The sequence below is a fragment of the Ignavigranum ruoffiae genome (assembly GCF_023195815.2).
In the GTDB taxonomy this organism is placed as follows: Bacteria; Bacillota; Bacilli; order Lactobacillales; family Aerococcaceae; genus Ignavigranum; species Ignavigranum ruoffiae.
Map to the genome: position 1 here is coordinate 1,557,132 of NZ_CP096206.2, position 57,671 is coordinate 1,614,802.

Genomic DNA, 57,671 nt, shown 5'->3' on the forward strand with positions numbered 1-57,671 from the left:
TTTTTACTGATGTAGTCGGCTTAAGTCTTGCCATCTCTGGGAATTCCTGCTTAATTATCTCAATCTCGTCTGAGCTTAAAGCCAGGGAATCATCAGACCAAAAATTATAGATTCTTATTCAATCGAAGCTAAAAGCAAGAGGCCAATAACCCCTTGCTCATCATCGATCTCGATTCATGCGCGATTAATCTTTTTTGATGTCATCACTAAACAATTCTTTCAAAAACCAACGTCGCTTGAATGCGGTCGCCACCCACGAATCCTTTACTTCCTCCATTACTCGTCGTAATTGTGTGAAGACGATAGCCTTTCTTGACTTGTTTATTGATCACATTTTCCAGTTCAGTAAGATTCCCTGACCCTGTACCGAAAAGTTTTTCCTTCAAAGTGACTTGTAATACAACATAATCCAAATTCTCAATGCCTGATGCCTTTGAATAGGTACTTTCTTCTTTATAGTTATCGAATATTCCCATGATAAGACTCCCTTTCAGTTAATCAACTTTCACCTACAAATGATTATTCCATAATACAACAAGCGTGAAAATTGCAGCATAATATATATTTAAAAATAAATATAAGCAATAATACAAAAAAATCAAGTAAGATAAAATCGATTGAACTTTTACTACGGCTTGTCAATCACAGTTATTTAATATTTGAGCGTAGCGTGCTTCGATACTGATCCAAAGCCAATGACCAGTCGGTTTGAATAATATCTGCACCGAGGGAATAAAGAGTTCCCCAACCTTTGTCTGCGCCCTCAAGTAAAGATACATCGTCATCATGACCAGCATAAAGATCGTATTTGTCGCTTAATTTTAAAGCGTTTAATTGTACTAATAAATTCAATTTCTGGTGGATATAATCAATTACTTCTTTCCCATAAGTATTATTAGTACTATTTTTCGCTATAATTTCAATACCAATAAAATTAATTTCAGTATATTTTTCTAATACCTCTAGTTGCTCTTTATCATCAATAATTACCATCGTCATGAAATCATAAGGGGAAGAATCCAGTATTTCCATTGCCTGAATATTAAAAGGAATTTTAATAATAAGTCTCTCCCTAATAGATTTAGGAAATTGGTCGAGAAACGGTAATAAATCTGTCAAGTAAGAATAGCAGCGATCTAATTGAAAAAATAAAGATTCGGGTGATTTGTCTAATAACGTTTTTAAGGATTCGATTTTTTGATTTGTTTCAGTAAGAAGACGGTTTACTGGATTTAACCCTTGGATCTCTGCAAAAGTTAAACTTTCCAAATCAAAATCTTGACCAAATACTTCTTTTTCTGCCTTCGTATGAAAACAGAAAAATATATCATCAGAAGATTTAGCAACATCTAATTCGAAGATATCACTACCAAATCGACAGGCTAAAATTCCTGAATTTACAGTATTTTGAATAATATTTCCTCCCCATTGACCTCGATGGCCACATATTAAGAAGGGAACTTTCTCTCTTTTCAATTTTAATATATTATTTTCTTTATTAGTCATCTAATCCTTCTTTCAACCCAAGCTTTCAGTTGTCATTGCAACTGCACTATCTTGACCAGATCTTTTCATAAATTTCCCTAGTCTGCCAAATCCATCAAAATATACCAACCAAATAACAATGGAATTGATTACTATTAATATTACCGAGTAAACCAGGTTCAAGGCTGCCGCATCAACTGCAGCAGTTGGATCTGCATTACTTCTAATAATTATCCCTAGAGTTGGACTTAAAGGGTGATATAAGAACGCTGTTAAATCATAATCTGCCAATTTTCCATTAAAATTCAGAGCAAATAAAGCTAATGCAGTAGGAACAATCGTAGGTAATACAACTTTAAAGAAAGTATATAGTTTTCCGGCACCCAAATTTGCAGCTGCTTCTTCCAGACTATTGTCAACCCCAAAAAAAGCTGCCTTAGTAAACCTCAAAGTATTTGGTAGCATTACAACAATATACGCAATTAACATGATTATCCATGATCCAGTCAGAATTTTATTGAACATCCAAAAATTTGGAACACTATAAGTAACTACCAAGCCTAACGCAAACAAAATACCAGGTAATAACCAAGGAATATGCATCAAATATTCAATCAGTGAAGTAAACCAATTATTCCATTGATGTATTAGACGCGCTACAAAAATAGTAATCACTGCAACAATTAAAGCAGCCAACCCAGCATAAATAATAGAATTTAAGAATGGTCCATAAGCATCTTTATCCGTCAAAATTCTGAAATAGTTAGCGAAGGTAAATGATTCCCATTTAATATTTCCCGAAGCAATCGTTTTATAATCTGTAAACGAAAAAATAATGACTGCAAGAAATGGAATTAAATGTATCAATGCAAAAAGATAAGCTAATAGATGAAATATAATGTTTACAACTTTGTTTTTTATTTTTTGTTTACTTAAACTAACCTTAGTTTTAGACAACGATAAATACTGACCATTTTTCTCGTTTCTTTGAATGACATACAATAAAATGATCTGGAAGAATCCTAGAATCAATGAAAGAATAGCAGCTAAATCTCTTGATGTAGGACGATTAGCTAACGTTAAAATTAATGGTGAAATAGATTGAAAATTTTTACCTCCAACTATCAAAGGAGCAGACATAGCTCCAAGTCCCTGTTGAAAGAGTAAAATTACGCATGTACTAATAATCGGTCTCAATTGAGGAAATACTACTTTACTAAGAACTTCCCATTGAGATGCGCCTAAATTTTTTGCAGCTTCAATGGTATAGTAATCGATTTGCTTAATTGTATTCCTGAAAAATATTATATAGTTCGTAGTACAGCCAAAAGTCAATACTAACATCACTGCAAAATATCCTTGAAACCAATACCGATTAATATCCGGAAAATAATTTGAAACAAAATTCGTAATTAATCCGGACGGACCATAAGCAAAAAGATAACCATTATTAATCAATAAGCCCCCAAATACTAAGGGAATTAAATAAATAACTGACAAAATTTTAGAACCTTTTATTTCAAAATATTCAATAAACAAAACTTGTAATATCCCTACAATAGAAGTCGTTATTGGCAAAGTAAAAGCAAGTAAAAAACTATTTCTTAGTGAATCTACAGCCCGTTTCGATTTATAAATCTTCTCTATAGCTCCAAAAGAAAATTCACCATCTCGATAAAAAGTTGTAATAATCACCATTGCATTAGGGATAACTATAAATACAATAATCGACCATAAAAGCATAAGAATGGTTAAATAAATAAAAAGTTTGAGTGGTGTCTGTTTGTTTTTAAACATTGGACCCTCCTTAAAAGATTTTAACTTCATCAATATTTACAGTAGCTAAAACTTGATCTCCGTGAACAAAATCTCCACCAATATGTGAGTCCTCGAAAGTAATTATGTTAGTTCCGCTATTTACTTCTTTCAAAGTAAAGTTTATATATGTTCCATAAAAATCTTCCGAAACAAACTCACATATGAATTGATTTTCTTTTAATTCCTGACCAGCATATCGTTCTGTCTTAATATCCTCAGGACGAACATAGTAAACTGAAGAGTCACCTTTATAAATTTTTGGTAAATACCTCTGAACAATCTCTGCTGGTATTTTATTAGAGTCACCAATAAAGGTGCACACAAACTCTGTCTTTGGATTACTATAAATTTCTTTAGGAGTCCCCACTTGTTCAAGCTTTCCATTGCTAAATACAGCAATACGATCAGAAAGAGTCAGTGCTTCTTCTTGGTCATGGGTGACATACAAACTTGTTACTTTGAGGTTATGTTGAATATTCTTTAATTCTCGCCTTAATTGTTTTCGAAGTTTTGCATCTAAATTTGAAAGAGGCTCATCCATTGCTAATATTTCAGGTTGTTTGGCTAAAGCACGAGCTATTGCTACTCTTTGTTGTTGCCCACCAGATAGGGCTGCCACATTCTTTTGCAACTGTTCCTCTGTTAAATCAACCATCTTTCCCATCTGATGAACTCTTTTATCGATAAAAGCCTTATCCTTCTTATCAATTTTTAAACCAAATGCTATATTGTCATAAACTGTCATCGTTGGAAATAATGCATAAGATTGAAATACCATTCCAATCCCACGATCTTCGACTGGAATATGATTAATAACTTTACCATTTATTTCAATAGTCCCTTTTGAAGGATTTAGAAATCCCACAATAGCTCGTAACATCGTCGTTTTTCCTGAACCAGAGGGACCTAATAATGTAAAAAATTCACCTTCTTTTACTTCAAAATTTATATTATCTAATGCTATAAAATCTCCATATCTAATCTGTACATCATTTACTTTTATCATAGCCATCCCCTCTTATATTGAAAAAGCCCCACCAAATAACAAGTGTGGGACTTTATAATTTACATTCTCAATAAACTATTAAAGAATATTTAATTCAACATATTCAATCCATTCATTAACATGTTGATTTACCCATTGAAAATCAATTTCTGCTGGTGTTGTTGATTCCATAATTTCAAGTAATGATTCTGAAGCAGATTTAGAGTGACCCCAAATAGTTGGACCAGAGAGATGAACACTATTTTGTGTTTGTCTCTCTTTTGGTTTAATGATAAATTGTTAAGCCGCTTGCGCTTTTCTATATGCCACAGGACTTAGCCAATTCAATTTTTCTTTAATTCGTTCTTCGTTATAATACTGAATGTAATCTGTGATTGCAGTTTCTAATTCCTTGTAACTTCGATATATTTTCCCATAATACATCTCCTGTTTCATCACACTAAAGAAATTTTCGATCGGGGCATTATCATAACAATTCCCTTTACGCGACATACTTTGGAATACTTGATGTTCTACTAGTAACGCCTGATATTCCTTCATTTGATAAGCCCAGCCACGATCTGAGTGGAAGGTTCGTCGATAGGCGCATTCTTTCGATGCTTCTAAAGCTTCTTTCAACGCCTCAATCATCGTGATCCGATTCGGTTGAGAAGATACTTTAAAACTAATGATTTCTAGATTATACAGATCCATAAAAGGATCTAAATACATTTTCTTAACTTGAAGTTTACCAGAATGATCTTCTTCATAATATTTGAATTCGGTCGTATCCGTAGTAATCTTTTGTCTAGGGATGGACGTCTCAAATCTTCGATTCATCCGGTTAGGAGCAATCCGTCCTAGGACTCCCTTGTAACTATTGTATTTTCGATATTTACGTCCGAAGTTTTTAACCTGAATCTTTAATACTTGACAGAGACGTTGGACTTTCTTTTTATTAATGTGCCACCCTTGGTTAACAAGGGTCGCATGAATCCGACGATAGCCGTAATTCGGATGTTTCTTACGAATCAACAAGATGGCATCTTTGACTTTTTGGTCTGGATCTGATTTTTTCCAATGAGCTTGCCAATACATATAAGTGGATTTAGGAAAATCAATCGCCGCAAGAATCTCAGCTAAAGTAAATCTTTCTTGTTGTCGGAGCTTGTGGATGATTCTTGCTTTGTCTTCATTGCTTTCTGTTGCCGCAAGCTCCTTAGCATTTCCAAGTATTCATTTTTTATCGTTTGCATCTTTAATTCATACTCAAGTTCTTCAATTCGTTTATTTGCCCACTCTAGATCCGTTATCTTCAATGGAATAGAAGAAGTTCGTTTTTCTCTGCTCGTTCGTTCTTGCTTAGACATTGGTGGCCTCCCTGGTTTGCGAGAAAGACCTTCAATCCCGTGGTTATGATACTCTTGACGCCATCTAGGAATCAGTGAAGGATTATTCAATCCCAATTCATTCGCCACATCTTGATAGGATTTCTCACTGGCTTCATACAAAGTGATTGCTTTTAACTTAAAGTTTACACTGTATGTCTTATTTTTTCGAGAGCGCATTAACCCTTTTATTCCTAAAGTTTTATAAGCGTTCACCCAGGTTCTTAATTCTTGGGAGGATTTAATCTTATATTTCTTCGTCAACGTCTTCATCCCGATGGTTCCAGAAAGATATTCGGATACAATTTTCATTTTAAATTCTAAACTATATTTAGCCATACAAATACCCCCTAAAGTTGGATCATTCGGTCCAACTTTAGGGGGTCAGTACAGATTCTTGGGCTTTTTTATTTACTGGCATTTGATTGTAACCTTCAGCAAAACCTGCCATAACTTCTTCGCTACCAAACCAATCCACAAATTCTTGTTCTACCGTATTCTCTTCCCCATCTTTAACAATACCAATTTGTTCAACGGTCTGAATAACTCCTGATTCGGGATTAATCACGCCAACATCAATACCATGTTCTTTTTCAATATTTCCAACATTTGCCATAAAAGTATATGCATAAGGAACCTTGCCGTCGACAAAATTTTGTACCCAATCTTCACCTTCTGGAGTTTGATAGCCATTAGCGAACCATTCTTCTAGATTTGCTAAGCCCTCTTCAGAAACACCCATATCTGCATTATCATCTTGATAGTTATTGAAATGAATATACATGGCTGCTGTGTCAGTAGCTCCACCTAGTTTATTTTGAACCTTATATTTTCCATGGAATTTCTCTTCTTTATAGAATGAAGACCAATCTTTTGGAATATCTGCTTCATCTTTTATTAAATCAGCATTATAAATCGGAAACACACGAGCAATATCAACTGGAGAATGTAAGTGATCTTCCGCAACTTTAATTTCTGGGTCAATTTCCCCTAACCAGACAGGTTCATAAGGTTCAAGTAAATCTTCTTGGCGAAGAGTATCAAAATTCATTTCATTTAGTCCAAATACAATATCAGCTACTGGTTTGTTTTTTTCGGCAACCAAACGGTTGATTAAATCTGTTCCACCTAAATCCACAAATTCAATTGTAAATCCTGCTTCTTTTGCTTTTTCCTTAAAATAGTCTCCTCGCCCATCGCTTACGGCATTGGAATAAATAACAATTGTTTCAGATTTATCAGAAGTTGCTTCAACATTTTGTAAAGATAATATATTTGAAATTGCACCTAACGTTACTAATGAACTAAGAATAACTTTTTTAAACATCCTTTTCTCCCTCTCCATTTTTTCTGTTTATATTTTCATTATATAAAACGTTGTCAGATAGTCTGTAAATTTCTTGTAAATTTTATGTAAAGGTCATCCTTTCAAATGATTAATAAACCTATCTAATGCATTTTTTCCCTCATTATCTTGTTTAAATACACCTCCATCTTCAAGAACCCGAATAAATTTTTTAGAAATTGCAGAACGAATTAACTGATCAATATTTATAGATGGTTGTTTTTTATAAATCTTTTCTAAATCCATCGTCCATTTTTGATGCTTTTCCGGAACCATATCCAAACAAATCTCATTACGTAAATACTTTTTTATAATTTCTATTTCTTTGATTAAACGTCCTGGAAGTATTGCTAAACCCATCACTTCGATAAGTCCTATATTTTCTTGTTTTATATGATGAACATCCCTGTGAGGATGAAAAATTCCTTCTGGAAAAGTTTTACTACAGCGATTATTACGAAGAACTAGATCAAACTCAAATGCATCTCCGATTTTTCGTAAAATAGGTGTGACTGTATTATGTGGAGTAATTCCACTATGAGAGATAATATTCGCCTTCAGATCAGAATAATTCTGCCATTTTTTTAAAATATACTCGGAACAATCGACTATCTGATTCGCGTCTTTACCTTTTAATCTAAATACTGTTAAAGGCCAAAACAATACATTAATTGAAACATCAGAAAAATCTTGAAGTTGAAATGTTTCACTAATCTTAGCATCTTCAATAGGGAATTTATAAAAGCCTCCTTGATAATGATCATGTGACAATATAGAACCCCCGACGATGGGTAAATCAGCATTTGATCCAACAAAATAATGCGGAAATAATTTAATAATACTAAATAAATTCTCAAAAGTATTTCGATTAATTGACATCGGAGTATGAATATGATTTAAAAATATGGAATGTTCGTTATAATAAACATAAGGAGAGAATTGAAAGGCAAAAGGCTTACCATTCAAATTAAAGTTGATCAGACGGTGATTCATTCGAGCCGGTCTTTTATTACTCCCCATGTACCCTTCATTTTCGATACAAAGCACACACTTTGGATATCTTGATTCTTTATTATTTACTTGCTGTTGGATTTCTTGAACCGTCTTTTCAGGTTTTGATAAGTTGATTGTTATCTCAACATTTCCGTATTTGGTTGTTTCAACAAAGTGAATATTTTTCGCTATTTCTCGTGTCCTAATATAATTATTCTCTTTTGATAAATTGTAAAAATAATCAGTAGCTTCTTGGGGAGATTTCTCGTAACACTGCCAAAATATTTCATTTACTCGTGAAGGTACCGGAGTAATCAAATCCATTATCTCTGATTCAAGTTGTTCAACCCTTTGGGAAATATTTATAACATTTTCTTTCTTTATACAATATTTAATAATCTGATCCATTAAGTTGAGAAGAGATTGATCTTCAATATTTGAATTTGACTTGGTATTTCTAAGCTCTTCTAAATGACAAATTTTTAATAATTGATTCGTTGTATAAATCCTATCTTCTAGTTTTAAATAATTCTTTTCTATTGCTACATTTACAAATTCAGTAATTACTTTATCTATTTCCAAATCAACCACACCCTTTCTCTCCCATAAAATTCACCCATTTCTTTGTCATTTTATGGGAGTAGGTAATCCCCATTCATGTACAATATTCTCACAAATATTTTGCCCACCTAAATAGTACTTTTTCCTTATACATATATTTTACTTTATATTCATAGACATATAAAGGCAAACATATAAAAATTTATAATTTAAAGCTAGGAGAAAATATTTTGAAATTAAAAGAAATTAGAACTCCTTTAAAAGCAAAAAATTTGAATCGTCTAAGTGATGCTAAGTTTATTGAATTATATGTTGGACAGGATTATTTGAACCAACCAGCTTTTGAAAATATTTATAAAGAATTAAAAGCTCGTAATTATCGAGACGTAATGAGTTTATTGAATAATTTATCAGCACATGCTGATTACTTTGAAAGTGCCATTCGATTTAAAGCAGAAATTCTTTTTTTCATTCAAGAGTATGAAGCTTCTTGGGAACATTTTGATCAGATATTAAAGATAATTCCCCATGATAAACAAGCTTTATTTCTTACTTTAACACTTGCAGAAATGTTAGAAGGGCTTGAATCAGTTGAAGATCGATTAGTTACCCTTAGAGCATATGACCCAATTTTGTTCAATTATTTTTTCAATATTATTGACTTCATTGAAACACATAATAAGTTAGCTAATTTTGAGATGCATCACAAAAATAGTACTGAATTTGATGTATTTATTGTCTTTGGACAACAATTAAATGACGATGGAAGCCTCTCTGAAAAATTGAAGAAAGTATTGAAAAAGTGCTTAAAATTATATTTACGCAATCCTGAAGCCAAGTTTATCCTTTGTGGTGGTGCGGTTCATAATAAATATTTTGAGTCTATACATATGTTTAATTATTTAGTTAGCAAAGGAGTCCCTTCATCAAATCTCATTATCAATGCAACATCGACTCATACTATCGGAAATGTAATCGAATCCATACAAATTATTTGCAACCTTCAAGCTCAAAATATAGGGATTATTTCTTCACAAGATCATTTACCTAGAGCCTATCTAAGTATCATGGCTCGTTCTCGCCATCTAGGACATCATTTTACAATTGATTGCTTTTGTTTTGAAAAACCATATTCAATTCATATACCTAAAGAAGAGCAATATCTTTCCTATTATACAACTTTAAGGATGTTAGATTTAACAAGTAAAAGTAATTTCGAAACCCTTTCAAGTAATTATGCAATAATAACTGATACAACCTTTTTGTACTAAAATAATATAAATAGGCTCTCATTTTCTTGATTGTGATAGAAAATGAGAGCCTTTAATTTATAATTTGCCTAATAATTATCCTGATTTACACCGAATTCTTCAGGGGGTACATCAGGTTCTTGGTCGCGTAAATCTTGTTCAAAACTTTCTAATTCATGACCTTCATCAAGGTCTGAAGAAGAACCCGGCTGATTCAATGCTTGTTCCATGGCGAATTTCAGATTGGGGAACTTATCTTGGTGACATTCATCAATACCAACGATAATATTCTTTGCTTGGTCAGCTAATTTGTAACCAATAAGATTCGATGCTTCACTAATCCCAGCGAGACGGGTAGTCCATTCTTTGTCCTTGATAAATTCATCATCAGCGTATAAATGAAGCGCATTGACAGGGAGACCATTTTGTCTCATCACGTCTTCAAGCACTTTCACTTCTGCTAAAGAATCATAGGCATCGAAATAGACTTGATTTTCAACGGTCATGGTTCTTCCTCCTCATCATGATTAATTATGAGTTTATTTTAGCGGGGAAAGCACCATTTTTCAAAGAATTTGCACAGACACACAGTTAGAAGGAGGTTTTGCTAGTTTCAAATTCATTAATAAATTTAAAGGTTTAATAATTGCAAAGGAGCTCTGGGTACAGATAGGATATCTTATCAACTTCAACATCATGATCCGGTCGAATGCTGTGGATAAATTGTACTCAGAATGTTTATGCATTGATTCCCTCCTATTTTGTTTAGGCATCAGATCTCAAATAAAAAATGGACCTAACAGCAGGAGATTTCCTATCACTGCTAGGTCCTCTCAATTTTTATAATTTCTCTAGGTTACGGCCTAGTCACGAGATACTGCACAAGGCATATGGATCACCTTAACCTTTCTTTTTAATAGAATAATTGGTCAAAATCAATCCACTTCAACTCCTTTCGTACCGCTTCCGTCTAAGAGATTAGAACCACAAAAAAACACCACATTCTCAAGGAATGGGTGCTAATTTTGTCGATAGCAATGTAGGACCACCTAATTTCACAGGTAGCCAAGTTGCAGATAATAACGATAGAGATACTGATGAGGTTTCGAAGATAGACGAAAGCATTCGAATCACTCGCATAAAGCTCACTCCCTAGACATTCATTATTATCTATCTTCATTATAAGCCATTGACTAGATTTATGATAGCCATTCGCCTTGAAAAATTGGATTATTTTCCATTTTTTCTACAAGTTTTACTTAGAGATATTTAGCAATAATATTATTTTCTATAATTTTTACTAATAGATAAATTTATCGCTTGCTATTTAGTTCGAATTCGATATAATTATCATCGTAATATAAATTAACACCTAGGAGGATGTATCAATGTCTAAAATTGCTATTGTAACCGGGTCTACTCGTGATACCCGGGTAAACTTACAAGTTGCTGAATATTTATTAAAATTCGCTCAAGAAAATTTTGCTGATCATACTTTTGAATTAGTAGATATCAAAGAATATGACCTACCGATTCTAAATGAAGCTTTACCACCGGCATTTACTACTGAACGTAACCACCCTAATGTGAAACGCTTCTCTGAAAAAATTCAAGAATTCGATGGGTATATCTTTGTAACGCCTGAATATAACCGTGCTACCAGCCCAAGTTTAAAAAATGCTTTGGATAGCTTATATCATGAATGGAACAATAAAGCCGCAGGTATTGCTTCTTATGGAGGACAATTGGGCGCTTCTGCCGCCTTTGGCTTACGTCCAGTCTTGGCGAATTTGAAATTAGCTACTGTTGCCTCTCAAGCAACCTTCTCATTGATGACAGACTTTAAGAACATGTCTGACTTCCAACCAGCAGATTATCACGCTAACTCAATTAAAGCCCTTTTTGAAGATGTTCTACTTTGGGCTCAAGCTTTCGCATCTATTCGCTAGGCTATCTCATTACCCCTAGCTCTAAAATCATTTAAACTACGATACTAAAGGGGAGGCCCTTCATCCGACTCCCCTGATAAATACAACAATTATTCGCAAAAAACGACTAGGTTAGTGATGTTCCCTAGTCGTTTTTATATGTTATTCTTCAAAAAACATGCTGAGTCTTTTAGACCCAGCATGTTTCTATTTAGTAAATAAATTTATTGTTATTTCTTGCTAAAGACAGTATTAAAGTAAGTATCGATACCGCGAGCCACCGCATGCATGATTTGATTTTGATAATTTTTATCAACTAACTTATTAAAGTCATTCCAAGTATCTACGAAACCAAATTCAAGTAAGGCAGCCGGAACCTTAGTTTCACGTAACACAGCATAAGATGCTGACTGTACCCCATGATTACGTGCTGGATTATTCGGGAAGAAGCGGTGATCCGTACTAATCAAATTATTGTGGATCAAATTCGTTAAATGGGCACTATTGGCAATCCGCATACCATCATTATGAAGAGAACCATTTATGACAGGTTTATAACCGTCTTCATATTCATAATAGAAAGATACAATTCCGGTAGTTGAAGGCGTTGGCATCGCATTATGGTGAAGGGAAATAAAGATATCCGCATCAGATCCATTAACCATACGAGACCGTTCTGTTCTAAAATCATAAGAAGAATCATCTGTACGTGTTCGACGCACAATATAACCCATATCTTCGAGAATACGTGTTAATTGATTGTCCAAATTCAAGTTCATATCTTTCTCATAGATTTGTCCGGAAACAGTATGTGTACCGGAATCATTGCCTCCGTGTCCGGCATCTAGCCAAACCACTCGCTTACCATCGAAACTCCGAGAATGACTCATCGGTACTACTTGCACATTTGGGATGATAATGGTTTGTCCTACATACAAACGACTCAGTCCACCATTCGCTTGACGAATTGCTTCAGGGGTTACACCAAAATTCTTTGCAATCGTATAAAGGGTATCCCCAGCTTGAACCCCATAATTTACTCGTGACAAGTTCGTTCCCACATAGGATCCTGAAGGTTGGCTTGGGCTTGGTTGAGCTGGTTTGGGTTGGCTTGGTGTATTACTTGTACCCGGACTGACGATTAAGACTTGACCTGGATGGATTAAGTCTGATTTTAGATTATTCCATTGGCGTAGTTGGTCCGCAGTGATGCCATGTTGTTGAGCAATCTTATTAACCCATTCCCCTGCCTTAACAGTATAAGTTTTAGACGGCTGAGTGCTTGTACCAGGCTGGCTTGGCTTAGGTTGAGCTGGTTTGGGTTGGCTTGGTGTATTGTTGGTGCCAGGACTGACAATTAAGACTTGGCCTGGATGGATTAAGTCTGATTTCAGATTATTCCATTGGCGCAACTGGTCTGCCGTAATACCATGTTGTTGAGCAATCTTATTAACCCATTCCCCTGCTTTTACGGTATAAGTTTTAGACGGTTGAGTGCTTGTACCAGGCTGGCTTGGTTTGGGTTGAGCTGGTTTGGGTTGGGTCGGAGTAGTGCTTCCTTGACTTACCACTAGGACTTGACCTGGGTGGATCAAATCTGATTTCAGATTGTTCCATTGACGTAGTTGGTCTGCCGTAATACCATGGTCTTGAGCTATCTTATTAACCCATTCGCCTGCTTTGACAGTATAAGTTTTAGACGGTTGAGTGTTGCTACCTGGTTGACTTGCTTTAGGTTGTGCTGGTTTGGGTTGGGTCGGAGTAGTAGTTCCTTGACTTACAACTAGGACTTGACCTGGGTGGATCAAATCTGATTTTAGATTATTCCATTGGCGCAACTGGTCTGCCGTAATACCATGGTCTTGAGCTATCTTATTAACCCATTCACCCGCTTTAACCGTATAAGTTCCATTATTTTGTCTCTGAGTTAAGGGTTGCAGTGTTTGAGCTTCACTAAGTTGAGCCGATTCACTTTGTTCGAATGAATTATTGGTCGTTTCTTCTGTCACATTTGTTTCTTCCTGATCCGTCGTTTCTACCGGTGCATTTCCCGTAGATACGCGTAGAACTTGACCTGGATAAATAAAATTAGATGATAAACCATTTAAAGCTTTTAATTCTTCCAGACTCATGCCATGATTTATAGCAATACGATATAAGCCGTCTCCAGCTTGCACGGTATAATTAGAATCTGTTACCGCATAGGTGTCTGTTGCTAATTCTTCAGCTGCTACTTGAGACAGGGCTCCCGCAGAAAGTGAGGCTAACAAAGCCATCGACATCGTGACCCAGCTAGCACTTCCTAATTTCTTACCATTCTTAACCATGATTCTTCCCCTTTATATGTCATAATCAAACCTAAGTAATAAAGCCTTTGCATGCTTATCTTATCATGAATTCGAAGAAAATAGCTCAAAATATTATTACATTATTGTCACAAACATTACAAATCTATATCAATACATTTTTGAGCAAAGAAAAACTGATGTCCCCTATAAGGACACCAGTTCAAGCTAATATTTATATTTTATCCACGCTCAACAGCGACATAATATTCAGAACTCCGAACCACTTTTGCTCCGAATGGCATTAAGGCCAGGACGGATAATTTAAATTGTTGGATACCAAAGGGAATGCCAATAATCGTAAGACACAGAATAACTCCGCTCGCTAATTCAGCCAGTGCCATTGGAATTCCGCCGAAACAAAGCCAAAGAATATTTAAGATCAGTGAAGAAACTTGAGGACTATAGATTACTCGTTTGCCAAAGGGCCAGCAATGTAGACGGGCTAACTTAAAACATTGGATACCGATGGGCAAACCAATAATCGTTAACGACCAAAGTAAGCCAATAATAAACCAAGCCAGCGCATCAAACAATCCGCCAAAAATTAACCAAATGAGATTAGCAAGTAAATTCATCCTGTCTCCCCCTTTCTCTTAAAATAATTATAAGAAAGGAGAGAATCTTGGACATCCTACCCTAGGCTGATATTAAGCTGAGAGTTTAGCTTTTTGGTTTCGTTTATAGTCTTGAATGATTTTCTTTGCTCGTTTACGTGTTTTGATATTAGGACTATGTAATTGACGATAGGCTGCTCCTAAACTTTCTTTCATCAAACTCTTCCTTTCTATTTCTACCAAGATGCTTTCTTAACTCCAGGAATCAGACCCTTAGCCGCCAGTTGACGGAAATTAACCCGAGACATATCAAATTTGCGCATATAACCTCGAGGTCGGCCATCAATCCCGTCACGACGATGAAGACGAACTGGACTAGAATCTCGTGGTAATTTTGCTAAAGCGGCGTAGTCTCCTGCTTCTTTTAGAGCCTGACGACGTTCACGATAGCGATCGACCATAGCGACTTGTTTTTTATATTTTTCTATTTTTGCTTTTTTAGCCATATTAAACTCCTTTTTTAAAAGTAATTATTACTATTTAAAGAGTTTAACATAATTTTATGAAAGGTCAAGTTATTTTTTATTTGTAATGAGTATTTGTTGGTCCCCATAAATCAGACCTTGCTTGATATCGAATAGTTGATGAACTTCATCTCGTGGAATTTTCTTTAGCCAAAGGAGTAAGTGATCTAATAAAATCTGACTGAGGTAGGCTAGATGGATAAAAGAATGCTCCTGATGGTCTAGTAAGGCCTTAAAAATTACTGGCTGCTTCCTTAAACTGATAATCGGCAAGTTATCTTCCGCGTTAAAAGGATGACCTTGCAGCATATGATTTCTTATCTTCAAAATACTCGTCGTCAGATTATTATAAGATTGCTGGCCAAACTGATCCTCAAGCCATTGCAAATAGGTCGCTTCTGATAGTTGATGATAATCATAACGCACCGCCAAGTCCATTAATAGACATAATTTAACTATGGCTAAAACATATTTATCCTCTTTAACATTTCTTTCAGCTTGTCGATATAAATCCTCGAAAATTTCAAACATCTTCATCGCCTCTTAAATAAATTCTATACATCGAATACTTTCTCGTGCAATCCACCGTTGTCCCAAACAAATAGCCTGATGACTTAACTTAGTAATATAGCCCTCATAATCGATACACGTTGGATTTAACGTTAAACAAACACGATATTGATCTTTGTATGCCCGTAATATTACCGCGGCCATCTCGTCACCATCTTGTTGAATGGGCTGAACCGATTGATTTAATAGCTTAGTTTCCATGAAATCCCCCCCTCGCCTCTTAATTATACGAACAAACGTTCTTGTTTTCAAGACCCATTCACATAAAAAAAGACGCCCTAAGGGCGTCAAGGTTTCTCGTTATTTTTCAAGACTTAAATGATCTCTTCTTCTTGGAGCTTCTTGGCTTGAATAATTTCTTTCAAACCACCCCACTCTTCCTTGAAGATATCCGGATTCATTTCTTTAAGATCTTCGGCGATAAGAGGTTCAAATTCCATCAAATCGAGAATATCTTTCTGTAAATCAACACCAGGCGCTAATTCAATCAAACGAATTTGTCCTTGATATAAGTCAAAGACAGCCCGTTCGGTTACATAGAGAACTCTTTGTTCATTCTCTGCCGCATATTTACCGGAGAAAGAAACTTGTTCTACTTGTTTAACAAATTTTGGCCCCTTACCTTGATCTGTGATGACTAACTTACCGTCTTCAACATGGGCTTTAGAGCCAATAGTGAAAGTACCCACAAAAACAATATCCTTAGTATTTTGCGAGATATTAATGAAGCCACCCGGTCCCGGAACTTTAGGTCCAAATTTGGTCACATTATTATTTCCGTATTGATCAATTTCACCAATCCCTAATACTGCGAGGTCTAGACCCCCACCATCATAGAAATCAAATTGGTTGGCCATCGGAATTTGCGCATCTGAATTGTATGAGCCGCCAAAGTCTAATCCACCAGTAGGCGTTCCTCCCCAAATACCCATTTCTAGAGTTACTTGATACTCGTCATTGACCCCTTCTTCCTGCGCGACATGGGCCACCATATCTGGAGTACCAATCCCTAGGTTGACAATCGATTGAGGTTTCAGTTCCATGGCTGCCCGACGGGCAATAATCTTACGAGTGCTGAACTTCACTGGTTTAGCATCTTTCACTGACTTACGCACTTGGTTGGAAATTTCTGGACTATAGAAGGTTCCCATGGTCTGATAATGATATTCCGGATCCGCTACTACGATATAATCGACTAAACCACCTGGAACGAGAATCGACTTCGGATCGATCGACTTACCTTCAGCAAGGTATTTGACCTGAGCAACGACGACTCCACCAGAGTTATGGGTTGCCATCGCTAATTCAAGTTGTTCCAACTTACAAGTTTCATGTTCGACGGAGATATTTCCATTCACATCGGCTGTGGTGCCGCGAATGAAAGCTACATCGATATCCATCTGTGGAAACTGTAGCCAATCTCGGTCATCAATATTAACCACCTTAATTAATTCTTCAGTCGTTTTGGGTGTCGATTTGGCTCCATCTAATCGAGGATCGACAAAGGTCTGTAAACCAACTTGTGTGAGATAAGGTTTTTTACCGGCAATGGCTCGATACCATTGGGTAAATACACCTTGTGGAAACAGATAGGTTTCATATTTATTATCCACAATTGCCTCAACCATACCTGGCGAAGAACCCACGTGTCCAGCAATAATTCGCTTAACTAAGCCATCCGCTAATAAATGGTCTGCTCCACGGCCTGGTTGATTATTACCGATTCCACAAGACCACATAATTGAGATATCTTTAGGATGTTGTTCTTCTTCATAACGTTCTTTTAAGCCGACTAATAAATCTTCTGGCAAGCCCCCTAAACCAAAAGTAGCCGTTGCTAATGTATCTCCATCTTTGAGCAGTTTGGCTGCTTCAATTCTAGAAATAACTGGTTTTTCAGCCATCTCATTTTCCCCCTTAAATTTCATTTAATAGAATAAAGACGATACTAACAATAAAACAATTAACGTCACAATATGGCCCCCATTGACCACAAAAAATTGATGCCAAAAGGTCTCTTTGAAACGGGTACCCGATAAACTTTCAAAAGTAATCGTCACCCCAGAATGGGGCACGACCGTAATAATGGCTGAAGCAACGGTCGCAATACGATGAAGCAATTCAGGATGAATGCCCATCTCAATGTATTGCTGACCAAAGCTCCCCATTACAATCCCAATCGCTCCAGAAGCTGATCCGGTTATTCCCCCGAGTAAACCGGTTGCCAATGAAAGACCAATTAGTGGATTATTCGACAGCGACATTAAGGCCGATTGAATCAGACTAAAGCCGGCCGCTGAAGTCAGTACAGTGCCAAAAGCTACCGAAGATGAGGTGGCGAAAGCCGAGCTTACCGCACCGACGGATCCATTATTTAATAATTCTTGATTGCTAGGAATATAATCGCGATATAAGATAGCCGCTAAAAGGATGGCCGTTGATAAAGCTAAGAGAATGATGTTAGCCACCTGACTAAATATTAAATTAATGGCGATGAGCACAATAATGGGAATAATAGCAATCCCAATCGACGGTAAATCGGCTGGATCAATATCATAATCTTCTTCAATCGGTCTTGTCGGATCCTTGCGCTTTTCTAAATAAGTATAGAATGTTTCCCCTTTGGACAAACTCCGTCTTAACATGATATACATATAAGCTAAACCATAGCTCATAATCACTAAGGTCCCGACCAAACTTAAGCCTGGAGCAGCGGTTAAAGACGTTCCTAAATAGGTCGTCGGAACCGCATTCTGAACCGAAGGTGCTCCCGGCAACGTCGACATGGTAAAGGTCGCCATCCCCATAAATAAGGGAATAGGTAGTAGCGCCCAATTTAAATCCATCCGTTTGAAAATTGGTCGTGCCAAGGGAACGAGGGCAAACATGACCACAAATAAACTGATGCCTCCGTAAGTCAAGACAGCAGCAATGGCCATAAAAGCGACCATCACTCTAAATTTATGCTCAGTACCTACCCGTTCTAAGACATAATTGGCAATCGCTATCGTTGCTCGCGATTTCTCCATATATTGGGCTAGAATGGCTCCCAGCAGAAATATAGCGAAATTCTTTATCAAGAAGCCAGCTAATCCAGTCATATAAGAGGGATATTCTCCTAAATAAGCCTCAAAGACATTCATCTGATTGGCTAATACAACAATCAATGTTGCTAAGGGTGCCGCAATAACAATATTTAAGCGTTTCACCGTTAGAAAAATAATGGTCGCAATCGCAATAAATATGCCAATAACCCCTATATATTCCATATACATCTTCCTTTACTTCTTCTTTGTTGTCAGAATTCAAAGGAAGTCTTCCCGTGGCCACAAAGGAACCCTTCAACTTGAAATCGTCCGTCTAGGCTCCTTGGTAGAACCCATTCTCAAACAATACAGCAATTCCCATACCGCCACCGATACAAGCTGATCCAATCACATATTTGTATTCAGGATGACGTTTCATTTGATAAAGCAGTGATACGGTAATACGGGCACCAGACATACCAAGTGGGTGACCTAATGAAACTCCGCCTCCTTGCGGGTTAAATTGGTTCTTATACCAGTCTGAATTCATATCAATACCTAATTCTACTAAGCAACCGACTTGTTGAGCAGCAAAGGCTTCATTAATTTCCAGAATACCAATATCTTTTTGCAGATCGAGATGATTGCGTTCAAGCAATTTCTTAATCGCTGGCACGGGGCCTAAGCCCATAATTTTTGGATCCACACCAGAAATATTATAGTCAAGCACCTTAGCCCAAACGGTTAGGTTATTCTTTTCCGCATACGAAGCGGTCGTAACAATTGAGAATGCTCCCCCATCATTTAAGCCTGAGGCATTTCCGGCAGTAACGGTCCCATCTTTCTCAAAAACTGGTTTAAGTTTAGCTAAACTTTCCAAGGTTGTATTAGGCTTAGGGAATTCATCCTGATCAACGACAGTGACTTGTCCTTTACGACCAGGGACTTCAACAGGGACGATTTCTTCAGCAAAATAACCCTTTTCAATCGCATTCTTAGCCTTCATTTGTGAATCATAAGCAAATTGGTCTTGGCTTTCGCGACTTAAGTTCAAGTGACGGACCACATTTTCTGCCGTATTTCCCATGTGGTTGACTCCGGAATCTGTACCACTGGCTGATGCATGTCCTGCTAAGTTGGCATCAATCAATTTGAAATTACCCATTTTCAATCCTTGGTAACGTGATTCAATCGGTAAATAGAATGGTGCACGTGATAAGGATTCGACACCGCCCGCCGCCACGACTTCATTGTCGCCTAACTTAATTTGTTGAACGGCAGATACTAAAGATTGGAAACCTGAACCACAGATACGGTTGATGGTCATTCCAGTAGAAGTGTGAGGGAGTCCGGCGTCGATCCCAATGATATTTCCCAAGTTGTTAGACGTTTGACTACCTGTTACATGTCCGACGATGACTTCTTCTACTTCTTCTTTAGCGACACCGGATCGTTTTAACGCTTCTTCTAAGGCAATCACACCAAGTTCTGCTTCGGTCACTGTCTTCAAACCACCTAAGAAACTTCCGACTGGGGTTCGAGCGCCACCAACGATGACGACATCTTCATCTCTATATTGCATATTTATTTCCTTCTCTCTTTATATTTGCGCTTCTAACATGGTTACGAATAAATGAACTCTTAAACAAAGGCACCTAAACCGGTATAGTAACGACCAATGATTAGGGAATTGACTTCATGCGTTCCTTCATAAGTATACATACCCTCAATATCTGCCATAAATCTTGGTACATCATGCATTAATAAGATACCATTACCGCCACATACTTCACGAGCTAAGGCCGCATTCTCACGGGCTCTTAAGCCATTGTGCATTTTGGCCATTGAAGAAGCTTCTTCAGAATAGATGCCGGCTTCTTGAGCCTTGGCCAATTTCACTGATAGGGCTAGGGTCGCTTGAGCATTCATCGCCATCCGGGCTAATTTCTCTTGAATTAATTGGAAACTTGCGACAGGTTTATCAAAAGCTAAACGTTCACGCGTGTATTTCAAGGCAGCTTCAAAAGCTCCAGCAGTTGCCCCTGCTAATAACCAAGCCACATCTGAACGTGTGTTTCTTAAGATCTTGGCGCAATCTTTCCAAGAATTAACATTTTGCGCCCGATATTTTTCGGAAACGCGTACATTTTCATAGATAATTTCGGCATTTGGCATATGACGGAAGAAAGCTTTTTGTGGCGTTACAAAGGTGGTTACCCCTTCACTTTCACGTTCAACAAAGAACATCTTCACTTGTTGGTCATCGACATCACGGGCGAAGAAAGCATGCCAATGAGCTAATGTTCCGCCACCAATCCATTTCTTATGACCATTAAGAATCCAAGTATCACCTTCACGGCGGGCTGTTGAAGCTAAACCACCTGCGATATCAGATCCGTGATCTGGTTCAGTCATTGCCAGTACCCCTGGTCGTTCATAGGACAAGACACCAGGCATAATTTCGTCGATTTGTTCTTGGCTACCCCCTAAACGTACACACTCATGGAACAGTCCAGCATTTGCCGTCACGAATGTTCCAGCTACTGGATCTGTTTTGGCACAGGTATAAGCACGGAAACCACGGAATAATTCGGAGATGCGTCCATTTTCCCGGCCTTCTAATAATTTAGGATTATCCATTAAGCCAACGTCCATAATCTTCAAGAACGCTTCTAACGGTACTTCAGCCTTGTCCCAAGCATCATCCAGAGTTGGATAGACATCTTCTTTCAATACACGTTCAAGTTCGCTTAGGACCTCTTTCTCCCCTTCAGTCAGGTCGGCTGCGAAATTGTATAAGTCAGAATAGAAGAATTTCTCACCACTCTGAAATTGTTTATCTGCATAAGATTCTTTGACCATTTTGTTTGTCCCCCTTATTTAATTCTTTCCTTATTTCTTATCGTAGTCGTAGTAACCCTTCCCAACCTTGCGACCAATGCGGCCAGCACGAACTAAATTCTTCAAGGTGGTTGGTGGTGTCCAACGAGATTCGCCAAATTCTTTCGCGAAGTATTCCATCACATAGTAACCGATATCCACACCCGCATAGTCTTGCAGTTCAAAAGCACCCATTGGGTGATTCAAGCCATATTTCATCGCCTTATCAATATCTTCGACCGAAGCAATCCCTTCTTCTAAAACTTTGATCGCTTCAATAAATTGTGGAATCATAATCCGGTTGACGATAAAGCCGGGTGAATCTTTCTTCACGGTCACGACTTCTTTACCAATCGATTCGGCTAATTCACGAACCGTTTGAGCGGTCTCTTCACTGGTTTCATAGCCATGAATCACTTCCACCAATTTCATCACTTGCGCCGGGTTAAAGAAGTGCATCCCAGCGAAACGACTTGGATTGTCTAAGACACTGGCAATTTCCGTAATCGATAGCGAAGAAGTATTGGTGGCTAAGACAACCTCTGGCCGAACAATTCCTTCTAATTCTTTGAAGACGGATTGCTTTAAGTCCATCTTTTCAAGGACAGCTTCGACCACGAAATCAACCTCTTTAAAATCGGCTAATTCGGTGGTCGTTTGGATACGACCTAAGGTTGCTTCTTTATCCTCTTGAGAAAGTTTCCCACGTTGCACGGATTTCTCCATAAATTTCTCAATCCGTTGCAGTCCCCCTTGTAGGAATTCCTCTTTAATATCGCGCAAGATGACTTGGTATCCATTCATTGCGAACGCGTTCGCAATGCCAGATCCCATAGATCCTGCTCCAACGACTCCGACTGTTTTTATTTGTGACATCTTGTCTCCCCCTTTGTTTTACTATCTATAGTGTACCCAATATGGAAACGTATTCATCAGTAGCTTTGAGGAAGTCGCCACTTTTTTTCAGCGGAAATAACTAAAAAATTTCGAAGCCAATTTTCTATCACTATAAATGCGGAAAATATTCTATACCCTTCGAAAATAGCCAACGATCTTTAACTCATCCTTTTATTATCCTAAGAAACTTCCATGAACGAGCCCTGATTAATTGATTATTGGCTGTCCTTCTGCCTCACTCAAAAAAGTTGACAAAAAAATGAACCATGATGGTTGGCATGTCACTCATCATGGTTCACTCAATTTAACTGATTGCTATTAATTTTGTTCAAATACTTCATAGCCCATTAAATCGACTAATTTATAGGCCAAAATATAATTAAAGCGTTCCTTACTATTATCAATATCTGTATGGACGAGTTCTCGTACCTTATCTAAGCGGTAAGTCAAGGTCGACCGATGAAGAAAAAGTTCGTTAGCTGTTTCTTGAATCTGCCCCCCGTTAAAGACATAAGATTTCAAAGTTTCGTAATAATTGATCGTCTGATTTTGAGATTGTAGATAGATGTTCCGCAAATAAGTATTGACAAACATCCGGGCAATCGGTAAGTTCTCTAATTCTTTTAATAAAGTATAGGAACCCAGATCGTCAAAGTGCGCCATATTCTTCTGTTCAAAATCACTCGACTGATCTAAGACCATAATCGTCTGTAAGGCTCGTTGATAATGTCGATAATAAGAATCACTCTGATCAGTCAAACCACCAATGCCGATATACACCGCTTGGTCCATATGCTGATTAATATAGTCTTGGAAATCTGACCAAAAATCACCCTTGACTAGGTTCTGTGGAACAAAACAAACGAGTTTGTTATCGATTCGGCTAGATACAATTGAACGATAATGATTGGCTAAGGCTTTTTGTAGGGTAATATATTGGCTGCGCAATGTCATTAAATTCTCAAAGTCATTGACCGCTGAACTGGTCGCAATCACTACCACATAATACGGTTTCGAAATATCCCATTGATGCATGGCCGCAAATTCAAGGATTGGCGTCATCGATTCAATATTGGTCGAGAGTAATTTCTGGATAAAAGACTCTTTAACCTCTTCCTTGGACGACCATTCAATCTGTTTCTTGATAAACTGAACCGAATAAATATTATTCAACATATTCCAGGCTACTTTATCCAGATCATTCTGATAAAATACAGCTTTTTCAATGGCTAAAAAGCCATAATGATCGATACCATCATCAATCGCATTGACTTGGAAAACATGACGATCATTGACTGTCATGGTAAAGGCCTTACGATTAAGATTAACCTGATCACGAATTTCCTGACTAGCCTGACGGATTTTGTCCTTACTAAGATGTCGCCCTTTGGGAATATAATCGTCGACCAAATTCATATACTGATCGAACAACAAGACCATCCCATTAATCAAGCGACCAACCATTTGATTGGTAGAACGTATATCATTCGTGTCTACTGTCCCTTTAATCAGTTTTTGTTGAATCCGTAACAGCATCTCTAAATCCATTTGCCGTTGTTGCTCATTATGAATCAACTGATGGTTCTCATAAATCGTGGCAAAATAATTACTATACATGGTCAGCAAGTCATAATCATCATGATTGAAGAAATCATCATAATCTTTCTGAGCAAAAATGACGCCAATCATTTCCATATCTAAATGGATGGGAATGGTAATCCGGAAATAGCCAACTTCTTCTACCCGCGGCAGAACGTCCTTAATAAAATTCGAGGCAGTGGTGACAATTTTTGCTTTGAGACTGACCCCCTGATAGGTTGGCCGCTGGAGCACCAGATTACTTTTATCCTGATTAAATAAGTAGATCCCCACTTTCTTACAATGGGTTTCTTTACCAATATGATAGACGACTTCTTCAACTAACCGATCTAGATCGGTACCTTGTAAATTATCGGCTTGGAAAGTCAACAATCGCTCAGCTCGTTGCTCGCCCTTACGAATCAGGTTAATCGACATGGCCACATAATTTCCTAACTCATCAAAAGCCTCTTTCAATTGGCCATAGAGTTTGGTTGGCTCATAATAACCAACAAAACAGAGCCCATAAAGCGAATCCTCGTCACGAATCGGAATCGAGAACCAATCTTGAATGCCGAATTTTTCGATATATAATTCGAACAAAGTATCTTGATAAACTTCATTGTCGCCTCGCGTACTATGATTAAGAATCTGCGGACTGATTGTCGTCAAATTAATCGGCACAATCTTTAACGGGGGATTCTTCATCCCAATACTTGAATGCAGTTCTAACCGGTTCTCATTTTTATTCATTATAAACACAACATCTGCATTCATGGTGTCCATAATTAATTTGGACAGGTGTTTTAAGATAGCATCGGTTGTATCTAAGCGCATTAATTGCCGAGATAGGCCTCGCAAATGCTCTTCCATTTCATGAATAAAGACATTCTCTTCCAAGGCATCACCTCCACTCATAATAATCTCATTATTATTATCTCACTCTAACTGATTATATCAAGATATATGATATGAAGAATCTCTAAAAAAGATTACCCAAACGTCTAAGCAAACGTTTGAGTAATCTTGAGGAAGGATACTCTATAGAATAGTACATTTATTTAAAAGCTGAAAAGTCTGGACGACGGCCTTCAATTACCGCATTTAAGCCTTCTTCAGCTTCTGGATTACCGAACATGGATGAAAGTTGACCGAGTTCAATCTGAATCCCTTCATCGATTGACGCAGGTGTTTGAGCATCCACTAATTCTTGAATGACCTTGACTGAATTCGGACTCTTATAGCCAACTTTCTTTGCCACTTTAGCTGCAAATTCCGGACTCACGCCTTCAACCGCTTGGCCAGCGAGTGTTTGCTCGATATTCTCAGCTTTAAAGGCTGTAACCATTTCTTGATATTTATCAGCAAGTGGATGAGCTTGGTATTTGTCAGCTGGAACGCCTTGAGCGACTAATTTTTCAATCGTCTTTTCTACTTCATCGGCTGGAACCAGTGCATCGACGATACCCATTTCAGAAGCATCCGCTGCGGATATATTCTCACCAGTTAAGCCATAATATTTAGTAAGCTCAGGTCCGACAAATTTATTCGTTCTAAGTAAACCACCATATCCAGGATAGATTCCTAGACCACTTTCTGGGAAACCAAAAGATCCCTTATCGGTAGCAATAATATATTGGCAAGCTAAAGCTAATTCAGAACCCCCACCTAGTGATAAACCATCCACGATCGCAATCGTTGGTTTTTTCGATGTTTCTAAAGCTCTTAGTAACTCATGACCTTGACGGGTAAAATCAACAATTTTATCAACGGTCTTAGCCTTTACATTCTCAACAAAGAATTTCAAATCTGCTCCGGCAACAAAGGCTTTCTCACCAGATCCTTGGATGACAATCCCTTTTACCGAATCGTCATCGCTGGCTTGTTTAAAGGCTTGCTCAAGTCCAGCAATTACATCGTGGTTAATGGCATTCAAGGCCTTTGGTCGGTTAATCGTAATATAGGCAATCTGATTTTTCTCTTCATATAATACTACTGAATCTGTCATCGATGATGTCCCCCTTATTTGATTCTTTCCTTATTTCTTATCGTAATCGTAGTAACCTTTCCCAACCTTGCGACCAATGCGGCCAGCACGAACTAAGTTCTTCAAGGTGGTTGGTGGCGTCCAACGAGATTCGCCAAATTCTTTCGCGAAGTATTCCATCACATAGTAACCGATATCCACACCCGCATAGTCTTGCAGTTCAAAAGCACCCATTGGGTGATTCAAGCCATATTTCATCGCCTTATCAATATCTTCGACCGAAGCAATCCCTTCTTCTAAAACTTTGATCGCTTCAATAAATTGTGGAATCATAATCCGGTTGACGATAAAGCCGGGTGAATCTTTCTTCACGGTCACGACTTCTTTACCAATCGATTCAGCTAATTCACGAACCGTTTGAGCGGTCTCTTCACTGGTTTCATAGCCATGAATCACTTCCACCAATTTCATCACTTGGGCCGGGTTAAAGAAGTGCATCCCAGCGAAACGACTCGGATTGTCTAAGACACTAGCAATTTCCGTAATCGATAGCGAAGAAGTATTGGTGGCCAAGACAACCTCTGGCCGAACAATTCCTTCTAATTCTTTGAAGACGGATTGCTTTAAGTCCATCTTTTCAAGGACAGCTTCGACCACGAAATCAACCGCTTTAAAATCGGCTAATTCGGTGGTCGTTTGGATACGACCTAAGGTTGCTTCTTTATCCTCTTGAGAAAGTTTCCCACGTTGCACGGATTTCTCCATAAATTTCTCAATCCGTTGCAGTCCCCCTTGTAGGAATTCCTCTTTAATATCGCGCAAGATGACTTGGTATCCATTCATTGCGAATGCGTTCGCAATGCCAGATCCCATAGATCCTGCTCCAACGACTCCGACTGTTTTAATTTGTGACATCTTGTCTCCCCCTTTGTTTTACTATCTATAGTGTACCGAATATGGAAACGTATTCATCAGTAGCTTTGAGGAAGTCGCCACATTTTTTCAGCGGAAATAACTAAAATCCAGCGAACACAAGGAACGCTGGATTTAGAATCGTTATGTAAATTACTGAGAAGAAGTCTTCTCATGAGCTAAGCATTCTTGACAAGCGGTCAACATATCTTCAAAATCAACGATAGCCGCCCGATCTTGATCAAAAATTTCTTCTTTGCCTTCATAATAAATATCGTAGAGAAGCACATTCATCAAATAATGATGGACTAAATGGTATTTAACAAATTTTCCATCTTTTTGTGGTTTAACCAATTGGGCTTCCCGCAACTTTGCTAGGTGCTTGGATAGGGTGGATTGAGGAAGATCCAATATCTTTTGAATTTGGCTCACACACAAAGGCTGGTCACGTAGCAACATTAAAACACGTAAACGGGTATCATCGGCTAAGACTTTTAGTAAATCAACAACTTGCATGGATAACTCCTTATTCTCTTCCATATAACTTGGCCTGAAATTGTCCAAATCTTCTAGGCCAAGTTCAGTATTTCAATCAATTGACCGGCATAATCAGTACCCAAATCTTGCAAGAACTTAGCATTCTCCTTGAAATAATCCTCATCATAAAAAATAACTTGTTTACGGGTAAATTTAACCTTGCCTTCCTTGGTTAACTTACGAACGACACGGCCGGCTGTTTCCCGCGTCGTTCCTGCCACTAAACCTAATTCATAGATTGTCAGCGGATAGGGAATAGTCATGTGCCCCCTAATCATCCGCCCCATATCAAACATCCATAAGGAGAGAGATTGGATTACCCGATCCACAGCAGAAGATATAGCAGTTTGTTGAATTCGTGCTTCTTGAAAAACTTGGATTTCTGATAGCTTACAATACATATACAATAATTGATTATGGTTCTGACGAATAATCTCAATAATCAAATCCATGGGAATTAATAATAAATCCACATCGGTAACCGAATAGGCTGAATGGGTGTAGCGCTCAAAATTTAAAACGGAGGAATACGAGAAGAAATTCTTCTCCTTAATATAATCAATATAAATATAAGTATCCTCGGTATCTGTCCGCTCCAACCGAATAAAACCTTTTAATAAAAAATAACAATAGCGTTTGGGATCATCCTGAAAATAAATAATTTGTCCCTTGCGGTATTGGTGGATGACCGACAACTGTTTGACTTTTAATAGTTCCTCGGGCGTAAATCCTAAGAAAAACTCCTCACTCTCTAAATACTCAAAATAAGCTTCAAAATCGCGGTTAACCAATCGACCACCCCTTTAATCGTCTTCCTCTTCATTATCTATCTTAATCTTAAGATTTTCAAGACTAAATGTGATAAATTCGATATTTACAAAGAGAAATCGATTTTTATTAGACGATTTTTTGACAGACGCAGGGAAAATCTTTAAATTTTTCATCAGCCAAGAATTTTTGCTTAGCTTCAATTAGAAAATCTGTACGAAACCCCAAAATTAATCTGTCAACGATGGCGGATAATGTTTCACATGCTCTGCAATATATTGACACGCATAAAAAAAGACCCAAGTAGCTAATCAAGTACTTGGGTCTGGGTATGAGATGGATTGAATTCTGCTGTGACAAAGCAATTACATATTTTCAGGAGCTTTAATACCAAGTAGAGATAGCGCATCTTTTAAGACAATAACGATCGCTTGGACTAAAGCAATCCGTGCTTCTAATTGATCATCTTCAGAAAGGATGCGGGTATTACCATAGTAACGGTTGAAAAGTTGGGCTAACTGAATGGCATATTTAGCAATCACAGAAGGCTCATAACGTTCAGCCGCTTGAATCACTGTTGCTTGATATTGAGAAAGTTTCTTAATAATTTCCCAGCTGTATGCATCGGTCAATTCCCAAACATGGTCTGAATTTACTTCTTTACCATATTTTTCTAAGATGGTATTCGCCCGGGCACAAGCATATTGAATATAAGGACCGGTTTCTCCTTCGAACTGGACGATTTCATCAAGTTTAAAGTCAAAAGAATTTAGACGGTCAGATTTCAAATCATGGAAGATTACCGCACCAACACCTACTTGACGTGCTACTTCCTCTTTATTCTCTAAATCTGGATTCTTTTGTTTAATTTGTTCAAGCGCTAATTCAATGGCTTCTTTCAAGACTTCTTCTAGAAGAACAATCTTTCCTTTACGGGTTGATAGTTTCTTACCTTCTAAGGTAATCAAGCCGAATGGGATATGATGCATATCATCCGACCAATCATTACCCAATCGTTTCAAGACAGCTTTTAATTGTTTGAAGTGGTTAGCTTGTTCGTTCCCCACCACATAAATATTTTGATCAAAATCATAAGTTTGATGACGATAATAGGCGGTGGCCAAGTCACGAGTTAAGTATAAGGTAGCACCGTCAGATTTTTTGATTAAAGCAGGTGGAAGATTTTCTTCTTCTAAGAGAACAATTGTTGCCCCATTTTCGATCGTTGAGATGCCCTTGTCCTCAAGTTCTTGGATGACTGGATCCATCTTGTCATTATAGAAAGCTTCCCCGTTATAAGAATCGAAATCTATGTCAAGCATTTCATAGACCTTGTTAAATTCTTTCAAAGATTCTTCCTTGAACCATTGCCATAGTTCAGTCATCTCAGGATCGTGTTCTTCTAATTTCTTAAAGGCCGCCCGAGCTTGATCATCCAATTCTGGATCGGTTTCAGCTTCTTCATGGAATTGAACATATAATTTAACCAATTCATTGACCGGATCTTGTTTAACGACGTTCTCATCGCCCCATTTTTTGTAGGCTACGATTAATTTACCAAATTGAGTTCCCCAGTCGCCCAAGTGGTTAATTTTGATCGTATTATAATTCACTTTATCCAAAATATTGGCAATCGAATTGCCAATAACGGTTGAACGCAAGTGTCCCATAGACATTGGTTTAGCGATATTTGGTGAGGACATGTCGATACATGCATTCCCACCGTGACCTAAGTCAACGTCTCCATAGTTGGCGCCGGCTGCTAGAACATCATGTAGCACTTGGTTCGATACAACAGACCGTTTAACCAAGAAATTAATATAAGGCCCTACAGCCACCACTTTGTCAAAGTTGGAATCATCGATTTTTTCAACTAATTCACTGGCAATCATTTGGGGTGCTTTACGAAATACCTTTGCAAGTTGAAAGACCGGAAAGGCAAAGTCCCCATGTTCAGGGTTACTTGGTATTTCAATTAAACTTTCAATTTGTTCAGGCTCCATCTGTCCTTCCAGCACTGGCGTCAAAGCTTCAACAATTAACTTTTTGTTCTCCATTCTATATTCCTCCAATAATCTTATTAATATAAAAATATACGCCCCTAGCTAAGCTAGAGGCGTATTTTACATACACGGTACCACTCTAATTGACTCCCAAAAAAATCCAGGAATCATCTTTTCCTTGTTAACGAAGAGGTCTCCGAACAAAGCTACTTTGAGTTCACCTTGTTAATATCAGAAAGTGCGGTTCGAATAAACGTCAAGGTTGGTTCTCAGCAATCCAACTTTCTGTACAGGCTGAATTTATCCTACTCTCTTTCCTCATCATTCTTTAATAATGATTATTGGTATTCTATCACAGTTCCGGCTCCACTTTCAATCAAAGATTGCAAGTTTTCTAAAGATGTTACCACAGCTTGGCTTTCTGGTTTGTTTTTAACAAATTTCATAGTAGCTTCAATCTTTGGTAACATGCTTCCTGGAGCAAATTGTTCTTCAGAAATATATTGTTCTAATTCAGCATAAGTTACTTTTTCTAATTTAGCTTGGTTTGGTTTATTGAAGTTAACAAAAACATAATCTACACCCGTTAGAACAACGAATAAATCGGCGTCCACCATTTCTGCTAATACTTGAGAAGCAAAGTCTTTATCAATAACAGCTTCTACACCTTGTAATTTTCCATCAGCTTCTTCGATAACTGGAACGCCACCACCACCAGCAGCAATAACCACGTGGCCAGCATCGATTAGATTTTGGATAGATTTAGCTTCTTTAATGCTGATTGGTTTTGGTGAAGGAACAACTTTACGCCAACCACGGCCAGCATCTTCTTTAAATGAAGCATTAGATTTTTCCATTTCTGCTTTTGCTTCTTCTTCGGTATAGAATGGGCCAATTGGTTTTGTAGGATTTTCAAAAGCTGGATCAGCTTTATCAACAACCACTTGGGTCACAATCGAAGCAACTTCTTTTTCAATGCCACGTTCTTTCAAAGCATTTTGCATGGCATTTTGTAACCAGAAGCCAATGGATCCCTCAGTCATTGCTACCAAAGTATCCAATGGGAAGGCTGGGTTCTTTTCAGAGTCTGCAGCAATGTTTTGTAATAATAAGTTACCTACTTGTGGTCCGTTACCATGAGTAATGACTAGGTCATCTCCATTTTCGATAAATTTAACCAAATGTTCTGCAGTTTGTTTTAACGCTTCTTGTTGAGCTTGAGCAGATGGATCGCTAGAAAGAATAGCATTTCCTCCAAGTGCGACTACAATTTTACGATTTGCCATATTCTATCTCCTTTTTTATGATTTTATTCTTCAGTGGCTAAACGACGAACAGCTTCTGCATAGATTTCCATACATTCAAAAATATTCGTTAAAGGCATGTTTTCATTGGCTTCATGATAGGTTACAGGTACGTCCGGACGACGCGCGCCAAAAGCAACACAGTTATCCATTGTTCTAGCGAAAGTAGCTCCACCAGATGAGATTGGTTCAGACATATCCCCAGTCATATCACGGTAAACACTTAACAAGGTTTGGATGAGTTCACTTTCTACTGGAACATATAGAGAAGCGAGATAGTCATGTTCCTTATATTCTAAACCATATTCAGCCATTGCATTCTTCAATGTATCAACTAATTTGTCTTTATCGGCAGTGACTGGGATACGGAAGTCCACGCCAATCCGAGACTCTTCAGAGTTTATTATAAGTTTAGCAATATTCATGGTAAGATTTCCACTCATATCATCGCCAATCTTACCAAATAAATTATTAGCATTTGCATCTTGACCTACGTACTTATTGATAAAGTCTAAAGCCACATGATCTTCTACTCCATTTAGACCTGCAACTAAACGTGTAATTGCATTTGTTCCTTGATCTGCATCTTTGGAGTGAATTGATTTACCAATCGTTTTGATTTTATGATCATCTTTTTGATATTCAAAACCAAGTTCCTCAAGATTTTTTGCTACTTGGTCGGCTTTATCACCTTCGTAAGTTGCTTCTTCAGGAACGATATTAAAGGCGCCATCCATCTTCAAATTAAGTTCTTGACTACCTGGCCCAACTAAATAACATTGTAATAAACCTTTTTCAGCATAGGTTAATGGGAAATCAGCATCTGGAACGAATCCAAAGTTCGCTTTCTCTTCATTCTCATTATAAACATTCATTTCGCGCCATAAGGTTTCTTCATCTGTACCAAAAATAAAACGAACACGTTTATTAAATTTATAGCCAGATTCTTTCAATGCGTACACCGCATATAAAGCAGCTACCGATGGTCCCTTATCGTCTTGAGTTCCGCGACCATAAATTTTGCCATCCCGAACTTCTGCCACAAACGGATCTGAATCCCATTTAGCTTTATCACCTGCTGGAACCACATCCAAGTGACATAGAATGGCCATCAACTCTTCACCTTCACCAATTTCGGCATAGCCATAATATCCTTCAGGATCCATAAAGGTCTTAAAGCCAAGGTTTTCGCAAGTTTCTAAGGCCAGTTCAAGAGCACGGACAATATCATCACCAAAAGGTGTTGAAACAGCTTCTTCATCTAAAATAGAAGGAACACTTACCCAGCGTTTGATTGTTTCAATACATTGGTCTTGGTAGCTTTCTGTTAATTTATATTCCATTAACGCCACCTCCTCTAAAATATGAAAATCTGACGATTTAAATGGATATGCTCACTCTGAATTATCATAGTGAGCATATCAATCTAGTTATTATAAATTAAATTCCAAGATAAGTACTTGCAAGTAGAAGTACAAGTGAAACTACAACAATCATAATACCAATCTTCTTCATGAATTTCCACCAAGTGGTCAATTCAATACCAGCAATAGCTAGGGCACCCATTACTACCCCTGAAGTTGGAGTAATAATATTAACAATACCACAGGCAGTTTGGTAAGCTGTTACAACAACATCTTTACCTACATTAGCAAAGTCTCCTAGAGGAGCCATAATACCCATGGTCGCCGCAGCTAAACCTGACGTTGAAGGAATCAAGAATGACATTGGGATATAGAATAGATAAGTTAAGATGGTGAATAGACCTTCGTTTAAGCCTTTAAGACCAGCTTCACCCCAAGAAAGTACAGTTGCAGTAATTTGTCCATCGTTCATAACAACTTGGATACCACGAGCTACCGCACAAATCATGGCAACAGAAAGCAAGTCTTTAACCCCATCAAGGAAGACTTCAACGAAACGACTTTCATCAATACCATAGAAGAAACCAATGATTACTGAAGACATGAAGAATAACATTGTAATTTCAACTAAGTACCACATACCGAAGAACAAACCACGTTGAGATTGTCCTAATAAGTTACCAATAAATGGCATATCTAAGAAGGTATTTTGAATGCTTTCGAATAAAGTGAATCCAGGGAATAAATCAGACCATGGAATTAAAGAAAGGATCATAATTAAGAAAGTCAGTCCGAAAATCCAAAGTACACCTTTTTGTTTACCAGTAATTGTGTCCATTTCTTTAACTTTGAAACGTTCTTTATGTTCTGGCATCATATCATAAATCAATGAATTCTTAGGATCTTCTTGAACTTTCTTCGCGTAGCTTGATACATACCAAGCAGATAAAGCCCAAAGTACGATGGCCATGATTGTACGAATAACGATACCATCTGCAATCGAAATATTAGCCATATCTGAAGCAATAACTGTTGCAAATGGGTTAACCGTTGAAGCCAAGCAACCAATACCTGAACCTAGCAGGATTACTGCAATCGCTACCAAAGCGTCCATGCCAACAGCAACCATTAAAGGAATCAATAGAGGATAGAATGCCATGGTTTCTTCGTTCATACCATAAGTTGAACCACCAAGGACAAAGATAAACATTAAGCCCCAAATAAGGGTTGTCATATTATCTTTATTGTTCTTCATCATAGCTGAGATACCGGCGTCAATGGCACCAGTTTCAGTTACAACGCCAAGGAAACCACCAATAACCATAATAAATAGTGCAACTTCAACGGCACCTGGTGTAGTTTCGGTTCCTAGGAAACCACGGATTGGAGCCATGAATAAGTCCCAAAGACCTTGAGGAGATTGAGCAACACGTTCATAAGTACCAGCGATATAGTTACCAGCATCATCTAATTGGTATTGACCTGCAGGAATAATCCACGTAAGGACAGCAATAATTGCAGTAATTAAGAACAACATGGTAAATGAATTTAGCATTTTACGTTTCTTTTTCTCAGGTTGAGCCACTGCGACTGGTGTTTCATTTGTTTCTGCCATAATATACACTCCTTTTCTTTTATTTTTTTATTATGACCTAAATGAAAAAGATCCGAATTGTCATTACAAAATCACAATTCGGATCTCTGTGACCACGTAATCACTAAGTGAAAGTTATCATAGTAATGAATTAAACACGTGGGATGAATAAGTTACCGTTTGTAACTGCCATAATCGCTTTGATTGAGTGCATACGGTTTTCAGCTTGTTGGAATTGACGTCCATGTTCGCTACGGAATACTTCGTCAGTAACTTCCATTTCTTCAACACCGAATTTTTCAGCAACATCTTTACCATAAACTGTTTCAGTATCATGGAAAGCTGGTAGACAGTGAAGGAAGATGTAATCTCCATCGATTTCTTCAGTTAATTCTTTATTGATTTGGTATGGTTTTAATAAGTTAACGCGTTCTTCGAACTTATCTTCTTCACCCATAGATACCCAAACGTCAGTGTAAAGTACGTCAGCATCTTTAACAGCTGATTTGATATCTGAAGTAACTTCGATCTTAGCTCCTGATTCAGCAGCATATTTCTTAGCGAAGTCAATGATTTCTTTTTCTGGGAATAATTCTTCTGGAGAAGCAATGGTTACATGAACTCCTAGAATTGCACCAGTTACTACTAAAGAGTTAGCAACGTTGTTACGTCCGTCACCACAGTAAACTAGTTTACGTCCAGCTAATTCACCGAATTCTTCTTTGATAGTCATGTAGTCAGCAATCATTTGAGTTGGATGCCATTCGTCAGTAAGACCATTCCATACTGGAACGCCAGCATATTTACCTAGGTCTTCAGCAACTTGTTGGCTGAAACCACGGAATTCGATTCCGTCAAACATGCTTCCTAGTACGATAGCAGTATCTTCAACAGATTCTTTCTTACCTAATTGAATATCATTCGCTCCTAAGAATTCTGGAGCAGCTCCTAGGTCGTTAGCAGCAACAGTAAAGGCTGAACGAGTACGAGTAGAAGTTTTTTCAAATAGTAAGCAGATGTTTTGACCTTTTAAGTATTCATGTGGAATTCCACGTTTTTTAAGGTCTTTTAAGTGAATACTGAAGTCAATTAAGTATTCTAACTCTTCACGAGTGAAATCAATTTCTTTTAAGAAGTTTCTTCCTTGGAACATAGATCCATCCCCTTTATATTAAAATGATTATGAGTCGTTAATTAGATGTCTTCACGTACAAGTGGCATTGACATACAACGAGGGCCACCACGACCGCGAACTAATTCCGAACCTTTAACTTTAATCAATTGTAATCCATGATCTTCTAACAATTTGTTAGTTGTAACGTTACGGTCATAAACAACTACCACACCTGGTGCAATTGTTAAGGTGTTTGAACCGTCATTCCATTGTTCGCGAGCAGCTGCAACAATTTCGCCACCAGCACATGGGATTAAAGTAACAGAATCTAAGCCTAAAGCTTCTGCTAAAACTTCATCAAGACGATTTGAGTCTTTTTCTTCGATAACTACTTCGCCGTTTTCACCTGGTTTTAATGATAATACACGTAATCCAGCTTCGATTTCTGGGTGGATTGTGAATTTATCGTAGTCAACCATTGTGAATACAGTATCCAAGTGCATGAATTTACGGTTTTCACCGATTAAGAAAGCTAATACTTCTTTGAAAGCTCCAGCTTCAAATAAACGTTTAGCAACTTTTTCGATTGAACGAGAGTCAGTACGTTGTGAAATACCAACAGCTAGAACGTCTTTAGATAATACTAATTCGTCCCCACCTTCGATACGAGTATCTTCGTCACGGCTATAGTATTTTTCTACATTATCGCCACCGAATTCTGGGTGATAAGTGAAGATATAGTGACCATATAGAGTTTCACGGTTACGAGTATCAGCAAACATGTGGTTAACTGTTACACCGTTAGCCATTGTAGCAAATGGGTCACGAGTGAAGTATAGGTTTGGCATTGGATCTACCAAGAATGGGTAGTCAGTTTCAATTAAGTCAGCTAATGAATTAAGGTCTTTAGTATCGATTTCAGATTTTTTGAAACCTTCCATAGTCTTAAGAACCATGTCGAAAGTATCCATAGCTAATAATTTTTCTTTAACGATAGCTTTTACGTTTTCTGAAACAATTCCAGATTCTGAAATCCATTCATCAACGAATTGTTCTTTAACATTACCAGCATCAATAGCTTCAGCAGCTAATTTTTCTAGATAAACAACTTCTACGCCGTTATCTTCCAATGCTTTTGCGAATGCATCATGTTCTTTTTGAGCTTCTTCTAAATATGGGATATCATCAAACAAAAGTCTTTCTAAGTAGTCAGGCATTAAGTTTTCTAACTCTTTACCAGGACGGTGTAAACAAACTTTTTTTAACTTACCAATTTCCGAAAAAACGTGAACAGGTTTAGTCATTCTAACACTCCTTGCTTTCTTTTTAATACTATAAGCGCTTACTACACCTGTAGTATAACATGCACTGCAAACGGTTGCTATATATCTGTAACACTGAGAATGTGATATCCATCACATCTCATAATGAAAACGGATGAGGTCAAGCTTATCAAGCAAGTGCTGAGAATAAATCTTTGCAAAGTATTATTAAATTCTAATTGTTCTCATTCGCAAATTGCACCGTTTAGCTACTTTATAAGTTTTTTTGCGATTAAATCAACCGTTATTTTCATTTAAAAAGTTTTTATACAGCAACTTTGTTAGGAAAAAAATTATACCCCTACAAAAATTCCCTCCCATTATTAAAATGGAAGGGAATGAGGTAACGAAGTTTATCTAATAAAAATTACGCTGGTTTTTACAAGTTAGCGATAATTCAACCTTAAGGCAGCGGCAATACTTTCTTTGGGTAAATCATTTAACAAGCCACTAAGAATGAGCCGCAGATTCTTAACTTCAGTTTCTTTCGCATAGAGATAGGCAATCACCGGTAATGGTCCAAAGGATTCAAATTTAGCTGATTTAAGCTTCTGCATCCGATGATCATCTAGAACTTTCTCTAATTGGATAGGGTCAACATGATTTTCCTTATCTAATAATGAAGCAACAAGTTCCTGATAGGGACTGGCTAACAACATATTCGTCAAACCAGTGAGACCATCTTTACTCGCTTTAACATATTGCTCGGTCGGAATTCGTCCCAAATCAGGAACCATCCCGGCCAAACTCGACACCGGTTTATTCAAATTACTCAAGCGAATCGCGATAATCATATTATTAAGGTCAATGTATTCCTGAATCATATCTATAATCAGTGGATGACCAATTTTTTGGGCTAAATCGTACAGATGATCTAAATAATAGTAATCCAAAATAACATCTAAATGGTTCAAATTATAATAAGTTTCAAAGTAATCCCGAACTTCTTGAATGACATACAAATATTCTTCAGGCAATTCAGTACTTTGGCCTGTTCTAACCGCCTTATTCAGCTCATCATGAGCATAGCGACCCACATTCAATAATAGGTTTTCGAGTTGTCGATCAGAATAATAGTTTTTGAATAAGACTTTTAAAATATGATAAGTATAATCTAACGAGGCAAATTCAATCACTGTTTTATCTGGAGCCATCTCAAAAGCTTCTCGAAAAATCTGAGCAACATAGTCTCTTAACTCTTGATCGATATTGCTAGCATCTTGGATAAAGCCATAGGGCGTTCCCTGAAGTAATTTTAACGCTTGGTCAATCGATTCAGCAGTCAATAATTGCCGATAAAAATTATCATCTAAGAGTTCAGTTTCATGGACCCGTAAGGCCACATTCAAAGGGCCATAATCTACATTGGACATATTTAATTACCCTCCTTAGCCAGACAAGTCAAAACATTCTTAGAATGTTTTTAGAACTAACATTAGAATAGAAACTACCAGACCTAAGATCGCGTAAGTTTCAACCATGGCAGCAAAAGTCATGGCTTGAGATAAATTCTCTGGCCGTTGAGCCAAAATTTGCATCCCAGAAGCAGAAACACGTCCTTGATATGGACCGGAGAAATAACCACCAAAAGCTACGGGTAGTCCGGCCATGAAGAAGTACCATCCTTGACCTGCAGACATATCGACGCTAGAGAAGATAATAATCATAACAGCAACTACGAAACCATATAAACCTTGAGTTGCTGGCAACAACTGCATAACTAAGGCTTGACCATAAAGTTCTGGTTTCTCTTTACAGAGGGCTGCAGCTGATTCCCCTGCGATGCCCACACCTTTAGAAGAACCATAACCTGAAAGAAAGACAGCAAGGGCCGCTCCCAAACCAGCTAGGATAATTCCAGTATATTCACCAAAAATATTTACAATTGAAAATTCCATCTTATCGTTTCTCCTTTTTTATATTTATATTATCATTGAGAGTTCCCAGAGGCGTAAAAGCCTTGCCCCCACCTTCATAAAACTTGCCAAAAAATTCAACATATTCCAAACGCATGTCGTGGACATAGGCACCTAAAAACGTTAAAAAGATATTTAAGGCGTGTAGGACAACAAATAAAATAATCCCCACAGAAAACCGAGCGATTGGTGGCAAAATACCAATAATCATATTGAAAGCCATCCCAATATTAGCTCCTGATATGGCTAAGGCTGCTAACCGGGTATAGGAAATCAGATCCCCCATAAACCCTGCTACGCCAATGACGCCTAAAGCACCTTGACCTAAACCAACTAACTTGTTGTGACTGGCTACAATATTGACCACAATCATTCCAATGACATTACCAATAATCAGCCAAGTTCCAATCTTTTGAAGTAAAGCTTGATTGTTCAGAAATGCCATGTTAATCCCTAGAATTACAATACCAATGAGCATCAATAACCACTGAACTGCGTCTAGATAGAAACTCTTCCAATCCTTTTGTTTAAAGGCTTCGACACTCTTCAAAGTGTATCCTACAAAAAGATGAATAATCCCGAAGACGACTGATAAAATTAAAACTTCAATAACATTTCCGGTGATATCCCACACTTTAAAAGGTAAATTGAAACCAAAAAACGAACCAAAGAATAAACCGACAGCCATCGTACCATATGATAATTGATGGAAGAATCTCAATGTCTGTCGCGTACCCGCTTTAAGATCAAAGCGTTTCAAAGGGATAAAGGTTAACAACCAAAGTATCATTCCATAGCCTAAATCTGCACTCATCATGCCGAAAAATAATATATGAAAAGGATACAAAAATGGCGTCGGATCCTTGGCGTTATATTTAGGCAGACTGTATTGTTTGGTCAGCGATTCAAAAGGACCAATAATATGAGCATTATCCAACTTGATAGGCACTTCATCTATTTCTTCGAGTTGAACATCCTCAGTTAAGATAGCTAAAGGTTGACCCACTAGCTCTGCCCGAATCGAAGCGATTTCTTCCATTACATCTTCTTCAGGCGTCCAGCCCGAAACCATAAATAAGGAAGAACTATTCAGAATCAATTCTCTGGCCTTTTCTCTTTCTCGTACATTATAAATGTATTCTTTAACTAACTTTAAATTCCAGAGAGTCTGGTCATTATAGCGCAACCGTTGACGGGCATCCCGATGAACGCGAATTAATTGTTCTCGATAAGCCAAGGTATTCTTCAAAGCTTCTTGAGGCGGTCGCACGAATGGGTAATCAAAATGTTTGAAAGCAAAACGATTTAATAAGTCTTCTAATTGAGTTTCTTTCATTTTGTCTACCACGACTAAATAATTCATATATTCATCTGTATAATAAATTTCTTCAGCCACTCCATCCATAGCTTGGATTGCCTGAACAAATTCTTCAGAATTTTTAGTTTCAATTGAACCGATCTCAGCTTTAAGGAATTTTAAATCCTTTAATTGCTTAGGATCCATTTCTAACTTTTGCCATTGTCGTAATAAAGCCTCATCTTGTTCTATCTTATCAATATCTTTTTCTAGGGCTAGAATATGATCGCGTTGTTCTTGAACTGTATCTAAAAGTAGATCGACATCTAGTTGGTGGACTTGCTGATACAATTCATCCAAGGTGTAGTTCTCACGACCCTGCCCTAATTTTTCCCACAGGCTCTTAGGTTTCACATAGGAAACAAGGTAGGCTATATTCTCATCTAACCGATCAATTTGCCGACTCAATTTACGCACCGTCGATTCAACTTGGGGACGTTCAAAGTGAGACAAAAGTTCAGAAGAGACCTTATCTTTTAGATCAATGATTTCAACGTTTTGGAATGACTGGATGGTTTGCAACACTTTATCTTGATCTTCTTTGCGCGCCAAGATACTAATTTTCTTCATGCTTGCAATCCCCAAAGCGTCACCTCCTATATTTTCTTAAACTTTTAACACTACTAACTTTACTAAAATTATCTTACGCTGTAAAGCACTGAACCTTGATTAAACAAAGACTTCTATCGTATCAACCAGCCGCCATCCAGTGGGATAACAGCTCCTTGGATATAGTCGGCTTGTTCACTAGCTAGAAACAAGGTTAAATCAGCGACTTCCTTGACTTGGGCCCAACGTTGCAAGGGGATTTGTTGGCGAACTTGTTCAGCCATCTGTCCATCTCCAGCAAAGTCAGCCTGATTCATTGGTGTCTGGATGGCCCCAGGAGCAATTGCATTGACTCTTAGACCTGATCGACTGTATTCATATGCTAATTGCTTAGTGAAACCAATAATCGCATGTTTAGCTGAGGTATAGGCAATACCACCACCCGCTGTGGTCATCCCCGCTATCGACGCCATATTAATCACATGACTTTTTGAGTTGCTTAATAATAAGGGAAGGGCTTGCTGGGTAACTAGAAATAGACTATCTAAGTTATTGGCCATAATTTGCCGCCAGAAAGCATAATCAATTTCTGCTAGTGGCCGATAATCATCTAATTGTCCTGCCGTATTGCAAAGCACATCTAATCGTGGATATGATGCTTGAATGGTCACAAATAGGTCCTTAACCTCTGCTTCTTGGCTCAAATCCACTTGAAAACATTCAAGTTGATCGTCATTATTCTCATTCTTTAATCGAGCAAACCCAGCCTGACGGTCCACAGCAATCACCTGAGCCCCTTGTCTTAAAAAAGCTAGGGCTTGGGCTTGACCGATGCCTGATCCTGCTCCAGTCACTAATACAATATCTTGGTCAGCTGACTGATTCTGTTTGTTTATTAACATGATTACTTATCTTCGACGACAAACCAATCATGGGCTAGAATGTCGCAGACTGTAGGTTGAAACATTGAGTAACCTTCGCCTTCTACCATAATCAAGAAATAGGGAGTCAGTGGTTGGCCTTCAAATTCTTTGGGGTCGGCTAATTTAATATACAATTCGCCACCCTTCCAGATCCGACGCAAGGCCTTGTGGCCTTGTTTGATTTTTGGTAAGATTTCTTCAAATGTCATGGCTATCTTCCTTTCTTTATCTTAATTATTATAACAAAGAGAGGAAAAGCTTGCCTAAGAAATCCATTAATATTTTAGAAAGGAGAAGCTAATGGCAAACTATATTATTCTCTCACCGAGCAAAGAAATGGATGCTAGTCTTGGCCAACAAACCGCAAAAAAACATGACCTGACCCAGGCTATTCAAGCAAAACTTAAAGGTCTCAATCGTTTAGAAATTGCTCAACTTTTCCAGATTCAAGGAGATTTATTAAATCAAGTTGAGACCTACTTTACGAAATTAGATACCGACCAGGCCAAATCCGCTTACCTGACCTATCAAGGGCTAGCTTTCCGCCAAATTGACTGGAGTAATCTTGACCTGACTTATTGCGATCAGCATTTACGGATCCTCTCAGCTTTATACGGCCCCCTTAAGCCCAGTGACCCTATTCATCCCTACCGCTTGGACTTACAAGTTGCCTTAACAATTCAAGGAAAAAGTCTTAAGGCTCTATGGCGACCCATCATCAACAATTACTTCAAGGGAGCCACCATATATAATCTGGCTTCAAAAGAATTCTCTCAATTGATTTCATCCTCAGACTGTGAAATGATTGATATTCAATTTATTAAGCGAACGGGCAAAAATTTACCTTCATCTACAACAAAAAAACTCCGGGGTCAATTAGCCCAACATCTACTATTGGCACAAAATTTTGACCCAGAAACTTTCAATGACTTTGCCTCCAAAGTTAAAGCCGATCAGTTTATCATAGACTCAAGCCTACAAACGATGACTTATGTTTTTGACGCTTAATATATCAGCTAAAATAGACACTAAAAAAGCCAGCGAAATCGCTGGCTTATTGCTTTCTCAAGCAGAAATTAACTATTAATGTTCGTTTGGATCATTTTCAGCATCTTCGTGGGTTGGATGAACAGTTCCTGGAAGATGGTCAGGACTAGCATAAATAGTGTAAAGTTTAAGAGGCTTATCACCTTTATTGGTTACATTATGCCACATATCAGCTGGCACGAAGATTCCTGAATCGTCACCCACTTCAACTTCGACATCAAGGTTATCTTCACTAGGTCCCATTTGGCATAGGCCTTTACCTTCTTCAATTCGTAAGAATTGGTCAATTCCATGGTGGACTTCTAAACCAATGTCATCGCCTGGTTGGATTGTCATCACTGTTAATTGAAGTTTCTCACCGGTCCATAAAGTAGTACGGTAATTATCATTATCTAGGGTTGCTTTCTCGATATCAATCACATAAGGTTGTTTACCATGATCTTTCCAGTCGATTTCCATCATTATAATGACCTCCATATAATATTATTAGATTTCTCAATCTAGAATCATTATAATATAATTAACCTAGCCTTTCAAGCAAAAGGCTTTCTTAGAAATATCCTAAAGCTTTTAACCAGTTTTGGGCAATTACTCCGTGACCTAAAGGGGTTGGGTGAACACCATCACTGCCAGTATATAAGGCAAAACCATACTCTCGTCCCAAGCTTAGTAAAGGACCTTGAAGTTCAACTGTCGGACATTGATGTTGTTTAGCTAACTGGTCAATTAACTGATTCATAATAAAGACATCTGCTTGCCAATTTAGGCGCTCTTGGGGATAAGGTAAGACAAAAACTTTCATTAAAACTACTTGAGCACCTTGATTTTTTGTCTGAGCAATGAGAGAATCGTAATCATTATAGAAATTATGCCAGTAGGCCATGCCAATATTCTTATACTGATGGTGATGGGTCCAAATATCATTGATACCAATCAGAATACTTACCCAATCCGGCTGAAAGTCAAGACAATTTTCTTGCCAACGACGCTTCATATCAATTAAACGATGACCATTAATCCCGCGGTTAAATACTTGCAGCCTAAGCTGAGGAAACTTGAGTTGCAAGAAATAGTTCAACATATTCACATAACCTAGACCAAGGTTGTTTGGGTTGCCATAGTCACGGTAGGCATCTGTGATACTATCCCCGGCAAATACCAGTTTTTGATTGGGCTGTAACATCGGCTTCTCTCCTTTATGGAACCCCTTACAAACATGATTTATTGGGCTTCCTAACATTATTATGAATCCTCAAAGAAATCTAGAAAATTATAAGACATTTATCTGTGAATCTAGTACAATGGAATTAGATTATAGCAAAGGAATGATTGAATGGTACTCACCACAGAAAGTTATAAAATGATGGGAACTCATGTAACTTTACAAATCACTCATCCTAATGCCAAATCATTATTAAAACACGCTCATAACATATTAATCGATCTAGAAAAAAGGTTTAATGCCAACGATAATGCTTCAAATTTGATGAAGATCAACCAGAATGCCGGTAAAAAAGCGGTCCGAGTTGATGATGATCTCTTCTATCTGATTAAGATTGGAAAAATGTACAGTATCGCGAGCCTCTTAAATTTAAATATCGCCATAGGTCCCTTAGTCAAGTTATGGCGGATTGGCTTTAAGGATGCACGTCGACCTAGTGACCAAGAAATTAATGCTGTCTTAGAACTGATTGACCCGCAAAAAATTCACCTTAATGAAGAAAAACAGACCGTCTATCTAAGTCGCGTCGGTATGGAAATAGATTTAGGTGCCTTAGCTAAAGGCTACTTTGCCGATATCCTTAAAGATTTTTTTATTTCTAAGGGAGTGAAACATGGAATTATCAATCTCGGTGGCAATGTCTTAACCATTGGCGATTCCAATACCCAACCTGATCATCAATGGCGGGTGGGCATTCAGCGATTAAATCGCAATCGAGGCGATATTCTCGGTGCAGTTAAAGTTGTTGATGAATCGGTCGTGACCTCTGGGATCTATGAACGCTGTCTCAATGTTGACGGCAAGACCTACCACCATATCTTGGATTCACGGACAGGATTTCCAATCTTTACTGAGATTGGTAGCATCTCAATTATTTCTAAAACTTCCCTAGATTGTGAAATTTGGGCTACGATTTTATTTCACAATACCTGCCAAGAAGCTATCGGTCATATTAATAATACACCTGGCATTGAAGGGGTGGTGGTTGACTTAGATGAGAATGTTTATCTAAGTGCCGGCCTTCATCACCGCTTTATTGCCAAAGACTAAGGCAAGTTTTACTTGCCTTTCTTTTGTTTATATTGTAACATATTTTTTGTTATTCGAGCAGATGAATAACCTACGATTCTTCAGTGGATTTAGCCACTCAGTGTCCTTTGGTCGTAGTATGAATAGGTGAAACCTATAAAGGAGAGAATAATATGAATATACATTATGATGAGAGCAAATCTCGGACGATTGCCAATGTCGCCTTGATTGCGGGCGTCTATGTGGTGGTCACATTTTTAACTGCCCCTTTTGCTTATGGTCCCCTTAATTTTCGGATTGCTGAAGGGCTGAATTTTCTAGCCCTTTATAAGAAACGTCATATTTGGGCCGTTACCTTAGGTGTCTTTATTGCGAATTACTTTGCTTTTGGTCCCTTAGATATGGTTGTGGGCAGTCTATCAACTTTAGTCTTTCTCTATCTTGGAAGATGGCTGGCGGATCGAATGGTTCAATGGCTTCAAAGTCATTATCAATTATCGATCGATCCCATGCTGATAAAATACGGGATTCTGGCGATAATCTTTTCTTTATCGATGATTACCATCGCCCTGATGATTCAATTCCTCGGCTATGATGGACCGTTCCTTCCCTTATATGGTGGTTTAGTCTTATCAGAACTAATTGCCATGGTGTTAGGTGGGATGATCATCTATCCCTTAAGCCAACGAATAAATTTTAAACAATAAATTAAACCTCGAAGAAATATGGGACACATTTCTTCGAGGCTTTTTTTTGCCAATACCGCTGTAATTATGCTTCTTACTTTGCAAGAGTAAGTACTCCTAAATTATAAACTCCATTTTACTTATACTAAGAATTTTGTAAGCGTTGATAGTCATTCATAACGCTTTTAGCTAATTCTACCTGGTTGGTGATGATTCCTTGCACACCCCATTCAATTAGCCGTCGTAAATCTTCAGGATAATCTACCGTCCAGACATTTAAAGCTACCTGGTTGTCTTGGCAATCCTTTAGATCTTGTTCATTAATCGAATGATAATAAGGATGATAATAATCCACCTTATATTGGCGACAATACTTTCCTGGCTCTAAGAGCGAACAACCGGTTAAGAAACCACAAGATAAGGTCGAATCTTGACTTTGAACTTCCCTAATAGTGTGGTGGTTGAAAGAAGAGAGTATTACCCGATGACTTACGTCAAAATGTTTGATTAAGTCAATTACTTTTTTAACAATTCCTGGATAGGCAAAAATATTATTTTTAATTTCAATATTGACTAACATTTCAGTCTCAACAAACCAAGTAAAAAATTCTGATAAACTCGGAGCAGTAATATCAGCATGATCACGGTGTTGCCATTGGCCCAAGCCATTTAAGAAAGTAAATTCTTGAATTTCTTTGAGACGGTAATCCTTGAGATAACCCTGTCCATTCGAAGTACGATCGATGCGTTCATCATGGCAAATAATCAATTCATCATCTTTCGTTAAATGGACATCTAATTCAATACCATCAGCTTGGGCTAATTCCGCAGCTTTAAAAGCCAGCATCGTATTCTCTGGATAGCGACCACTGAAACCACGATGGGCAATAATTTGAGTTTCCATTATTCATCTCCTTCAAAATTACGAGGACGTAGAATTGTTTCCCCACTCGCTTTATCAAACAAATGCAGCTTTTGCGGATCCAACTTCACTTTTAAGTTCTGCTGGTGTTTAATCATCCGCGGCGGATTAAACCGTGCGGCTGCCTGCCGACTCGCTGCTGGTAAATCAAAATATAAATAGGTATCTGAACCTAACTGTTCAACGTTGACAGCTTGAACCGGATAAATATAGTCCCCTTCTTGCTCAGTATAGGCAATATTTTCTGGCCGAATTCCCAGCCAAATTGGTTGATCTCTTACGGTTACGGCTAGGCGATCGGCGATCTTCGAATCAAGCACAAAGCTACGATCTAATATCTTAATCGCTGGTTGTTGATCTTTCAAGACTAGTTGGGCTGCGATCATATTCATTTGTGGGGAACCAATAAATTCTGCTACAAATACATTGGCTGGATTATGATAAAGGTTAGCTGGACTATCAAATTGTTCCACATTCCCTACTGACATCACCGCAATCCGATCGCCCATGGTCATCGCTTCCGTCTGATCATGTGTCACATAAATAAAGGTCGTCTTTAATTCACGGTGAAGGGCTACAATTTCTGCTCGCATTGAAACCCTTAGTTTAGCATCTAGGTTGGATAAAGGCTCATCCAGTAAGAATACCTTGGGATTACGAACCATGGCTCGTCCTAGGGCGACCCGTTGACGTTGGCCACCAGAAAGTGCTCCAGGCTTTTTATCCAGGACACTCTGCAATTGCAAGACTTTAGCTACCTCATCAACTTTCCGATAACGTTCAACCTTAGATACGCCAGCTAATTTCAAGGCAAAGGCAATATTATCCCGATTAGTCATATGCGGATAAAGGGCATAAGATTGAAATACCATCGCAATATCACGGTCTTTCGCTAAGACATTATTGACTAATTGATCACCAATATATAATTCACCTTCTGAAATATCCTCTAAACCAGCAATCATTCTCAGCGTGGTTGACTTACCACAGCCTGAAGGGCCGACCAAAACCACAAACTCTTCATCACGGATGCTTAAATCGATATTTTTGACGGCTTTGTAGCCATCTTCATATATTTTGGCAACTTTTTTTAATTCTACATTGGCCATATTACTTCTCCCCTTCTAACCTTTCACTGCGCCAGCAGTTAGACCCTTAACCATATTGCGTGAGCCAATTATAAAGATCAATAAACTAGGAATCATACAAAGCACTACTCCTGCTACCATCAGCACGAGGGACTGCGAATCAACACTATTTAACATTGAAATCCCGATTTGGACGGTTCGATTTTGATCATTATTGGTCACTAATAAGGGCCACATATACATATTCCAACCACTTAAGAAAGATTGCACCGACATAGCCCCCAAGGTAGGTTTAATCAAGGGCATTAAGATGGTAAACACAAAACGAATGTCAGGACAGCCATCCATCTTGGCGGCTTCATAAATTTCATAAGGGAAATTTTGTAAGGCTTGAACACATAAAAATATATTAAAAGCCGATACGATGAAAGGAACGATTAAAACATAGAGCGAATCGGTCCAACCCCAGGCAGAAACCATTAAAAATTGAGAAATAATTACCGCTTCCCCAGGAATCATCATGGTTGACAAGATTAAAGCATACAATAAACCTTTCCCTTTAAAATTTAAAAAGCGAAAAGCAAAAGCAGCTAATAGTGAAGTAATAATTTGACTTAAGGTGATCATCGTCGCCACAATCAAAGAATTTCGAATGTAAGTAGCGATCGGGGCAATCCGAAAGACATCCACAAAATTCGTCAAGGTTGGTTGCTGCGGTAACCAAATCGAATTGGGATCATACAATTCTCCTGAGGGTTTCACTGCCATCGAAAAAGCATATAACATGGGAAACATTACAAACAGCCAGACCAAAAGATTTAGAAGAATTCTTAAGATTGATTCTAGACGTTGTTTTTGCCGGCTACGTCGATTGCCACTGGCGAGGACTTTAGAATTGGTCATCTTAAGACTCCTTTCTACGTAACTTGAACATGATAATCGTCAAAATCATGACGATTAAAAATAAAATTACCGACTCTGCCGAAGCAAAACCATAGCGATAATTCATGAAGGCATTGCGATAGATATCATAAACGATGACATTAGTGGCTTGACCTGGGCCTCCCTTGGTCAAAATATTAATCTGTCCAAAGCCTTGGAAGGCATTAATCACGTTGGTTACAATCACGAAAAACAAGGTTGGCTTCAAAGAGGGCAAAGTAATGTAAAGAAATTGTTGCCAACGATTAGCCCCATCAATTGAGGAAGACTCATATAGACTCTCATCAATACTGGCTAAGCCAGAAGAGAAATATAGAAAGTTCATCCCCGAGTTCAGCCAACCAGTTAATAGACCGATTACTAAGAGAGCAGAATTAGGTTGGGATAAATAATTTATATACGTTCCCATAATTTTATTGATGATTCCCACGGTCGGATTTAACATGACTTGAAAGATCATGGCCATTCCGGCCGAAGCAATCGCCATCGGCATGGCATAACTGGTGGAAAAGAATTTAATGCCAGGAAAGGTTCGTTGGCAGAGTAAAGCGGTTAGAAAACCCAACAAGACCCCAAAAATCACCACAATCACTACAAAATTAAAAGTAACCAGGACACTATTCCAAAAACTAGGACTGGTCAATAGTTCACTATAATTGGCCCAGCCTAAAAATTTAGCATTCTGGCCCAAATTATTGGTTAAAAAAAGACTACGTTCGAGTGTCTTGAAAAAAGGCCAGAACATAAAAATGGTCAGAATACTTATTGGGGCTAATAAATATGCATAGGCTTTATACTTCTCAATCCATGATTTCTCTTCGGCTATTATCACAACTTGCTCTTCCATAACAAACTCCTTTCCTCATAATCAAAAAACGGGATAAAAGACCAGCTTCTATCCCGTAATCTTAAACCTGTCTGGGTTTATTGATTGGCTGCGTTATAATTCTCAATCGCTTTATTGATTTGATCGGCCATATTTTGGGCGGCAGCTGCAGGTTCGATCTCACCATTTAATACTTTCTCAACTTCATTCTCAAAAATTTGGCGGGATTCTTGAGCCACACCCGCCAACGCTCCTTGGTCTTCTGGTTTGGAATCGTGGAGTTGGTCAATCGCTGTTTGGAATTGTGGATATTCAGCTAAATTATCCTTAAATAATTGTTCATCGTGGGCAGCTAAGTTTACTGGGAAATAACCAGTATCAACATTCCATTGTGCTTGCGCTGGAGCAGAAACTAAATATTGAATAAATTTCCAAGTAGCTTCTTTCTTCGCATCATCTCCAGATTCAATCATCCATAGCGAAGCACCACCAATGGATACGCCACCTTTATCTTCTGCATCGATACCTGGATAATAAGCCGTGCCGACTTCAAAGCGCCCATCAACTTCGGTTAAGATTTGACGAAGGCTTGCAGTAGATCCAAAAGTCATAGCAGATTGACCAGCAACAAATTCTGGTTGACCTCCTGTTCGACCCACATTAGGTAGGGCGCCAGCATCTAAACCTTTCTTCCACATACTTAGAATTTTCTCCATGCCACCATTTTCGATAAAGGCAACTGAAGTTGGTCCCCCATCGCGACCATTGCCATTGTCAAATAAATCTTTCTCCATCTTGTTAAACCATTGGTCAATCCACCAACCATAAATTGAAATCGTTGCTCCCATTGCTGCTCCTGCTTCTTGAAGTTTCGGCGTGATTTCAATCATTTCTTCTAAGGTTTTAGGAGGCTCAACGCCGGCTTTCTTAAAGATATCAACATTGTAATACATTAAGGGCGTTGAATTATTAAAAGGCATTGAATGCAATTTACCATCAATAGTGAAATAAGCTAATAAGTTTGGTTCTAATTGATTTAAGTCAAAGTCACTGGCATCGACATAATCTTGGATCGGAACGGTGAGACCAGAATCAATCATAAAGGTCGTCCCAACTTCAAAGACTTGAACCAAATCTGCACCCACTTCTGAACCAGAAGCAGATGACCGTAATTTTGTTAAGGTTTCATCATAAGACCCTTGGTATTGGGCATTGACCACCACTTCATCTTGAGAGGCATTGAAGTCATCGACTAACTTTTGTAAAGCTTCCCCAGTTGATCCACCCATTCCATGCCAGAAGATAATTTCTGTTTTTTCTTGGGCATGAACCAAGTTCATTGCGGGATTTAAACCAGACATCACTAACGCTAAGAGACCAAAACAAAGGAATAATTTCTTAATCATTGTTTGCATGTGTCATCCTCCAAATTCTTTGATTGCTTTAGGTCTAGTTTATAAAAAGAATGTAAATCTAATGTGTTTTTTATGTAAATTAGTCGCTTGTGAATGTAAAGATTGTGTAAAGATTCGAATTAAGATGGTAGTCTATCTTCTATTAGTTGCTGAAATAAAAAAGACGACTGAAGAATTTCAATCGTCGGTAAAATATGTTATTAGACTCATTGACAAGTCTACTCTTTATCAGAAAAAAAGGTTATGGTCGACTCTTGTCAACCATAACCGGTCAGGAAAGGAATATTTAATGAGCTTAAACGAAAGCAGCTAAGTTAGTCAGTTCACGGCCGATAATCAGCGCGTTCACTTCATGGGTACCTTCATATGTATAGATAGCTTCAGCATCAACGAAGAAGCGAGCCACATCCACATCATAGGTAATTCCGTTACCACCACAGATTTCACGACCTAAGGCTACAGTTTCACGCATTCTTAACGCATTGTGCATTTTAGCAAGTGATGAGTTTAACATAACTTCTTTACCAGTTTCTTGAATTTCAGCCACTCGTACAGAATAACCTAAAGCTGCAATAACATTGGCTTGCATCCGGGCTAATTTTTCTTGAACCAGTTGGAAGCTGCCAATTTTACGGCCGAATTGTTCACGGGTTGTGACTAATTTTTGGGCAGCAATAAATGATCCAGCAGCCGTACCTAAAGCGATATGAGCCACATCTAGACGAGTACGAACGAAGATGTTAGCAACGGTCTTCCAACCTTTGATAAATTCTAAACGGTCTTTTTCGTCGACTTGAACATCTTTACAAGTGATATGACCGTTATTAACGATACGTAAAGCAATCTTGTGTTCCACGTTCTCAACTTCAAGACCTGGTGAGTCTTTGCCAATCATGAAGCACATAATTTTACCAGTTTCAACGTCACGGGCGAAGAATGGAATGAAGTCAGCCGTTTTGGCCCCACCAATCCAGCGTTTTTCTCCATTGATAATCCATTTATCCCCTTTACGTTCTGCTGTTGAAGCTAAACCAGAAGCAATATCTGACCCGTGATCAGGTTCAGTTAAACCAAAACAGGTTTGAGCTTCGAAGCGTTGAACTGGGCGACCAAAACGTTCACGTTGTTCATCATTTCCACCCATTAAGATGGTATTGTAACCTAATCCACCATGGACCGTATAGAAAGTCGCCACAGATGGGTCAAAGCGTGCTAAAGTCAAGTAAAGGAATACATTGTAAACTTCACTTGGTTTCCAGTCTTGATCGCGACCTTCGAATAAATCAGGATGGTCCATAATCCGGCAGTCACGGAACACCCCTAAAATTTCTTCCCGTGGTAATTCTGCTTTTTCGGTACAGTCATAGATTAATGGACGTAAACGTTCTTCGAGTTGTTCTTGAAGATTTTTTAAGATAGCCACTTCTTTATCGGTTAATTTCTCAGCATATCCTAGTAAATCTTCTGGCCATAATTCTTTGATTAATTCTTCTTTAGTTTGCATTTATTTGTCCCCCTAATAATAATTTAAGAAATAATTAAATATCCATCACTTTTACGTTATCGCTTACAATAACATCCGCTTCAGTCTTGGCAAGTACGTCTTCGACACTTACACCTGGTGCGGTTTCAACCAATAATAATTTACCTGCTTGGAATTCAAACACTGCTAAATCAGTAATAATCAAATCTAGACAGCTCTTAGCAGATAATGGCAAAGTACATTTCTTCAATACTTTAGAATTACCATGCTTATCACAATGTTGAAGTGAAGCAATCACTCGTTTGGCTCCGACCAATAAGTCCATCGCGCCACCCATACCAGGTGCTAGAACGCCAGGAACCATCCAGTTAGCGATGGATCCCTCTTGGTCAACTTCCAAAGCACCCAGAGCGGTACAGTCCACGTGACCCCCACGGATAATGGCAAAAGAAGTTAACATACTGAAAGTTGAGGCTCCTTTTTGGAAAGTTAAAGGCATTCCGCCAGAGTTAGAATAGTCTGGATTCAGTGTTTCTTCGGTTGGTGGTGGACCAAATTTCAAGGCACCGTTCTCAGCTTGCAAGGTTACTTTGACATCTGCTGGTAAGTATGCAGCAGATAGGTTAGGAATCCCAAAACCTAGGTTAAGGACGTCACCATCTTTAAATTCTTTGGCGATACGTCTAGCGATAATCTCTTTTGGCTTCATACTAGTTTACCCCCTTCGATAATAAATTATGTTTGCCCCATAATTCTTTATAGTAGTCTTGTCGTTCAGCTGGTGTTAAGCCTTGAACGATATAGTCGACTAACATGCCAGGGATATAAACATCTGTTGGTTCGATGTCGCCAACTTCAACAATTTCGTCAGCTTCTACAATCACAGTTTCAGCGGCCAATGCACATTCTAAGGCCAATGATTTGGATGTTCCGAAGCAGTAGCAATTTCCTTCTTTGTCAACTTTGTTAACTTTAATCAAAGCAGCATCGGTTGTGATTGGATCATACCACAAGTATTCTTTACCATTACGGACAATCTTCTCATGGCTTTCTTCTTGAACGGTTCCAACTCCAACTGGAGTAATTACCCCACCCAATCCTGCACCACCAGCGTGAAGACATTCTGCTACGGTTCCCATTGGAACAAAGTCAATATCGATCTCACCTGCAAAATATTGTTTAGAAATTTCTCGTGAAGTACCCACATGGGCTGCGGTAATCTTCTTGATTTGTTTGTTGACAGCCAAGATACTGATATCATGTTCTTCATAAGGGAAGGACATTACGGCAGCTACAATCGATAAGTCTTTGGTGCCGGCTTTGACTAGGCCTTCAAACAATTTAATTGGAGTGGAAACTCCTAAGAAGCCATTGAATGAGAAAGAACTTCCCGGTTTAATTAAAGCAACTGCTTCTTCAATCGGAACAATTTTTGCCATACATGAACCTACTTTCCTAGTATTTTTGCATTTTAAATTTGCATTTAAAACCTTCTTTATTTGCGGTTGAATGTAGCTTTTTCTTTATTTACAAAAGCTGTCATTCCCGCTTTTTGATCTTCTGTTGAGAACAAGAGTCCAAATCCTTGAACCTCAACATCAATACCTGCTGCAAGAGGTAAATCTAATCCTTTATTGATCATTTCTTTAGCTTTTTCCACAGCAAGTGGTGCTTGTTTTGCAATTTTTTCTGCTAATTTCTTGGCTTCTGGAAGTAATTCTTCAAGAGCTACTACCCGGTTTACTAAGCCGATTTCTTTAGCTTCAGCCGCTTTAACGTTACGTGCTGAATAAATTAATTCTTTAGCAATTCCAGGGCCGACTAAACGGGCCAAACGTTGAGTTCCACCAAATCCTGGTGTAATTCCTAGTCCAACCTCAGGTTGACCAAATAGGGCATTCTCTGAAGCTAAACGAATGTCACAAGCCATTGCTAATTCACAACCCCCACCTAGGGCGAAACCATTTACTGCAGCAATGGTTGGTTGTCTTAACGTTGATAATTTATAGAAAACTTCATTCCCTAAGCGACCAAAAATTTCGCCTTCGAGCGCATTTTTATCTTTCATTTCAACAATATTGGCTCCGGCGACGAATGATTTTTCGCCGGCACCGGTAATAATTAAAGCACGAATATCCAGATTGTTCTCTACTTCTTCGATGGCTTGGCCAATTTCAGAAAGAACTTCTGTGGTTAGAGCATTTAAAGATTTTGGTTGGTTAATGGTAAGTGTAGCAATCGCATCTTCAATCACTAATTCGATGGTCTTAAATTCAGTCATTCTATTCCTCCTATAATTCTGCTGTTAATCTTAATAGCTTATTAATATTCAAAGAATCCGCGACCAGATTTGCGACCTAGTTGTCCGGCTTCAACCATCTTCTTCAATAATGGAGCTGGACGGTATTTTTGATCTCCGATTTGGGTATGTAAAACATTCATAATCGCTAAAACAACATCTAAACCAACTAAATCACCTAAGGCCAATGGTCCCATTGGATGGTTTGCCCCTAATTTCATGGCTTCATCAATATCTTCCGCGCTCGCAACCCCTTCGCTATAAACATAGATTGCTTCATTAATCATTGGGATTAAGATACGGTTAACAACGAATCCAGCACTGTCTTTCGCTCTTACGACGGTTTTTTCTAAAGATTCACCGACTTCAGTCATAATTTTGGCGGTTTCTTCAGAAGTTGTTAAGCCAATGTTTAATTCGATTAATTTCATGGCGTGAACTGGGTTAAAGAAGTGAAGACCAATCACTTTGTCTGGACGTTTGGTAGCAGCAGCAATCATGGTAATGGATAATGATGAGGTATTAGATGCTAGGATTGTTTCAGGTTTAGCTAGTTCATCTAATTGGCGGAAGATATCTAATTTGATATTTGGATTTTCAGTTGCAGCTTCAACTACTAAGTCGACTTCTTTAGCTGCTTCATAGTCTGTAGAGGTTGTGAAACGACCAAGAATTTCTTTGACTTCGTCTTCTGTTTTCTTACCTTTAGAGACAGCTTTGTTTAAGCGGCCTTCAATATTAGCTAATCCTTTGTCAACAAATTCTTGTTTAATATCGTTAAGCACAACATCGTAACCATGTTCTGCGAATGATTGAGCGATTCCGCCACCCATTTGACCTGCACCGATAACCAATACTTTTTGAATTGCCATTATTTATTTCCTTCTTTCATTTTATGATTTATAAGTCTGTTAAATGTTTGAGAAAATTAACGTTCAACAATGACAGAAATACCTTGACCGCCACCAATACATAATGTAGCGAGACCTGTCTTAGAATCTCTCTTAAGCATTTCGTGTAATAAGGTAACAAAGACACGGGCTCCTGAAGCTCCGATTGGATGTCCTAGGGCAATAGCTCCACCATTCACATTCACTTTATCCATATCAAAGCCAAGCGTATGCGCTACACTTAGAGCTTGAGCTGCGAAGGCTTCATTGGCTTCAATTAAATCTAAATCTTCTACGGTTAAACCAGCTTTTTTCAATGCTTTTTGTGAAGCAGGAATTGGGCCTGTACCCATGATACGAGGATCTACACCGCCTGAAGCATAAGATTTAATGAAGGCTAATGGTTTCATACCTAATTCATTAGCTTTGTCTTCAGACATTAAGATCAATACTGCTGCACCGTCGTTAATTCCTGAAGCATTTCCAGCAGTAACGGTTCCGTCTTTCTTGAAGGCAGGTCTTAATTTACCTAAAGATTCCATAGTAGATCCAAAACGAGGGAATTCATCTGTATCAAAGATGAGCGGATCACCCTTACGTTGGGGAACTTCAATCGGTACAATCTCTTCCTTGAAGCGACCGGCTTTAATGGCAGCTTCTGCCCGATTTTGACTCATCACTGCAAGTTCATCTTGCATTTCACGGGTAAATCCGTATTTTTCAGCAATATTCTCAGCGGTCATTCCCATGTGAATGCCTTCAAAAGCATCAGATAAACCATCACGAATCATGGTATCGACTAATTTGGTATCGCCCATCCGAGCTCCCCAACGAGCTGCGTCCATTACATAAGGCGCACGGCTCATATTTTCGGTACCACCTGCGACGACAATTTCATTATCACCAGTCATAATAGATTGGGCTGCTAGAACAACAGCTTTTAACCCTGATCCACACACTTTGTTAATGGTTAATGCAGGAACTTCTTTCGGAATCCCAGCATTCATTGAGACTTGACGAGCAACGTTTTGACCTAAACCTGCACTTAAAACATTCCCCATAATGACTTCATTGACCATACTTGGATCTAAATTGATAGATTCAAGCGTTTGTTTGACAACACTGGCACCTAAATCAACCGCAGAGATTCCCTTCAAAGAACCTCCATAACTACCTAAGGCAGAACGTTTAGCGGCTACTACAGCTACTCTATTCAATGACTATCCCTCCTAAAAAACTTTGTCTAGCGCTTCTAAAAGAATTATATGGTAAGGTGGAAACGATTACAAATTACTAATAATAATTTAATCATTAGCAAAACTAATAAGAACCATTAACCGTTTAAAATGAGAAAAATACCGTTAGTAAAGCGTTTTCAATACTCTTTATAGATAAAAACCTGCTAAGACAGCAGGAAAATAAATCAGGCCTCCTTACTATAAATATCAAAGTTACTTATAATATAATCAAAAACATATTGTTCTTCCGGTGAATATTTATCATTTAAAAGGCGGCAGGCATAAATTTTAAATTCTAAAGGATCGACCAATTTCTTTTGTAAAATGACATCTTGACGGGTATAACGATAAATAAGATCGGGAAGAAACGTTACGATATTTGTATCCATCGTCAAATGAATTAAATAATCCCAGGCGGAGGCTGTATAAGCTATTTCTTTATCCGTCGCTAGGTCTTTTAACTTTTGTTGAAGAAGGACATTGGTGGTGTGTTCTTCATTAAAGGTGGCAAATTCATATTGACTGACTTCATCCCACGTCAATTGTTTCTTCTGGGCTAATGGGTGGTTGGAATTGATAAAAGCAGAAATTTCTGAAGAATGGACCAGCTCTTGGTGATAGGTAAATTCACTCAGATCGGTTGGATCAAGCATAATCGCCAAATCAATTTCGTTGGCAATTAATAAATTACGAATTTTACGCGAACCTGCTTCGACCACTTCGATATTGATTGAAGGATGTTTTTGGATAATTTTAGGAAACATAGAGGAGAAATAGACCATTAAAATTAGTGATGGTACCCCA

General features: G+C 38.2%; 55 protein-coding genes and 1 other annotated feature (1 of these 56 only partly in view). Of the genes, 5 read left to right on the top strand and 50 right to left on the bottom strand.

Annotated features, from left to right (window positions below; genetic code table 11):
• Positions 1-206 precede the first annotated feature (206 nt).
• From M0R79_RS07355 to M0R79_RS07385, 8 genes are all read right to left on the bottom strand, one after another.
• Positions 207-476 carry a DUF4177 domain-containing protein gene (locus M0R79_RS07355; protein ID WP_248415804.1) on the bottom strand — a complete coding sequence of 90 codons (270 nt, stop codon included), beginning with the start codon at positions 474-476 and terminating at the stop codon, positions 207-209.
• Between the two features lie 172 nt (positions 477-648).
• Complete coding sequence (locus tag M0R79_RS07360; RefSeq protein ID WP_248415803.1) at positions 649-1,506, bottom strand: glycerophosphodiester phosphodiesterase family protein; 858 nt, start codon at positions 1,504-1,506, stop codon at positions 649-651.
• Between the two features lie 12 nt (positions 1,507-1,518).
• Complete coding sequence (locus tag M0R79_RS07365) at positions 1,519-3,282, bottom strand: ABC transporter permease (RefSeq protein WP_248415802.1); 1,764 nt, start codon at positions 3,280-3,282, stop codon at positions 1,519-1,521.
• A 10-nt stretch (positions 3,283-3,292) separates the two neighbouring features.
• Entirely contained in the window at positions 3,293-4,309 is a 1,017-nt protein-coding gene (locus tag M0R79_RS07370) for an ABC transporter ATP-binding protein (protein ID WP_310795408.1), read from the bottom strand.
• Between the two features lie 279 nt (positions 4,310-4,588).
• On the bottom strand, positions 4,589-5,524 hold the full coding sequence (locus tag M0R79_RS07375; protein ID WP_310795419.1) for an IS3 family transposase: 936 nt from the start codon (positions 5,522-5,524) through the stop codon (positions 4,589-4,591).
• Positions 5,428-6,015, bottom strand: a complete 588-nt coding sequence (locus M0R79_RS09315) for a helix-turn-helix domain-containing protein (protein WP_310795404.1) — start codon at positions 6,013-6,015, stop codon at positions 5,428-5,430. Before M0R79_RS09315 ends, M0R79_RS07375 begins: the two co-directional genes overlap by 97 nt.
• A 37-nt stretch (positions 6,016-6,052) precedes the next feature.
• Positions 6,053-7,003, bottom strand: a complete 951-nt coding sequence (locus tag M0R79_RS07380) for an extracellular solute-binding protein (protein WP_248415801.1) — start codon at positions 7,001-7,003, stop codon at positions 6,053-6,055.
• A 93-nt stretch (positions 7,004-7,096) separates the two neighbouring features.
• A complete protein-coding gene (locus M0R79_RS07385; protein ID WP_248415800.1) occupies positions 7,097-8,605 on the bottom strand; it encodes a UDP-glucose--hexose-1-phosphate uridylyltransferase in 1,509 nt (502 codons plus the stop codon).
• 200 nt (positions 8,606-8,805) lie between these two features.
• Here M0R79_RS07385 and M0R79_RS07390 point away from each other — a divergent pair, with 200 nt between their 5' ends.
• Positions 8,806-9,846 carry a YdcF family protein gene (locus M0R79_RS07390; protein ID WP_248415799.1) on the top strand — a complete coding sequence of 347 codons (1,041 nt, stop codon included), beginning with the start codon at positions 8,806-8,808 and terminating at the stop codon, positions 9,844-9,846.
• 68 nt (positions 9,847-9,914) lie between these two features.
• Here the strand turns inward: M0R79_RS07390 and M0R79_RS07395 are convergent, their stop codons facing one another.
• Positions 9,915-10,331, bottom strand: a complete 417-nt coding sequence (locus M0R79_RS07395) for a hypothetical protein (RefSeq protein ID WP_248415798.1) — start codon at positions 10,329-10,331, stop codon at positions 9,915-9,917.
• A gap of 882 nt (positions 10,332-11,213) precedes the next feature.
• Between M0R79_RS07395 and M0R79_RS07400 the strand changes: the two genes are divergently transcribed.
• Entirely contained in the window at positions 11,214-11,774 is a 561-nt protein-coding gene (locus M0R79_RS07400; protein WP_092571953.1) for an NADPH-dependent FMN reductase, read from the top strand.
• A 209-nt stretch (positions 11,775-11,983) separates the two neighbouring features.
• Here M0R79_RS07400 and M0R79_RS07405 read toward each other — a convergent pair whose 3' ends face one another.
• The 27 genes from M0R79_RS07405 to M0R79_RS07535 form a co-directional block, all read right to left on the bottom strand.
• Positions 11,984-14,080: a LysM peptidoglycan-binding domain-containing protein gene (locus M0R79_RS07405; RefSeq protein WP_248415797.1), complete on the bottom strand. Its 2,097-nt coding sequence runs from the start codon at positions 14,078-14,080 to the stop codon at positions 11,984-11,986.
• A gap of 200 nt (positions 14,081-14,280) precedes the next feature.
• On the bottom strand, positions 14,281-14,676 hold the full coding sequence (locus M0R79_RS07410) for a YccF domain-containing protein (protein ID WP_248415796.1): 396 nt from the start codon (positions 14,674-14,676) through the stop codon (positions 14,281-14,283).
• Between the two features lie 72 nt (positions 14,677-14,748).
• On the bottom strand, positions 14,749-14,871 hold the full coding sequence (locus tag M0R79_RS07415) for a putative metal homeostasis protein (protein WP_159428871.1): 123 nt from the start codon (positions 14,869-14,871) through the stop codon (positions 14,749-14,751).
• Positions 14,872-14,891: 20 nt separating this feature from the next.
• Entirely contained in the window at positions 14,892-15,161 is a 270-nt protein-coding gene (gene rpsN, locus M0R79_RS07420) for a 30S ribosomal protein S14 (RefSeq protein WP_092571945.1), read from the bottom strand.
• 69 nt (positions 15,162-15,230) lie between these two features.
• On the bottom strand, positions 15,231-15,710 hold the full coding sequence (locus M0R79_RS07425; RefSeq protein WP_248415795.1) for a hypothetical protein: 480 nt from the start codon (positions 15,708-15,710) through the stop codon (positions 15,231-15,233).
• A gap of 12 nt (positions 15,711-15,722) precedes the next feature.
• Positions 15,723-15,950: a hypothetical protein gene (locus M0R79_RS07430; RefSeq protein WP_248415794.1), complete on the bottom strand. Its 228-nt coding sequence runs from the start codon at positions 15,948-15,950 to the stop codon at positions 15,723-15,725.
• A gap of 113 nt (positions 15,951-16,063) precedes the next feature.
• Positions 16,064-17,653 carry an acyl CoA:acetate/3-ketoacid CoA transferase gene (locus tag M0R79_RS07435; RefSeq protein WP_248415793.1) on the bottom strand — a complete coding sequence of 530 codons (1,590 nt, stop codon included), beginning with the start codon at positions 17,651-17,653 and terminating at the stop codon, positions 16,064-16,066.
• Between the two features lie 24 nt (positions 17,654-17,677).
• Positions 17,678-19,018, bottom strand: a complete 1,341-nt coding sequence (locus M0R79_RS07440) for a GntP family permease (RefSeq protein ID WP_248415792.1) — start codon at positions 19,016-19,018, stop codon at positions 17,678-17,680.
• A gap of 91 nt (positions 19,019-19,109) precedes the next feature.
• Entirely contained in the window at positions 19,110-20,357 is a 1,248-nt protein-coding gene (locus M0R79_RS07445) for a thiolase family protein (RefSeq protein WP_248415791.1), read from the bottom strand.
• Between the two features lie 59 nt (positions 20,358-20,416).
• Positions 20,417-21,637 carry an acyl-CoA dehydrogenase family protein gene (locus M0R79_RS07450; protein ID WP_092571939.1) on the bottom strand — a complete coding sequence of 407 codons (1,221 nt, stop codon included), beginning with the start codon at positions 21,635-21,637 and terminating at the stop codon, positions 20,417-20,419.
• Positions 21,638-21,667: 30 nt separating this feature from the next.
• Positions 21,668-22,531 carry a 3-hydroxyacyl-CoA dehydrogenase family protein gene (locus M0R79_RS07455; RefSeq protein ID WP_248415790.1) on the bottom strand — a complete coding sequence of 288 codons (864 nt, stop codon included), beginning with the start codon at positions 22,529-22,531 and terminating at the stop codon, positions 21,668-21,670.
• A 339-nt stretch (positions 22,532-22,870) separates the two neighbouring features.
• Positions 22,871-25,030: a helix-turn-helix domain-containing protein gene (locus M0R79_RS07460; RefSeq protein WP_248415789.1), complete on the bottom strand. Its 2,160-nt coding sequence runs from the start codon at positions 25,028-25,030 to the stop codon at positions 22,871-22,873.
• 157 nt (positions 25,031-25,187) lie between these two features.
• Positions 25,188-26,138 carry an enoyl-CoA hydratase/isomerase family protein gene (locus tag M0R79_RS07465; protein ID WP_248415788.1) on the bottom strand — a complete coding sequence of 317 codons (951 nt, stop codon included), beginning with the start codon at positions 26,136-26,138 and terminating at the stop codon, positions 25,188-25,190.
• Between the two features lie 30 nt (positions 26,139-26,168).
• Complete coding sequence (locus tag M0R79_RS07470; RefSeq protein ID WP_248415787.1) at positions 26,169-27,032, bottom strand: 3-hydroxyacyl-CoA dehydrogenase family protein; 864 nt, start codon at positions 27,030-27,032, stop codon at positions 26,169-26,171.
• Positions 27,033-27,182: 150 nt separating this feature from the next.
• Entirely contained in the window at positions 27,183-27,569 is a 387-nt protein-coding gene (locus tag M0R79_RS07475) for an ArsR/SmtB family transcription factor (RefSeq protein ID WP_259560459.1), read from the bottom strand.
• 29 nt (positions 27,570-27,598) lie between these two features.
• On the bottom strand, positions 27,599-28,357 hold the full coding sequence (locus M0R79_RS07480; protein ID WP_248415785.1) for a Crp/Fnr family transcriptional regulator: 759 nt from the start codon (positions 28,355-28,357) through the stop codon (positions 27,599-27,601).
• Between the two features lie 342 nt (positions 28,358-28,699).
• Positions 28,700-30,391, bottom strand: a complete 1,692-nt coding sequence (gene argS, locus M0R79_RS07485) for an arginine--tRNA ligase (protein ID WP_248415784.1) — start codon at positions 30,389-30,391, stop codon at positions 28,700-28,702.
• Positions 30,392-30,443: 52 nt separating this feature from the next.
• Positions 30,444-30,668, bottom strand: a binding site (T-box leader).
• Between the two features lie 7 nt (positions 30,669-30,675).
• A complete protein-coding gene (gene arcC, locus M0R79_RS07490; protein WP_248415783.1) occupies positions 30,676-31,623 on the bottom strand; it encodes a carbamate kinase in 948 nt (315 codons plus the stop codon).
• A gap of 23 nt (positions 31,624-31,646) precedes the next feature.
• The gene (locus M0R79_RS07495) at positions 31,647-32,984 is read right to left on the bottom strand and encodes a M20 family metallopeptidase (RefSeq protein WP_248415782.1); all 1,338 of its coding nucleotides are present in this window, start codon (positions 32,982-32,984) and stop codon (positions 31,647-31,649) included.
• Between the two features lie 97 nt (positions 32,985-33,081).
• Complete coding sequence (locus M0R79_RS07500) at positions 33,082-34,620, bottom strand: YfcC family protein (protein ID WP_248415781.1); 1,539 nt, start codon at positions 34,618-34,620, stop codon at positions 33,082-33,084.
• A 130-nt stretch (positions 34,621-34,750) separates the two neighbouring features.
• The gene (gene argF / locus M0R79_RS07505; protein ID WP_248415780.1) at positions 34,751-35,752 is read right to left on the bottom strand and encodes an ornithine carbamoyltransferase; all 1,002 of its coding nucleotides are present in this window, start codon (positions 35,750-35,752) and stop codon (positions 34,751-34,753) included.
• 41 nt (positions 35,753-35,793) lie between these two features.
• Positions 35,794-37,017: an arginine deiminase gene (gene arcA / locus M0R79_RS07510; protein WP_092571391.1), complete on the bottom strand. Its 1,224-nt coding sequence runs from the start codon at positions 37,015-37,017 to the stop codon at positions 35,794-35,796.
• A 404-nt stretch (positions 37,018-37,421) separates the two neighbouring features.
• Entirely contained in the window at positions 37,422-38,408 is a 987-nt protein-coding gene (locus M0R79_RS07515) for a V-type ATPase subunit (RefSeq protein ID WP_248415779.1), read from the bottom strand.
• Between the two features lie 39 nt (positions 38,409-38,447).
• Positions 38,448-38,933: a V-type ATP synthase subunit K gene (locus tag M0R79_RS07520; RefSeq protein WP_248415778.1), complete on the bottom strand. Its 486-nt coding sequence runs from the start codon at positions 38,931-38,933 to the stop codon at positions 38,448-38,450.
• 1 nt (position 38,934) lies between these two features.
• Positions 38,935-40,878 (bottom strand): V-type ATP synthase subunit I, encoded by a 1,944-nt coding sequence (locus M0R79_RS07525; RefSeq protein ID WP_248415777.1) that lies wholly within the window; start codon positions 40,876-40,878, stop codon positions 38,935-38,937.
• Between the two features lie 113 nt (positions 40,879-40,991).
• Positions 40,992-41,759, bottom strand: coding sequence for a 3-oxoacyl-ACP reductase (locus M0R79_RS07530; protein ID WP_248415776.1), 768 nt, complete (start codon positions 41,757-41,759; stop codon positions 40,992-40,994).
• A 2-nt stretch (positions 41,760-41,761) separates the two neighbouring features.
• The gene (locus M0R79_RS07535; protein ID WP_248415775.1) at positions 41,762-41,989 is read right to left on the bottom strand and encodes a DUF2829 domain-containing protein; all 228 of its coding nucleotides are present in this window, start codon (positions 41,987-41,989) and stop codon (positions 41,762-41,764) included.
• Positions 41,990-42,080: 91 nt separating this feature from the next.
• On the opposite strand from M0R79_RS07535, the gene M0R79_RS07540 reads away from it, so the two are divergent.
• A complete protein-coding gene (locus M0R79_RS07540; protein WP_248415774.1) occupies positions 42,081-42,788 on the top strand; it encodes a YaaA family protein in 708 nt (235 codons plus the stop codon).
• Positions 42,789-42,863: 75 nt separating this feature from the next.
• Here the strand turns inward: M0R79_RS07540 and M0R79_RS07545 are convergent, their stop codons facing one another.
• Together M0R79_RS07545 and M0R79_RS07550 are read right to left on the bottom strand one after the other, a co-directional pair.
• Entirely contained in the window at positions 42,864-43,286 is a 423-nt protein-coding gene (locus M0R79_RS07545; protein WP_248417171.1) for a cupin domain-containing protein, read from the bottom strand.
• A gap of 91 nt (positions 43,287-43,377) precedes the next feature.
• Entirely contained in the window at positions 43,378-44,010 is a 633-nt protein-coding gene (locus M0R79_RS07550; protein ID WP_248415773.1) for an SGNH/GDSL hydrolase family protein, read from the bottom strand.
• A gap of 150 nt (positions 44,011-44,160) precedes the next feature.
• Here M0R79_RS07550 and M0R79_RS07555 point away from each other — a divergent pair, with 150 nt between their 5' ends.
• Entirely contained in the window at positions 44,161-45,099 is a 939-nt protein-coding gene (locus tag M0R79_RS07555; protein WP_248415772.1) for an FAD:protein FMN transferase, read from the top strand.
• Positions 45,100-45,251: 152 nt separating this feature from the next.
• Positions 45,252-45,785 carry a QueT transporter family protein gene (locus tag M0R79_RS07560; protein WP_248415771.1) on the top strand — a complete coding sequence of 178 codons (534 nt, stop codon included), beginning with the start codon at positions 45,252-45,254 and terminating at the stop codon, positions 45,783-45,785.
• A 124-nt stretch (positions 45,786-45,909) separates the two neighbouring features.
• Here M0R79_RS07560 and M0R79_RS07565 read toward each other — a convergent pair whose 3' ends face one another.
• From M0R79_RS07565 to M0R79_RS07620, 12 genes are all read right to left on the bottom strand, one after another.
• Positions 45,910-46,668: a glycerophosphodiester phosphodiesterase gene (locus M0R79_RS07565; protein ID WP_248415770.1), complete on the bottom strand. Its 759-nt coding sequence runs from the start codon at positions 46,666-46,668 to the stop codon at positions 45,910-45,912.
• Complete coding sequence (locus M0R79_RS07570) at positions 46,668-47,795, bottom strand: ABC transporter ATP-binding protein (RefSeq protein WP_248415769.1); 1,128 nt, start codon at positions 47,793-47,795, stop codon at positions 46,668-46,670. The genes M0R79_RS07565 and M0R79_RS07570 overlap by 1 nt, the downstream gene beginning before the upstream one ends.
• Before the next feature lie 15 nt (positions 47,796-47,810).
• Complete coding sequence (locus tag M0R79_RS07575; RefSeq protein ID WP_248415768.1) at positions 47,811-48,677, bottom strand: carbohydrate ABC transporter permease; 867 nt, start codon at positions 48,675-48,677, stop codon at positions 47,811-47,813.
• A 1-nt stretch (position 48,678) separates the two neighbouring features.
• On the bottom strand, positions 48,679-49,563 hold the full coding sequence (locus tag M0R79_RS07580) for a carbohydrate ABC transporter permease (RefSeq protein ID WP_248415767.1): 885 nt from the start codon (positions 49,561-49,563) through the stop codon (positions 48,679-48,681).
• A gap of 77 nt (positions 49,564-49,640) precedes the next feature.
• Complete coding sequence (locus M0R79_RS07585; RefSeq protein WP_092571359.1) at positions 49,641-50,957, bottom strand: ABC transporter substrate-binding protein; 1,317 nt, start codon at positions 50,955-50,957, stop codon at positions 49,641-49,643.
• A gap of 295 nt (positions 50,958-51,252) precedes the next feature.
• On the bottom strand, positions 51,253-52,461 hold the full coding sequence (gene fadE / locus M0R79_RS07590; RefSeq protein WP_092571355.1) for an acyl-CoA dehydrogenase FadE: 1,209 nt from the start codon (positions 52,459-52,461) through the stop codon (positions 51,253-51,255).
• Between the two features lie 34 nt (positions 52,462-52,495).
• On the bottom strand, positions 52,496-53,149 hold the full coding sequence (locus M0R79_RS07595; RefSeq protein WP_092571353.1) for a 3-oxoacid CoA-transferase subunit B: 654 nt from the start codon (positions 53,147-53,149) through the stop codon (positions 52,496-52,498).
• A 1-nt stretch (position 53,150) separates the two neighbouring features.
• Positions 53,151-53,879 (bottom strand): CoA transferase subunit A, encoded by a 729-nt coding sequence (locus M0R79_RS07600; protein ID WP_092571351.1) that lies wholly within the window; start codon positions 53,877-53,879, stop codon positions 53,151-53,153.
• Between the two features lie 56 nt (positions 53,880-53,935).
• Complete coding sequence (locus M0R79_RS07605) at positions 53,936-54,721, bottom strand: enoyl-CoA hydratase-related protein (protein ID WP_248415766.1); 786 nt, start codon at positions 54,719-54,721, stop codon at positions 53,936-53,938.
• 41 nt (positions 54,722-54,762) lie between these two features.
• A complete protein-coding gene (locus M0R79_RS07610) occupies positions 54,763-55,611 on the bottom strand; it encodes a 3-hydroxybutyryl-CoA dehydrogenase (RefSeq protein ID WP_092571347.1) in 849 nt (282 codons plus the stop codon).
• 56 nt (positions 55,612-55,667) lie between these two features.
• Entirely contained in the window at positions 55,668-56,846 is a 1,179-nt protein-coding gene (locus M0R79_RS07615; protein ID WP_092571345.1) for an acetyl-CoA C-acetyltransferase, read from the bottom strand.
• A 206-nt stretch (positions 56,847-57,052) separates the two neighbouring features.
• On the bottom strand, positions 57,053-57,671 hold the 3' portion of the coding sequence (locus M0R79_RS07620; protein ID WP_092571343.1) for a LysR family transcriptional regulator. Its footprint extends 290 nt past the window's final position; the window shows 619 of its 909 coding nt (coding positions 291-909); its start codon lies off the right edge, out of view — the gene reads right to left on this strand; its stop codon occupies positions 57,053-57,055.

Coding starts and splice junctions, on each gene's coding strand:
- M0R79_RS07465 (WP_248415788.1), bottom strand. CDS start 26,138: ATGACAGATTCAGTAGTATTATATGAAGAGAAAAATCAGATTGCCTAT.
- M0R79_RS07540 (WP_248415774.1), top strand. CDS start 42,081: ATGGCAAACTATATTATTCTCTCACCGAGCAAAGAAATGGATGCTAGT.
- M0R79_RS07600 (WP_092571351.1), bottom strand. CDS start 53,879: ATGGCAAAAATTGTTCCGATTGAAGAAGCAGTTGCTTTAATTAAACCG.
- M0R79_RS07555 (WP_248415772.1), top strand. CDS start 44,161: ATGGTACTCACCACAGAAAGTTATAAAATGATGGGAACTCATGTAACT.
- M0R79_RS07560 (WP_248415771.1), top strand. CDS start 45,252: ATGAATATACATTATGATGAGAGCAAATCTCGGACGATTGCCAATGTC.
- M0R79_RS07545 (WP_248417171.1), bottom strand. CDS start 43,286: ATGGAAATCGACTGGAAAGATCATGGTAAACAACCTTATGTGATTGAT.
- M0R79_RS07605 (WP_248415766.1), bottom strand. CDS start 54,721: ATGACTGAATTTAAGACCATCGAATTAGTGATTGAAGATGCGATTGCT.
- fadE (WP_092571355.1), bottom strand. CDS start 52,461: ATGCAAACTAAAGAAGAATTAATCAAAGAATTATGGCCAGAAGATTTA.
- M0R79_RS07585 (WP_092571359.1), bottom strand. CDS start 50,957: ATGCAAACAATGATTAAGAAATTATTCCTTTGTTTTGGTCTCTTAGCG.
- M0R79_RS07565 (WP_248415770.1), bottom strand. CDS start 46,668: ATGGAAACTCAAATTATTGCCCATCGTGGTTTCAGTGGTCGCTATCCA.
- M0R79_RS07610 (WP_092571347.1), bottom strand. CDS start 55,611: ATGGCAATTCAAAAAGTATTGGTTATCGGTGCAGGTCAAATGGGTGGC.
- M0R79_RS07525 (WP_248415777.1), bottom strand. CDS start 40,878: ATGAAGAAAATTAGTATCTTGGCGCGCAAAGAAGATCAAGATAAAGTG.
- M0R79_RS07520 (WP_248415778.1), bottom strand. CDS start 38,933: ATGGAATTTTCAATTGTAAATATTTTTGGTGAATATACTGGAATTATC.
- M0R79_RS07355 (WP_248415804.1), bottom strand. CDS start 476: ATGGGAATATTCGATAACTATAAAGAAGAAAGTACCTATTCAAAGGCA.
- arcC (WP_248415783.1), bottom strand. CDS start 31,623: ATGGCAAATCGTAAAATTGTAGTCGCACTTGGAGGAAATGCTATTCTT.
- M0R79_RS07425 (WP_248415795.1), bottom strand. CDS start 15,710: ATGTTTGAAATTTTCGAGGATTTATATCGACAAGCTGAAAGAAATGTT.
- M0R79_RS07570 (WP_248415769.1), bottom strand. CDS start 47,795: ATGGCCAATGTAGAATTAAAAAAAGTTGCCAAAATATATGAAGATGGC.
- M0R79_RS07445 (WP_248415791.1), bottom strand. CDS start 20,357: ATGCAATATAGAGATGAAGATGTCGTCATCGTTGGTGGCGCTCGAACC.
- M0R79_RS07550 (WP_248415773.1), bottom strand. CDS start 44,010: ATGTTACAGCCCAATCAAAAACTGGTATTTGCCGGGGATAGTATCACA.
- rpsN (WP_092571945.1), bottom strand. CDS start 15,161: ATGGCTAAAAAAGCAAAAATAGAAAAATATAAAAAACAAGTCGCTATG.
- M0R79_RS09315 (WP_310795404.1), bottom strand. CDS start 6,015: ATGGCTAAATATAGTTTAGAATTTAAAATGAAAATTGTATCCGAATAT.
- M0R79_RS07380 (WP_248415801.1), bottom strand. CDS start 7,003: ATGTTTAAAAAAGTTATTCTTAGTTCATTAGTAACGTTAGGTGCAATT.
- M0R79_RS07530 (WP_248415776.1), bottom strand. CDS start 41,759: ATGTTAATAAACAAACAGAATCAGTCAGCTGACCAAGATATTGTATTA.
- M0R79_RS07415 (WP_159428871.1), bottom strand. CDS start 14,871: ATGAAAGAAAGTTTAGGAGCAGCCTATCGTCAATTACATAGTCCTAAT.
- M0R79_RS07360 (WP_248415803.1), bottom strand. CDS start 1,506: ATGACTAATAAAGAAAATAATATATTAAAATTGAAAAGAGAGAAAGTT.
- M0R79_RS07430 (WP_248415794.1), bottom strand. CDS start 15,950: ATGGAAACTAAGCTATTAAATCAATCGGTTCAGCCCATTCAACAAGAT.
- M0R79_RS07370 (WP_310795408.1), bottom strand. CDS start 4,309: ATGATAAAAGTAAATGATGTACAGATTAGATATGGAGATTTTATAGCA.
- M0R79_RS07535 (WP_248415775.1), bottom strand. CDS start 41,989: ATGACATTTGAAGAAATCTTACCAAAAATCAAACAAGGCCACAAGGCC.
- M0R79_RS07405 (WP_248415797.1), bottom strand. CDS start 14,080: ATGGTTAAGAATGGTAAGAAATTAGGAAGTGCTAGCTGGGTCACGATG.
- argS (WP_248415784.1), bottom strand. CDS start 30,391: ATGGAGAACAAAAAGTTAATTGTTGAAGCTTTGACGCCAGTGCTGGAA.
- M0R79_RS07395 (WP_248415798.1), bottom strand. CDS start 10,331: ATGACCGTTGAAAATCAAGTCTATTTCGATGCCTATGATTCTTTAGCA.
- M0R79_RS07455 (WP_248415790.1), bottom strand. CDS start 22,531: ATGTCACAAATAAAAACAGTCGGAGTCGTTGGAGCAGGATCTATGGGA.
- M0R79_RS07410 (WP_248415796.1), bottom strand. CDS start 14,676: ATGAATTTACTTGCTAATCTCATTTGGTTAATTTTTGGCGGATTGTTT.
- M0R79_RS07450 (WP_092571939.1), bottom strand. CDS start 21,637: ATGGTCAAAGAATCTTATGCAGATAAACAATTTCAGAGTGGTGAGAAA.
- M0R79_RS07515 (WP_248415779.1), bottom strand. CDS start 38,408: ATGTCCAATGTAGATTATGGCCCTTTGAATGTGGCCTTACGGGTCCAT.
- M0R79_RS07470 (WP_248415787.1), bottom strand. CDS start 27,032: ATGTCACAAATTAAAACAGTCGGAGTCGTTGGAGCAGGATCTATGGGA.
- M0R79_RS07475 (WP_259560459.1), bottom strand. CDS start 27,569: ATGGAAGAGAATAAGGAGTTATCCATGCAAGTTGTTGATTTACTAAAA.
- argF (WP_248415780.1), bottom strand. CDS start 35,752: ATGTTCCAAGGAAGAAACTTCTTAAAAGAAATTGATTTCACTCGTGAA.
- M0R79_RS07435 (WP_248415793.1), bottom strand. CDS start 17,653: ATGGCTGAAAAACCAGTTATTTCTAGAATTGAAGCAGCCAAACTGCTC.
- M0R79_RS07495 (WP_248415782.1), bottom strand. CDS start 32,984: ATGGAATATAAATTAACAGAAAGCTACCAAGACCAATGTATTGAAACA.
- M0R79_RS07580 (WP_248415767.1), bottom strand. CDS start 49,563: ATGGAAGAGCAAGTTGTGATAATAGCCGAAGAGAAATCATGGATTGAG.
- M0R79_RS07365 (WP_248415802.1), bottom strand. CDS start 3,282: ATGTTTAAAAACAAACAGACACCACTCAAACTTTTTATTTATTTAACC.
- M0R79_RS07595 (WP_092571353.1), bottom strand. CDS start 53,149: ATGAAGCCAAAAGAGATTATCGCTAGACGTATCGCCAAAGAATTTAAA.
- M0R79_RS07575 (WP_248415768.1), bottom strand. CDS start 48,677: ATGACCAATTCTAAAGTCCTCGCCAGTGGCAATCGACGTAGCCGGCAA.
- M0R79_RS07440 (WP_248415792.1), bottom strand. CDS start 19,018: ATGGAATATATAGGGGTTATTGGCATATTTATTGCGATTGCGACCATT.
- arcA (WP_092571391.1), bottom strand. CDS start 37,017: ATGACTAAACCTGTTCACGTTTTTTCGGAAATTGGTAAGTTAAAAAAA.
- M0R79_RS07500 (WP_248415781.1), bottom strand. CDS start 34,620: ATGGCAGAAACAAATGAAACACCAGTCGCAGTGGCTCAACCTGAGAAA.
- M0R79_RS07400 (WP_092571953.1), top strand. CDS start 11,214: ATGTCTAAAATTGCTATTGTAACCGGGTCTACTCGTGATACCCGGGTA.